Annotated in this window: 52 protein-coding genes and 2 pseudogenes (2 of these 54 running past the window's edge); 35 read left to right on the top strand and 19 right to left on the bottom strand. The window is 59.8% G+C overall.

The window, feature by feature from the left end; all coding sequences use genetic code 11:
- From rfbC to JFT87_RS06185, 4 genes are all read left to right on the top strand, one after another.
- Positions 1-124: the 3' portion of a dTDP-4-dehydrorhamnose 3,5-epimerase gene (gene rfbC / locus JFT87_RS06200; protein ID WP_201199748.1), read on the top strand. Its footprint begins 422 nt before the window's first position; only the last 124 of its 546 coding nucleotides appear in the window; its start codon lies off the left edge, out of view; its stop codon occupies positions 122-124.
- 105 nt (positions 125-229) lie between these two features.
- Positions 230-2,038 carry a sensor histidine kinase gene (locus JFT87_RS06195; RefSeq protein WP_201199746.1) on the top strand — a complete coding sequence of 603 codons (1,809 nt, stop codon included), beginning with the start codon at positions 230-232 and terminating at the stop codon, positions 2,036-2,038.
- Entirely contained in the window at positions 2,035-3,420 is a 1,386-nt protein-coding gene (locus tag JFT87_RS06190) for a sigma-54-dependent transcriptional regulator (protein WP_201199744.1), read from the top strand. Before JFT87_RS06195 ends, JFT87_RS06190 begins: the two co-directional genes overlap by 4 nt.
- Entirely contained in the window at positions 3,417-3,872 is a 456-nt protein-coding gene (locus JFT87_RS06185; protein ID WP_201199743.1) for a YiiD C-terminal domain-containing protein, read from the top strand. The genes JFT87_RS06190 and JFT87_RS06185 overlap by 4 nt, the downstream gene beginning before the upstream one ends.
- 176 nt (positions 3,873-4,048) lie before the next feature.
- Here JFT87_RS06185 and cysQ read toward each other — a convergent pair whose 3' ends face one another.
- Both cysQ and nudE read right to left on the bottom strand, forming a co-directional pair.
- A complete protein-coding gene (cysQ, locus tag JFT87_RS06180; protein ID WP_201199742.1) occupies positions 4,049-4,882 on the bottom strand; it encodes a 3'(2'),5'-bisphosphate nucleotidase CysQ in 834 nt (277 codons plus the stop codon).
- Positions 4,879-5,445 (bottom strand): ADP compounds hydrolase NudE, encoded by a 567-nt coding sequence (nudE, locus tag JFT87_RS06175; protein WP_054047735.1) that lies wholly within the window; start codon positions 5,443-5,445, stop codon positions 4,879-4,881. The genes cysQ and nudE overlap by 4 nt, the downstream gene beginning before the upstream one ends.
- A gap of 90 nt (positions 5,446-5,535) precedes the next feature.
- Here nudE and yrfG point away from each other — a divergent pair, with 90 nt between their 5' ends.
- Entirely contained in the window at positions 5,536-6,198 is a 663-nt protein-coding gene (yrfG, locus tag JFT87_RS06170; protein ID WP_201199741.1) for a GMP/IMP nucleotidase, read from the top strand.
- 131 nt (positions 6,199-6,329) lie between these two features.
- On the opposite strand, the gene lysM is transcribed toward yrfG, so the two are convergent.
- Positions 6,330-6,770, bottom strand: coding sequence for a peptidoglycan-binding protein LysM (gene lysM / locus JFT87_RS06165; RefSeq protein WP_201199740.1), 441 nt, complete (start codon positions 6,768-6,770; stop codon positions 6,330-6,332).
- Positions 6,771-6,907: 137 nt separating this feature from the next.
- Here lysM and JFT87_RS06160 point away from each other — a divergent pair, with 137 nt between their 5' ends.
- The 4 genes from JFT87_RS06160 (at position 6,908) to JFT87_RS06145 (ending at position 11,959) form a co-directional block, all read left to right on the top strand.
- Positions 6,908-7,795 (top strand): LysR family transcriptional regulator, encoded by an 888-nt coding sequence (locus JFT87_RS06160; protein ID WP_201199739.1) that lies wholly within the window; start codon positions 6,908-6,910, stop codon positions 7,793-7,795.
- 148 nt (positions 7,796-7,943) lie between these two features.
- Positions 7,944-8,783, top strand: coding sequence for a formate dehydrogenase accessory sulfurtransferase FdhD (gene fdhD, locus JFT87_RS06155; protein WP_201199737.1), 840 nt, complete (start codon positions 7,944-7,946; stop codon positions 8,781-8,783).
- Positions 8,780-11,128, top strand: coding sequence for an FdhF/YdeP family oxidoreductase (locus tag JFT87_RS06150; RefSeq protein WP_201199735.1), 2,349 nt, complete (start codon positions 8,780-8,782; stop codon positions 11,126-11,128). The genes fdhD and JFT87_RS06150 overlap by 4 nt, the downstream gene beginning before the upstream one ends.
- 345 nt (positions 11,129-11,473) lie before the next feature.
- Complete coding sequence (locus JFT87_RS06145; protein WP_201199733.1) at positions 11,474-11,959, top strand: glycine zipper domain-containing protein; 486 nt, start codon at positions 11,474-11,476, stop codon at positions 11,957-11,959.
- 90 nt (positions 11,960-12,049) lie between these two features.
- On the opposite strand, the gene JFT87_RS06140 is transcribed toward JFT87_RS06145, so the two are convergent.
- The 4 genes from JFT87_RS06140 to JFT87_RS06125 all read right to left on the bottom strand — a co-directional run bounded on the left by JFT87_RS06140 (position 12,050) and on the right by JFT87_RS06125 (position 16,705).
- Positions 12,050-12,484 (bottom strand): acyl-CoA thioesterase, encoded by a 435-nt coding sequence (locus JFT87_RS06140; RefSeq protein ID WP_201199731.1) that lies wholly within the window; start codon positions 12,482-12,484, stop codon positions 12,050-12,052.
- Between the two features lie 144 nt (positions 12,485-12,628).
- Complete coding sequence (locus tag JFT87_RS06135; protein ID WP_201199729.1) at positions 12,629-13,855, bottom strand: 3-hydroxyacyl-CoA dehydrogenase; 1,227 nt, start codon at positions 13,853-13,855, stop codon at positions 12,629-12,631.
- 236 nt (positions 13,856-14,091) lie between these two features.
- Positions 14,092-16,020 carry a RecQ family ATP-dependent DNA helicase gene (locus tag JFT87_RS06130; protein WP_201199727.1) on the bottom strand — a complete coding sequence of 643 codons (1,929 nt, stop codon included), beginning with the start codon at positions 16,018-16,020 and terminating at the stop codon, positions 14,092-14,094.
- Between the two features lie 181 nt (positions 16,021-16,201).
- Positions 16,202-16,705 carry a polysaccharide deacetylase gene (locus JFT87_RS06125; protein WP_201199724.1) on the bottom strand — a complete coding sequence of 168 codons (504 nt, stop codon included), beginning with the start codon at positions 16,703-16,705 and terminating at the stop codon, positions 16,202-16,204.
- Positions 16,706-17,007: 302 nt separating this feature from the next.
- On the opposite strand from JFT87_RS06125, the gene JFT87_RS06120 reads away from it, so the two are divergent.
- From JFT87_RS06120 to JFT87_RS06100, 5 genes and pseudogenes are all read left to right on the top strand, one after another.
- Complete coding sequence (locus JFT87_RS06120) at positions 17,008-17,268, top strand: hypothetical protein (RefSeq protein ID WP_201199722.1); 261 nt, start codon at positions 17,008-17,010, stop codon at positions 17,266-17,268.
- A gap of 106 nt (positions 17,269-17,374) precedes the next feature.
- Positions 17,375-18,516: pseudogene (locus tag JFT87_RS06115) on the top strand (hypothetical protein).
- 349 nt (positions 18,517-18,865) lie between these two features.
- Entirely contained in the window at positions 18,866-19,162 is a 297-nt protein-coding gene (locus JFT87_RS06110) for a hypothetical protein (RefSeq protein ID WP_201199720.1), read from the top strand.
- A gap of 122 nt (positions 19,163-19,284) precedes the next feature.
- Positions 19,285-19,728, top strand: a complete 444-nt coding sequence (locus tag JFT87_RS06105) for a hypothetical protein (protein WP_201199718.1) — start codon at positions 19,285-19,287, stop codon at positions 19,726-19,728.
- Positions 19,728-20,000, top strand: coding sequence for a type II toxin-antitoxin system RelE/ParE family toxin (locus JFT87_RS06100; RefSeq protein ID WP_201199716.1), 273 nt, complete (start codon positions 19,728-19,730; stop codon positions 19,998-20,000). Before JFT87_RS06105 ends, JFT87_RS06100 begins: the two co-directional genes overlap by 1 nt.
- A 164-nt stretch (positions 20,001-20,164) precedes the next feature.
- On the opposite strand, the gene JFT87_RS06095 is transcribed toward JFT87_RS06100, so the two are convergent.
- A complete protein-coding gene (locus JFT87_RS06095; RefSeq protein WP_201199713.1) occupies positions 20,165-21,706 on the bottom strand; it encodes a phosphoenolpyruvate carboxykinase in 1,542 nt (513 codons plus the stop codon).
- 182 nt (positions 21,707-21,888) lie between these two features.
- Positions 21,889-22,791: an Hsp33 family molecular chaperone HslO gene (gene hslO, locus JFT87_RS06090; protein ID WP_201199711.1), complete on the bottom strand. Its 903-nt coding sequence runs from the start codon at positions 22,789-22,791 to the stop codon at positions 21,889-21,891.
- A gap of 102 nt (positions 22,792-22,893) precedes the next feature.
- Between hslO and JFT87_RS28300 the strand changes: the two are divergent.
- Positions 22,894-23,280: pseudogene (locus tag JFT87_RS28300) on the top strand (hypothetical protein).
- 132 nt (positions 23,281-23,412) lie between these two features.
- Here the strand turns inward: JFT87_RS28300 and JFT87_RS06085 are convergent.
- Positions 23,413-23,820, bottom strand: coding sequence for an RNA-binding S4 domain-containing protein (locus tag JFT87_RS06085; RefSeq protein WP_201199709.1), 408 nt, complete (start codon positions 23,818-23,820; stop codon positions 23,413-23,415).
- A gap of 218 nt (positions 23,821-24,038) precedes the next feature.
- Here JFT87_RS06085 and rimB point away from each other — a divergent pair, with 218 nt between their 5' ends.
- Positions 24,039-24,518: a retropepsin-like aspartic endopeptidase RimB gene (gene rimB / locus JFT87_RS06080; RefSeq protein WP_446739715.1), complete on the top strand. Its 480-nt coding sequence runs from the start codon at positions 24,039-24,041 to the stop codon at positions 24,516-24,518.
- Entirely contained in the window at positions 24,515-25,420 is a 906-nt protein-coding gene (gene rimK, locus JFT87_RS06075) for a 30S ribosomal protein S6--L-glutamate ligase (RefSeq protein ID WP_054047778.1), read from the top strand. Before rimB ends, rimK begins: the two co-directional genes overlap by 4 nt.
- 128 nt (positions 25,421-25,548) lie before the next feature.
- Here rimK and JFT87_RS06070 read toward each other — a convergent pair whose 3' ends face one another.
- Both JFT87_RS06070 and ompR read right to left on the bottom strand, forming a co-directional pair.
- Entirely contained in the window at positions 25,549-26,862 is a 1,314-nt protein-coding gene (locus JFT87_RS06070) for an ATP-binding protein (RefSeq protein ID WP_201199707.1), read from the bottom strand.
- Between the two features lie 114 nt (positions 26,863-26,976).
- Positions 26,977-27,717: an osmolarity response regulator transcription factor OmpR gene (gene ompR / locus JFT87_RS06065; RefSeq protein ID WP_054047784.1), complete on the bottom strand. Its 741-nt coding sequence runs from the start codon at positions 27,715-27,717 to the stop codon at positions 26,977-26,979.
- Between the two features lie 361 nt (positions 27,718-28,078).
- On the opposite strand from ompR, the gene JFT87_RS06060 reads away from it, so the two are divergent.
- From JFT87_RS06060 to tauD, 7 genes are all read left to right on the top strand, one after another.
- On the top strand, positions 28,079-30,403 hold the full coding sequence (locus JFT87_RS06060; RefSeq protein ID WP_201199704.1) for a Tex family protein: 2,325 nt from the start codon (positions 28,079-28,081) through the stop codon (positions 30,401-30,403).
- Positions 30,403-30,786 (top strand): PaaI family thioesterase, encoded by a 384-nt coding sequence (locus tag JFT87_RS06055; RefSeq protein ID WP_007972875.1) that lies wholly within the window; start codon positions 30,403-30,405, stop codon positions 30,784-30,786. Before JFT87_RS06060 ends, JFT87_RS06055 begins: the two co-directional genes overlap by 1 nt.
- A 382-nt stretch (positions 30,787-31,168) precedes the next feature.
- Entirely contained in the window at positions 31,169-32,752 is a 1,584-nt protein-coding gene (gshA, locus tag JFT87_RS06050) for a glutamate--cysteine ligase (RefSeq protein ID WP_201199702.1), read from the top strand.
- 303 nt (positions 32,753-33,055) lie between these two features.
- Positions 33,056-34,033 (top strand): taurine ABC transporter substrate-binding protein, encoded by a 978-nt coding sequence (gene tauA / locus JFT87_RS06045; RefSeq protein WP_201199701.1) that lies wholly within the window; start codon positions 33,056-33,058, stop codon positions 34,031-34,033.
- A gap of 15 nt (positions 34,034-34,048) precedes the next feature.
- A complete protein-coding gene (gene tauB / locus JFT87_RS06040) occupies positions 34,049-34,843 on the top strand; it encodes a taurine ABC transporter ATP-binding subunit (RefSeq protein ID WP_201199700.1) in 795 nt (264 codons plus the stop codon).
- Entirely contained in the window at positions 34,840-35,673 is an 834-nt protein-coding gene (gene tauC, locus JFT87_RS06035; RefSeq protein ID WP_201199699.1) for a taurine ABC transporter permease TauC, read from the top strand. Before tauB ends, tauC begins: the two co-directional genes overlap by 4 nt.
- A 129-nt stretch (positions 35,674-35,802) precedes the next feature.
- Positions 35,803-36,645 carry a taurine dioxygenase gene (gene tauD, locus JFT87_RS06030; RefSeq protein WP_201199698.1) on the top strand — a complete coding sequence of 281 codons (843 nt, stop codon included), beginning with the start codon at positions 35,803-35,805 and terminating at the stop codon, positions 36,643-36,645.
- Between the two features lie 212 nt (positions 36,646-36,857).
- Here tauD and mgrA read toward each other — a convergent pair whose 3' ends face one another.
- From mgrA to JFT87_RS06015, 3 genes are all read right to left on the bottom strand, one after another.
- Positions 36,858-37,895, bottom strand: a complete 1,038-nt coding sequence (mgrA, locus tag JFT87_RS06025) for an L-glyceraldehyde 3-phosphate reductase (RefSeq protein WP_123402695.1) — start codon at positions 37,893-37,895, stop codon at positions 36,858-36,860.
- Positions 37,896-38,005: 110 nt separating this feature from the next.
- Positions 38,006-39,325 carry an LLM class flavin-dependent oxidoreductase gene (locus JFT87_RS06020; protein ID WP_201199697.1) on the bottom strand — a complete coding sequence of 440 codons (1,320 nt, stop codon included), beginning with the start codon at positions 39,323-39,325 and terminating at the stop codon, positions 38,006-38,008.
- A gap of 2 nt (positions 39,326-39,327) precedes the next feature.
- Positions 39,328-41,553 carry a TonB-dependent receptor gene (locus JFT87_RS06015; RefSeq protein WP_201199696.1) on the bottom strand — a complete coding sequence of 742 codons (2,226 nt, stop codon included), beginning with the start codon at positions 41,551-41,553 and terminating at the stop codon, positions 39,328-39,330.
- Between the two features lie 206 nt (positions 41,554-41,759).
- Here JFT87_RS06015 and JFT87_RS06010 point away from each other — a divergent pair, with 206 nt between their 5' ends.
- Positions 41,760-42,797 (top strand): LacI family DNA-binding transcriptional regulator, encoded by a 1,038-nt coding sequence (locus tag JFT87_RS06010; RefSeq protein ID WP_201199694.1) that lies wholly within the window; start codon positions 41,760-41,762, stop codon positions 42,795-42,797.
- Between the two features lie 5 nt (positions 42,798-42,802).
- Here the strand turns inward: JFT87_RS06010 and JFT87_RS06005 are convergent, their stop codons facing one another.
- Entirely contained in the window at positions 42,803-43,267 is a 465-nt protein-coding gene (locus JFT87_RS06005) for a type II toxin-antitoxin system HicB family antitoxin (protein ID WP_201199692.1), read from the bottom strand.
- Entirely contained in the window at positions 43,264-43,446 is a 183-nt protein-coding gene (locus JFT87_RS06000) for a type II toxin-antitoxin system HicA family toxin (protein WP_201199690.1), read from the bottom strand. The genes JFT87_RS06005 and JFT87_RS06000 overlap by 4 nt, the downstream gene beginning before the upstream one ends.
- Before the next feature lie 404 nt (positions 43,447-43,850).
- Between JFT87_RS06000 and JFT87_RS05995 the strand changes: the two genes are divergently transcribed.
- The gene (locus JFT87_RS05995) at positions 43,851-44,108 is read left to right on the top strand and encodes a hypothetical protein (protein ID WP_201199688.1); all 258 of its coding nucleotides are present in this window, start codon (positions 43,851-43,853) and stop codon (positions 44,106-44,108) included.
- Between the two features lie 17 nt (positions 44,109-44,125).
- On the opposite strand, the gene betT is transcribed toward JFT87_RS05995, so the two are convergent.
- Both betT and epsC read right to left on the bottom strand, forming a co-directional pair.
- Positions 44,126-46,081: a choline transporter BetT gene (gene betT / locus JFT87_RS05990; protein WP_201205085.1), complete on the bottom strand. Its 1,956-nt coding sequence runs from the start codon at positions 46,079-46,081 to the stop codon at positions 44,126-44,128.
- Between the two features lie 417 nt (positions 46,082-46,498).
- A complete protein-coding gene (gene epsC, locus JFT87_RS05985; protein ID WP_201199686.1) occupies positions 46,499-47,425 on the bottom strand; it encodes a serine O-acetyltransferase EpsC in 927 nt (308 codons plus the stop codon).
- A 190-nt stretch (positions 47,426-47,615) separates the two neighbouring features.
- On the opposite strand from epsC, the gene JFT87_RS05980 reads away from it, so the two are divergent.
- The 9 genes from JFT87_RS05980 to JFT87_RS05940 form a co-directional block, all read left to right on the top strand.
- Positions 47,616-48,608 (top strand): D-cysteine desulfhydrase, encoded by a 993-nt coding sequence (locus JFT87_RS05980; protein ID WP_201199684.1) that lies wholly within the window; start codon positions 47,616-47,618, stop codon positions 48,606-48,608.
- A 358-nt stretch (positions 48,609-48,966) separates the two neighbouring features.
- Positions 48,967-49,767: a cystine ABC transporter substrate-binding protein gene (gene tcyJ / locus JFT87_RS05975; protein WP_201199683.1), complete on the top strand. Its 801-nt coding sequence runs from the start codon at positions 48,967-48,969 to the stop codon at positions 49,765-49,767.
- Positions 49,767-50,432, top strand: coding sequence for a cystine ABC transporter permease (gene tcyL, locus JFT87_RS05970; RefSeq protein WP_201199682.1), 666 nt, complete (start codon positions 49,767-49,769; stop codon positions 50,430-50,432). Before tcyJ ends, tcyL begins: the two co-directional genes overlap by 1 nt.
- Positions 50,433-50,436: 4 nt before the next feature.
- Positions 50,437-51,186 (top strand): L-cystine ABC transporter ATP-binding protein TcyN, encoded by a 750-nt coding sequence (tcyN, locus tag JFT87_RS05965; RefSeq protein ID WP_201199681.1) that lies wholly within the window; start codon positions 50,437-50,439, stop codon positions 51,184-51,186.
- A gap of 471 nt (positions 51,187-51,657) precedes the next feature.
- A complete protein-coding gene (locus tag JFT87_RS05960; protein WP_201199680.1) occupies positions 51,658-52,422 on the top strand; it encodes a hypothetical protein in 765 nt (254 codons plus the stop codon).
- A gap of 466 nt (positions 52,423-52,888) precedes the next feature.
- A complete protein-coding gene (locus tag JFT87_RS05955; protein WP_201199679.1) occupies positions 52,889-54,130 on the top strand; it encodes an SfnB family sulfur acquisition oxidoreductase in 1,242 nt (413 codons plus the stop codon).
- Positions 54,131-54,150: 20 nt separating this feature from the next.
- A complete protein-coding gene (locus JFT87_RS05950) occupies positions 54,151-55,344 on the top strand; it encodes an SfnB family sulfur acquisition oxidoreductase (protein WP_201199678.1) in 1,194 nt (397 codons plus the stop codon).
- Positions 55,344-56,702, top strand: coding sequence for an LLM class flavin-dependent oxidoreductase (locus JFT87_RS05945; RefSeq protein ID WP_201199677.1), 1,359 nt, complete (start codon positions 55,344-55,346; stop codon positions 56,700-56,702). The genes JFT87_RS05950 and JFT87_RS05945 overlap by 1 nt, the downstream gene beginning before the upstream one ends.
- A gap of 192 nt (positions 56,703-56,894) precedes the next feature.
- Positions 56,895-57,487 carry the 5' portion of a MetQ/NlpA family ABC transporter substrate-binding protein gene (locus tag JFT87_RS05940; protein ID WP_201199675.1) on the top strand. It continues 217 nt past the right edge of the window, so 593 of the gene's 810 nt are visible here — the first part of the coding sequence; its start codon is at positions 56,895-56,897; its stop codon lies beyond the right edge, outside the window.

The following is a 57,487-nucleotide window of genomic DNA, read 5'->3' as shown; positions in this document are numbered from 1 at the left end:
CGAGCGCAGCATTCGTTGGGACGACCCGGACCTGGGCATCGACTGGCAACTGGACGAAGCGCCAAAACTGTCGGGCAAGGACGCGGCCGCCGCGTTCTTCAAGGACGCTGACGTCTTTTCCTGAAACGCTGTCTGAAACTTCATTTCAACAGCACGCCGGCCCCGGTTACGCAGACTGCGCCCGCAACCCTAGGCATAATGCGCCTGTCCCCCCAGGCGCTAGATGCTCATGACTCCAACCCTCCCCCGCAGACCCCGCTGGCGCAGCCTGGCCCTGCTCGCGCTGTGCCTGGCGCCGTTGCTGTGGCCGCTGCAGCATCTGGCCGAGCGTTACTACCGTAGCGAGCTGGCCGGGCAGAACCGTCAGACCCTCGACCTCTACGTCGCCAACCTGCTGGGCACCCTGCACCGCTATGAAGTACTGCCACAGATTCTCGGCGACCTGCCCGCCCTGCGCGCCGTACTGGGCGCGCCCGACGATGGCGTCACTCAGGGCAACGCCAACCGCTTGCTGAAAAACATCAGCGCCCAGACCGGCGCCGAAGTCATGTACCTGATGGACACCACCGGCAAGACACTGGCGGCCTCAAACTGGGACAAACACGACAGTTTCGTCGGGCGTAATTTTTCCTTCCGGCCGTACTTCAGCGAAGCCATGGCCGGGCGGCTCGGGCGCTTTTTCGGGCTGGGCACCACCTCGGCCAAACGTGGTTACTTCTTCGCTGCCGCCGTACGCGAGGGCGAGAAAGTCGTCGGCGTGCTGGTGGTCAAGGTCGATCTCGATCACACCGAAAGCCTCTGGGGCAAAACCCCCGAACAACTGCTGCTGACCGATCACAACGGCGTGGTCATTCTCACGTCGCGGCCCGAGTGGCGTTTTCGCTCCACCCGCGACTTGAGTGATGAAGAGAACAAAGCCATCACCGCGATCCAACCCTACCCGACCCGCGATTCCAGGCCGTTGAAGCTCAACACCAACGCTTGGTTAACCCAGACCCAGCGAATCGAGGAAACCGGCTGGAGCGTCAGCATCCTTGCGCCCCGCACCCTGATCGACCGCCCGGTGCGCACGGTCGTGGCCATCGGTGGCGCGACGCTGCTGGTATTGATGCTGTTGCTCGGTCTGATGATGCAGCGCCGCCGCCATTATCTGGAGCGGATCGCCTTCGAAGCCAAGGCCCGCCGCGAACTCGAAGACCGGGTGGCCGAGCGCACCAGCGACCTTGAAGGCCTCAACCGACGCCTGAAACAGGAAGTGCTGGAACGCGAACACGCCCAGCAAGAACTGGTGCGCGCCCAGGATGACTTGGTACAGGCCGGCAAGCTGTCGGCACTGGGGACGATGTCGGCGAGCATCAGCCACGAACTCAATCAACCGCTGGCGGCGATCCGCAGCTACGCAGAAAACGCCGAAGTGTTACTCGATCATCAGCGCACCGACGATGCCCGCGGCAACCTCAAGCTGATCAGTGAACTGACCGGGCGCATGGCCTCGATCATTGCGCACCTGCGCGCCTTCGCTCGCCGCGATCGCCACGCCCCGGAAAGCGTCGCCCTGCAACCAGCGCTGGATGACGCCCTGGCGTTACTGGCCAAGCGTCGACGGAGCATGGAAGTCGAGCTGATCCGTGACCTGCCAGCCGCCACGCTGTGGGTCGAGGCCGGGGAAACCCGATTGCGTCAGGTGCTCGGCAACCTATTGGCCAACGCCCTCGACGCCCTGACCGAAAAAGGTCCGCCGCGCAAACTCTGGCTGAGTGCCCAATCCACCGCCGACGGCGTCAACCTGTACATTCGCGACAACGGCCCCGGGTTTTGCCTGGAAGCGCTGGGTCGCGCCGGCGAGCCCTTCTACACCACAAAGACCCGCACTCAGGGTCTTGGGCTGGGGCTGGCGATCTGCGACACCCTGATGCGCGCCTTCGGTGGTGAACTGTCGTTCGCCAACCATAAGGAGGGCGGCGCCCTGATTACCTTGAAGCTACGCGCAGGCGCACCCGGCGTGAGCCTGCAACCGTCCGAGGACCGAAGTGCATGACCATCGATAACCGCATCCAGGTCGTGTTGATCGACGATGATCCGCACTTGCGCCAGGCCTTGAGCCAGACCCTGGACCTGGCCGGCCTGAAGATCCTGCCGCTGGCCGAAGCCAAGGGCCTGGCCGGGCAACTGGAGCGCGACTGGCCGGGCGTGGTGGTCAGTGACATCCGCATGCCCGGCATGGACGGCCTCGAGTTGCTGAGCGAACTCCACGCCCAAGACCCGGAGCTACCGGTGCTGCTGATCACCGGCCACGGCGATGTTCCGCTGGCCGTGCAAGCGATGCGCGCCGGGGCCTATGACTTTCTGGAAAAACCTTTCGCCAGCGACGCCCTGCTCGACAGCGTGCGCCGCGCCCTGGCCTTGCGCCGGCTGGTACTGGACAACCGCAGCCTGCGCCTGGCCCTGAGTGACCGCAATGAATTGAGCGCCCGACTGGTCGGGCAATCGGCGCCGATGCTGCGTTTGCGCGAGCAAATCGGTGCACTGGCGGCGACCAGGGCCGACGTGTTGATACTCGGTGAAACCGGTGCCGGTAAAGAAGTGGTGGCCCGGGCGCTGCACGACTTGTCGAGTCGTCGTAACGGCCCGTTCGTGGCGATCAACGCCGGGGCGCTGGCCGAATCGGTGGTGGAAAGCGAGCTGTTCGGTCACGAGCCCGGCGCGTTTACCGGCGCGCAAAAACGCCGCATCGGCAAGTTCGAATTCGCCAATGGCGGCACGTTGTTCCTCGATGAAATCGAAAGCATGACCCTGGATGTGCAAGTGAAGCTGCTGCGCATGTTGCAGGAGCGCGTGGTCGAACGTCTCGGCGGCAATCAACTGATCCCGTTGGACATCCGCGTCATCGCCGCCACCAAGGAAGACCTGCGCCAGGCCGCCGATCAAGGGCGCTTCCGGGCCGACTTGTATTACCGGCTGAACGTCGCACCGCTGCGCATTCCACCGCTGCGCGAACGTGGCGAAGATGCACTGGTGCTGTTCCAGCATTTCGCCGACGAAGCCAGCACCCGCCACGGTTTACCGCCCCACGAACTGCAGCCGGGGCAACGGGCGCTGTTGCTGCGTCACGCCTGGCCGGGCAACGTGCGCGAACTGCAAAACGCCGCCGAACGCTTTGCCCTGGGACTGGAACTGGAACTGGACAACAGCGCTGCCGAAGGTGGTAGCGGCGCGACAGTTGAGGTCATCGACGGTGGCCTGAGCGAGCAGGTGGAAAACTTCGAAAAAACCCTGATTGCCGCCGAACTGGCGCGCTCTCACAGCTCGGTGCGCAGCCTCGCCGAGGCCTTGGGCATTCCGCGCAAGACCCTGCACGACAAACTGCGCAAGCACGGTCTGAACTTCGGCGACAGCAGCCACGGGGATGAAAACGAATGAGCACAGACAGTCGTTATCTGGAATCAATCCTGCACCACGACATCCCGCTCACCCGGGACATGGGCCTCAAGGTGCTCGACTGGCACGACCAGCAACTGCGCCTGCACTTGCCGCTGGACGCCAACGTCAATCACAAGAGCACCATGTTCGGCGGCAGCCTGTATTGCGGCGCCGTGCTGGCCGGTTGGGGCTGGCTGCATTTGCGTCTGCGTGAAGAAGGCATTGAAGACGGGCACATCGTGATTCAGGAAGGGCACATCAGCTATCCGCTGCCAGTGACGACCGATGCCACGGCAATTTGCCAGGCGCCGAGTGCGGCGGTCTGGAAGAAGTTTTTGGCGATGTATGAGCGCTATGGGCGGGCGCGATTGGTGTTGCAGACGCGAATCGTCAATGTCGGGAGTGATATCGATGCGGTGACGTTTTGTGGCCAGTATGTTTTGCACCGCTGACAATCAAAAGCCCCTCACCCTAGCCTTCTCCCGGAGGGAGAGGGGACTGACCGGGTTGTTCTCTCGATTTGCATCGACCTGAGATATCGAGTCGAACTCAGGTTTTGAAGCGCATGAAGATCGGCTCCCTCTCCTGGAGGAGAGGGCTGGGGTGAGGGAAGTCTGGATCAGCTCACTTAACCCCGCGCCAACTCCAACAACTTCGCCCGCCACGCAGCCTTCGCCGGCAACGCCAAAAAGAACTCATTCAGCAGAGATTCCCGCGCCGGATAACTAAACGGCGCACCACTCAAATCCAGCACCTCACCGCCCGCCCCTTCCAGCACACCTTGCGCCGCCGCGGTGTCCCACTGAGACGTCGGCGCCAGGCGCGGATAACAATCCGCCGCCCCTTCCGCCAACATACAAAATTTCAGCGAACTGCCGAAGTTCGCCAATTGCAGCTCACCCAGGCTCTCACTCAACCCCGCCAGCAACCGCTCCTGTTCAGGGCTGGAATGTCGACGACTGGCGACCACGGTAAACGCCTCGCCCGCCGCCGGTACGTCGCGAACCTGAATCGGCAACGGTGTTTCGCCTGCATCACCCCGCCACGCCCCCAACCCGGTGCCACCGACATAGAAACGCCCGTTGGTCGGCATCGACACCACGCCAAACACCACGCGGCCCTGCTCGATCAGCGCGATGTTGACGGTAAATTCTTCACTGCCGGAGATGAACTCTTTGGTCCCGTCCAACGGGTCCACCAGCCACCAACGCTGCCACCCGGCGCGTACGCTTTGGGGGATGTTGGCGTCTTCTTCGGAGAGTATCGGAATGCTCGGATCCAGCGCGGTTAGCCCATCCACGATCACATGGTGAGCTGCCAAATCAGCCGCCGTCACCGGCGAGCTATCGGACTTTGCAGTAACAGCAACGTCGTTTCGCCAAAACGGCAGGATCGCGTCACCCGCCTTCAATGCCAGTTCAACCACTGGCGCCATCAACGGATGGGGAAAATTCAAATTCATGGCAAAAACACCCCACGTTGGGTCAATAAGTCTCGGGCCAGATACAGCGCCGCCAAGGCACGGCCCTCAGTGAATTGCGGGTTCTGGGCCAAGGCCGACAACTCACGCAGGTTGACCTTGTCCACCCGCATCGGCTCGGGCTCGTCACCCTCAAGGCTTTCTTCGTACAGATCGGTGGCCAAGACCACCTGGATCTTCTGGCTCATGTAACCGGGCGACAACGACAACTCGGTCAGATGCTCCAACTGCCGTGCGCCATACCCGGCCTCTTCCTTGAGCTCGCGTTCGGCGGCGGCCAGCACGTCTTCGCCGGGTTCGATCAAGCCTTTAGGCAAGGACAGTTCGTATTCATCGGTGCCGCCGCAATACTCTTCGACCAGCACCGCGTGATCGGCATCGAGCATCGCCACAATCATTACCGCGCCATACCCGGCACCCTTGCCGACCAGACGTTCGTAAGTGCGCTCCACGCCATTGGAAAAGCGCAGCTTGAGCTCTTCGACGCAGAATAAACGGCTGGTGGCGACGATCTCGCGGGCGAGTACGGTGGGTTTCTGGCGCATAGACGGCTCCTTGGCGTGAACGCGTTACTATACCCGGCCTATCCTGATTGTTTACCTCGGATATCTTTTTTACCGCTGGAGAAGTTCTTTATGTCCCTGCTGCCCTGGCGCGACATCGACACTGTTCTGCTGGATATGGACGGCACGCTGCTGGACCTGCACTACGACAACCATTTCTGGATGGAACACCTGCCGCAGCGATATGCCGAGTTGCACGGGGTGAGCCGGGCCATGGCGGAAATGGAGTTGCAGCCACTGTTCGAGCGTAACGCCGGCCAGTTGCAGTGGTACTGCCTGGATTTCTGGAGCGCCGAGCTGAAAATTCCGGTGCGCGAGCTGAAGCTGGAAACCGCTCATCTGATTGCCCTGCGCCCGGATGCGGATACGTTTCTGGCGGCGATCAAACAGGCTGGCAAGCGTGTGGTCATGATCACCAACGCGCATCGTGATTCGCTTTCGTTGAAGCTGGAGCGAATTGAACTGGCGCCGTATTTCGAGCGGTTGATCAGCTCGCATGATTACGGTTTCGCCAAGGAGAACCCGCAGTTCTGGGATGCCTTACAGGCAGATATCGGCTTTGACCCGGCGCGCAGCCTGTTTATCGACGATACGTTGCCGATCCTGCGCAGTGCGCGCAATTTTGGTGTGGCGCACTTGTTGGCCGTGCGTGAGCCCGATAGCCGTAAAGGGCCGAAGGACACGGCGGAGTTTGCGGCGGTCGAAGACTACCGCGACCTCATCTGCAACCTATGAACATCCATTGTGGCGAGGGGATTTATCCCCGTTGGGCCGCGTAGCGGCCCCCTGTTTTTTCACTTGAAGAAGCAAGGGGACTGCTACGCAGTCCAACGGGGATAAATCCCCTCACCACAGGATCTTGCAGATTATTCAGGAATCCGCAACGACTGCCCCGGATAGATCTTGTTCACATCCTTGAGCATTGGTTTGTTGGCGTCGAAGATTTTCTGATACTTATTGGCGTCGCCGTACACACGCAGGGAAATTTTACTGAGGCTGTCGCCCGCCACGACCGTGACAAACTTCGCGGCCACCACCACCGGCCCGGTCACGGTGATCTGATCGTCCACACTGCCGACGCCGGCGATATTGCCCACGGCCAACAGAATCTTTTCCTTCTCTTCCTGACTTGCGACTTCACCGGTGACAGTGACCTTGTCGCCATCCACCGTGGCCTGCACATTCGGGTTACCCAGGCCGACGTCTTTGATGTGCGCTTTCAACTGATCACTGGCATTAGCGTTGCCCGGTGTCAGCAAATCAAGAAGCTTTTCGCCTGCTTCTTTCACAAAGCTCAAAATGCTCATGGTGCACTCTCCTTGGGGTTTAGTTTCCAGACGCAAAAGCCTAGACCAAGGTTGCAAGACTCGGTTCCAACCCGACCAATGACGTCGATCCGCCGCAAGCGCTAAAATCCCCGCCCTAACCGCGCCCTGGAGCGAAGATGGACATCAAGCAGCTCAAATTCCTCATCGCCCTCGACGAAACCCGGCACTTCGGCCAGGCCGCCGCCCGCTGTCACATCACTCAGCCGACCCTGTCCATGCGCCTGCGCAGCCTCGAAGAAGAACTCGAGCTGCCGCTGGTCAATCGCGGCCAGCGCTTTGAAGGCTTCACCGCACCGGGCGAGCGGGTGCTGGCCTGGGCTCGTACAGTGCTGGCGGCTTATGACGGTTTGCAGGCCGAGGCGGCAGCCTGTCGCGGCAATCTGGTGGGTACGTTGCGGTTGGGCGTGGTGCCGCTGTCGAGTTTCGATCCGTTGCCTTTAATGCAGCGCCTGCACGCCGAACACCCGAACCTGCGCTTCGAACTCTCGGCGCTGAGTTCCGAACAGATCCTCGAACAACTGGCGAACAATCGGCTGGACCTCGGCGTGTCCTACCTGGAGCGTCTCGACGGTGAACGCTTTGACTCCCTGGCCTTCAGCCAAACCCGAATGGGGTTGCTCTACGACCAGCGCTTTTACACGTTCGGCGAGGCGCCGCTGAGTTGGGAGTCGCTGATTGAGTTGCCCCTGGGAATGCTTACCAGCGGCATGCACTTTCGCCAATCCATCGACCACAACTTCCACAGCCGCGGGCTGACGCCACAGCCGTTGTTGCAAACCGATGCGGTCCATCAATTGTTACAAGCCGTGCACGGAGGGTTCTGCTGCGCCGTGATGCCGTTGGACGGCGGCCTCGAAAACCTTACCGACCACCTGCGCCTACAACCTATCGAAAACGCTCAAACCCTCGGCCGGCTGGGGCTGATCATGCGCCGTAGCGCCCCGCGTTCAGCCTTGGCGGAAGCCTGTTTCGCGATTTATCAGAAATCGCTGATAGAGTCTTGATCGACGGCATCTATCGGCGGATCAGTATTAGCGATTAGACGCGACATGTTGACGCGCCTAGTCTTAGGGGGCGTTCTCAATGAGTTTCCACGCTGCGCAAACCAATTAAGAACGCCCCTAAAGCTGTCCAAACCGTCGGTGATGCCCCATGAACGCCAAGCGCCCAGTCTGCGCGGCGCCCGCCCTCGAAACGCCCGCGCCCGCCGCCAGCCAGACCTACAGCTACAGCACGCTCCAATACACGGAATCGGACAGCACCGCGCTGGCCGAGGAAGTCGCCTTGGCGATTGCCTTTAATGGCATCAGCCAGGCTGTGATGCTGGTCACCCCGACCGATCTTGAAGACTTTATCGTCGGCTTCAGCCTCGGCAGCGGCATCATCGAAGACGCAACCGACATTTATGACCTGCAACTCAGCGGCTCAGGCTCGGCGCAGTACGCGCAAGTGACCATCGCCAACCGCGCTTTCTGGAACCTCAAGCAGCAACGTCGGCAACTGGCCGGCACCAGCGGCTGCGGGCTCTGTGGCGTGGAAGCGGTCGAGCAAGCACTGCCCAACCTCAAAGTATTGCCCGGCGCACCGTTGCCACCCGCCGAATGGCTCGATGGCCTGCGCCAGCGTATCGGCGCGTTCCAGCCGCTGGGCCAGCATTGCGGCGCGGTGCATGCGGCGGTGTTCATGAATGGCCAGGGCGAGTTGCTGCTGGGCCGTGAAGACATCGGCCGGCACAACGCCCTCGACAAGCTGATCGGCGGGTTGATCCGCCAGAACATCCCGACGGCTGGCGGCCTGGCGATTGTCACCAGCCGTTGCAGCCTCGAACTGATCCAGAAAGTGCTGCGCGCAGGGATTCAAACCCTCGTCAGCCTGTCGTCGCCCACGGGCCTTGCCGTGCAATGGGCCCGTCGCCACAACCTCAATCTCATCCACCTGCCGCAGAAAAGTGCACCGCGGGTCTACAGCCCAGCGATGGAGAATCAAGCGTGAGCCAACATCAACAAGCCGACCAGAAACCCGTCCCCCGTTACAAGCCCTATAAAGGCGCGGCCGGTGGCTGGGGCGCGCTGGCCAGTGTTGCCCGGGCCTGGTTGACCAGCGACAACGCGCTGAAAAACCTGCGCATGATGCTCAAAACCAACAAGAACGGCGGGTTCGACTGCCCCGGTTGCGCCTGGGGCGATTCCAAGGAAGCCGGCATGGTGGCGTTCTGCGAGAACGGCGCCAAAGCAGTGAACTGGGAAGCGACCAAACGCCGTGTAGACGCGGCGTTCTTCGCCAAGCACAGCGTCAGTTCGCTGCTGGATCAGAGCGACTACTGGCTTGAGTATCAGGGCCGCTTGACCGAGCCGATGAGCTACGACGCCGAAACCGATCGCTACAAACCAATCAGCTGGGAAGACGCCTTCGCCCTGATCGGTAAACACCTGCAAGGGCTGTCGAGCCCGGATCAGGCCGAGTTCTACACCTCGGGCCGCGCCAGCAACGAAGCGGCGTACCTCTATCAGTTGTTCGTGCGTTCTTTCGGCACCAACAACTTCCCCGACTGCTCGAACATGTGCCACGAAGCCAGCGGTGTGGCGTTGGCGCAAAGTGTCGGCGTCGGCAAAGGCACCGTGACCTTCGACGATTTCGAACATGCGGATGCGATTTTTGTCTGGGGCCAGAACCCCGGCACCAACCACCCACGGATGCTCGAACCCCTGCGTGAAGCGGTGAAACGCGGCGCCCAAGTGGTGTGCGTCAACCCGCTCAAAGAGCGTGGCCTGGAACGCTTCCAGCATCCGCAGCATCCGATTGAAATGCTCACCAACAGTGACAAACCGACCAACACTGCGTACTTCCGACCTGCGTTGGGCGGCGACATGGCGCTAATGCGCGGCATGGCGAAATTCCTGCTGCACTGGGAGCGCGAAGCGCAGCAGACCGGCCAGCCTTCGGTGTTCGATCACGACTTCCTCAATGAACACAGCGCCAACGTGCTGGAATACCTGGGCGCCATCGACGACACGCCGTGGGCGCAGATCGTCGAGCAGTCCGGCCTGACCCTGGTGGAAGTCGAGCAAGCGGCGCGCATGTACGCCAAGGGCAAGAACGTCATCATGTGCTGGGCGATGGGCATCACCCAACACCGCCACTCGGTAGCGACCATCCAGGAAATCGCCAACCTGATGCTGCTGCGCGGCAACATCGGCCGGCCGGGCGCAGGCCTTTGCCCGGTGCGTGGCCACAGCAATGTGCAGGGCGACCGGACCATGGGCATCAACGAGCGTCCGCCGGTGGCGTTCCTCGATTCCCTGGAGCGACGCTTCCAGTTCAAGGTGCCGCGTGAAAACGGCCACAACGTGGTCGAAGCGATTCACGCCATGGCCGATGGCCGCGCGAAAGTATTCATCGGTCTGGGCGGCAACTTCGCCCAAGCCACCCCGGACAGCCCACGCACGTTCCAGGCCTTGAGCAATTGCGACCTGACCGTGCAGATCAGCACCAAGCTCAACCGCAGCCACCTGGCTCACGGTAAAGACGCGCTGATCCTGCCGTGCCTGGGCCGAACCGACATCGACATCCAGACCGAAGGCCCGCAAGCGGTGACCGTGGAAGACTCGTTCAGCATGGTTCACGCCTCCAACGGTCAGTTGCAGGCGCTGTCGAACCAGATGCGCTCGGAGCCGGCGATCATTGCCGGCATCGCTGCCGCGGCCCTGGGCAGCAAACCGGTGGACTGGAACTGGCTGGTGGCCGATTACGCACGCATCCGCGACCTGATCGCCGACACCATTCCGGGCTTTCGCGACTTCAACGAGAGGGTGAAGAATCCGGGTGGTTTCTACCTCGGCAACAGTGCCGGTGCCCGCAAGTGGAACACCCCGTCGGGGCGGGCCAATTTCCGCCCGAACATCCTGCCCAAGGATCTGGTTCATGAGCGCACGCGCGCCACGGGTATTTTGCCGGATCTGATCATGCAGTCGATGCGTTCCCACGATCAGTACAACACCACGATTTATGGTCTTGATGACCGTTATCGCGGGGTGAAGGGTCAGCGGGACGTGTTGTTTGTGAACGAAGCCGACATCATTCGCCTGGGGTTCAAACCGGGGCAAAAGGCTGACATCGTTTCGATCTGGGACGATGGCCGTGAGCGTCGGGTGAAGGGCTTCACGCTGCTGGCGTTTGATATTCCTGCCGGGCAGGCCGCCGCGTATTACCCGGAAGTGAATCCGCTGGTGCCACTGGAAAGTACCGGGGATGGCAGCCATACACCGACGTCGAAGTTTGTGGCGATTCGGTTGGAAATGGCGAGCGAGACTGGGCTGATTATGGCCAAATCTGCTTAACCGGGCGCTTCCACTGGCCCTTTCGCGAGCAGGCTCGCTCCCACATTGGATCGCGGTTCATTGGTATGAACGCGGTCAACTGTGGGAGCGAGCCTGCTCGCGAAAGCGGTAGGACATTCAATACATCTCTGCGCACTTGTACTTTCCAATCGCCCACAAAAAAGGCCGTTTCTGCATTGAAACGGCCTATCCGAAGTAACTAAAGACTGGCGAAAAATACTTAAGTTCCGCCCTAAAAACAGTAACTTATAGAATTGTGTACAAGTCGTGTTACTCGTCGGATTTCGATTGTCACAACTATGACACAGCCTCAGGATCGCGCCGTCATCCCCTTGAGGTTCCTCTATGAAGTTCTCCTCGATTCTCTTGTTGTCCCTTAGCCTGGCCAGTGGTTTCGCTTCTGCTGGAGGCACTGCTGAAGCAGGTGTGGGCGGCGCATTGGGCGGGGTTTTGGGCTCGGTCGTCGGTCAGTCACTAGGCGGCAATACAGGTTCCACCATTGGCGCGGCCTTGGGCGGTGCCGGTGGTAGTGCCGTTGGCGCCGACAGACACAGCCGTGGCCAAGCCGCCATCGGCGGTGCGTTGGGCGCAGCCGGCGGTAACGTGGTCGGCCGCAGCATGGGCGGCACCACCGGCAGCCTGATCGGCTCCGCAGCCGGCGGCGGTGCGGGTGGCGCGCTGGGTAACTACATGGGCAACTCGAGCCGCGAAGATGATCGTCGTTCGTATCGTGGCCATGATGATCGTCGCTACTACCGTGATGACGACCGTCGTCACCGTGGTCATGCCTATGGGCATCGCAAGCATCACAACTACTATCGCCACCGCTGATAGCTGATTGGCGACAGGTAGATCGAAAGATCGCAGCCTGTGGCAGCACCTACACCTGTAGGAGTTGCCGTAGGCTGCGATTTTTTTGCTTTATTCCACCACCAAACGCTCCAGCGCCTGACGCAACTGTGCAGGAATCGGCACCGGCTGATTGCTCGCCCGATCCACGAACACATGCACGAAACGCCCGGCCGCACAGGCTTCATCTTCACCTTGCTTAAACACCGCCAGTTCGTACTGAACCGAACTGGTGCCCAGCTTACCGACCCGCAGACCGATCTCGATGCGATCCGGGAAGGCGATGGACGCGAAATAATCGCAGGCCGAACTCACCACAAAACCCACGACTTCACCGTCATGAATATCCAGGCCACCGACTTCGATCAGGTAAGTGTTCACTGCCGTGTCGAAGAAGCTGTAGTAGGTGACGTTATTGACGTGACCGTAGGCGTCGTTGTCGTGCCAGCGGGTGGTAATGGGCTGGAAGTGCGGGTAGTCGGTGCGTTGGGGCATCGGGCTGGACATCGATCTGCGATTCCTCAAGAAAGTTTGGCGAGTCTAATTTAAAACCGTGGCGTGACCTCCGCGAGCAGGCTCGCTCCGACATTTGAAAATGCGCTCTCCTGTGGAGCGAGCCTGCTCGCGAAGGTGTCAGCAGCGCCGCCAGACTTAACGATCAGCAAACCCCTTACCCACCGCCGCCAACTCCCCAATCAACCGCGCCGGTTTCCACTGATCACCCTGCCGGGTCTCTAACGCCAGCAACCGCTGGTGAATATCCGCCAACCCTTGCTGATCCGCCCAGGCCATCGGCCCGCCCTTGTCCGCCGGGAAGCCATAGCCATTGAGGTAAACCAGATCAATGTCATGGGCCGATCCGGCAATGCCTTCCTCAAGGATCTTCGCCCCTTCGTTGACCAGTGCCAGCAAGCTGCGCTCCAGGATCTCCTGAGGGCTTATCTCGCGGCGTTGGAAGCCCAACCCCTCGCTGACTTCCAGCACCAGCGCATCGACCGCCACATCGTGCTCAGCCTGCCGACTGCCCGGCTCATAGTGGTAGTAACCGTCGCCGCTCTTCTGGCCAAACCGTCCCAGCTCGCACAGCCGGTTTTCTATCTGAACTTGCGGCGCATCCTGCCCTTTGCCGGCCAGTTGCCGGGCACGCCATCCCAGATCGATGCCGACCACGTCGTACATGCGGAACGGCCCCATGGCGAACCCGAAACCTTGCAGCGCAGCATCCACTTGATAAGGAAACGCCCCCTCAAGCAGCATTTTGCGCGCCTCAAGCACGTAAGTATTGAGCATGCGATTGCCGATGAAACCATGGCAGTTACCGGATACCACGCTGACCTTACCCATGCGTTTGCCCAGCGCCAGCGCGGCGTCGAGCACCGCCGGAGCGGTTTGCGCGCCGCGGACGATCTCAAGCAGTTTCATGATGTGCGCCGGGCTGAAGAAGTGCAGGCCCAAGACGTGTTGCGGGCGGCGAGTGGCAGCGGCAATCGCGTCGATGTCCAGCGCCGAGGTGTTGCTGGCCAGGATCGCCTGGGGTTTGAGCAGGCCATCCAGCTCACGGAAGATTTTTTGCTTCAGCTCGAGGTTTTCGTACACCGCTTCGATCACCAGATCGACATCACAGATCGCCGCGTAATCGGCCGCGCTGGTCACTCGTGCAATGCGGGCGTCTGCTTCGGCCTGATCGATCCGGCCCTGACGCACGTTGTGGGCGTAGGTGTCGGCGACAGCAGCCAGCGCCTGTTCAAGCATCTGCGGATTGTTATCGACCCATTGCACCGGCAACCCGGCGTTGGCCAGGCACATGACAATCCCCCGGCCCATGGTGCCCGCGCCGATCACGGCGGCGCGCTGAATATTGAACGGCGTCTGGCTCATTGTTGTTCTCTTGTTGGCGATCCAAAGACAGCCTTCACCATAGTCAGCTGCCGCGCTTTTTTGAAATTTATTCCTGTGATGAGCAACATTCAGCAGATGGATGCGGTGCCGCAAACACCGCAGATCCCTGTGGGAGCGGGCTTGCTCGCGAAGACGGATTGCCAGTCGACATCATTGCGGACTGTCATACCGCTTTCGCGAGCAAGCCCGCTCCCACATTGGCCATGTTTCAACCGTCAGAGATGCGCTTGCGCCCACTCCCGCACTTCGGCATATGGGTAATCCTCAAGCGCACCAGACCCCGGAATCGTCCGCGCCTTGAGTTTGGTGAACAGCGGCACGCTGATCCCGCACAAAAACCGCGTCACCCGCTCCGCCGACGGGAAATGCCCGGTGTGCTGTTCGTGCCTGTGGATAAAGTCGCCGCATAACGCTTCAAAGTTTTTATCCACAAGCGCCGGCAACTCTGGCGGCGCCGGCAGTCGCGCCACATCCCCGTGACACACCGAACAATGCCCGCACTGCCGCGGCGCATTTTCGTCGCCGAAGTACTCAGCCAGGCGATAACCCAGGCAATGGTCGGTGGCGAACAGATCAAGCATCGCGTGAATCCGGGCGATCTCGGTTTGTTCGTGACGGGTGAAGTAGGCATGCAGCTCTTCGCTCAAGGCCTGGGCATCAAAACCGGTTTGCAGCAGGCTGTAGACCTCGGTCATCTGCTTGCTTTCAAGCTCTACCCAGCCCTTTTCCTGGAAGTAATCCAGTGCCTTGACCACCCGATTGCGCTCGGCCGAATGCTGTTCATACAGCGCATCGAAATTCACCGTGGCCCAGGTTCGTGCGCGGCTGGAGGTCTGGATGATCGCCGCGACGAAGTCCTTGCGCTCGCCCTCGAAACGCGCAAGCAAGGCCTCCGGTTCCTGCAAATACTTGAAACGGTATTCAGCGTAATAGGCATATCGCGGGGCGATGATTGCGCGCAGTTCCAACTGCACCAGCAACGTCTTGAGCGGCAACTGGCGAATGTTGCTTTGATCCGCCAACGGCCCCAGCAAAAACTCCCACTGCCCCTCGGGCGTAGAGGCTTGCAACTCGTCGAGTACGCAGCGGATGCCGTCCAGTTCCGGGGTGTCGCCGTAGACGAAATTTTCCAGCACGTTGATGCTGTCGCGGTTGGCCAATACCAGGCAATCGGACGGCTGCCCATCACGCCCGGCGCGGCCGATTTCCTGGCTGTAGTTTTCGATGGATTTGGGCAGGTCGAAATGCACAACGTTGCGGATGTCGCTCTTGTCGATGCCCATGCCGAAGGCGATGGTCGCGACGATGCAATTGGACTGCCCGCCCATGAAGCGCTTTTGAATGCCTTCACGTTGCTCGTGGGGCAAACCGGCGTGATAGGCCTCGGCCTGGATGCCGTTGCGGCCCAGATGTTCGGCGATGTGTTCGGCGGTTTTCTGCAAGGTGACGTAGACAATGCTCGGCTGGCCGGGGCGTTGACTCATCCACTCGACCAGACGTCGGCGCTTGTCCTGACCACGTACCGGCTCCACCAGCAGATTAAGGTTCGGCCGGTAGAAACCGGTGGTCACCACATCTTCAGGCGCGATGGCGAATTTCGCCTCCATGTCCGCGATCACTTTGGGGGTCGCGGTGGCGGTCAGCAGCAGCGCTTGGGGGATGTTGAACTGACGCTGGTAGTCCGGAAGTTTGAGGTAGTCAGGGCGGAAGTTGTGGCCCCACTCAGAGATGCAGTGTGCCTCGTCCACCACCAGCAGCGAGATCGGCACTTGCTGCAAGAAATTGCGGAAGCGCTCGTTCTTCAGGCGCTCCACGGAAATCATCAAAATCTTCAACTCGCCGGACTTGGCCCGGGCCATCACATCACTGGCGTCGTCGCGGCTCTGGGCCGAATCGATACTGCCGGCCGAGATGCCGTGGCGCTGTAGAAACGCCAGTTGATCCTGCATTAGCGCCAACAGCGGCGAGACCACCAGTGTCAGGTGCGGCAGCAACAACGCCGGCAATTGATAACAAAGAGACTTGCCCGAGCCGGTCGGGAAAATCGCCGCCGCCGAGCGCCCGGCCAACACCGCGCTGACCGCCGCCTCCTGGCCGGGTCGAAACTGTGGATAACCGAAAACCTGTTCCAGGGTGTTGTGCATAAGCTGTCACTCCGTTGACCGCTGCGATGCCAAAAGCCTAGTCGGCGATTGCAGCGAGTCGAGAAAAGGTCGGGGACCAAAACGATACGGGATGATACAGCGATTACTTGAACGCCACGGCCCCCTGTGGGAGCGAGCCTGCTCGCGAAGAGGCCGGTCAGAACAACACAAAACCTGAGGTTCAGGGCCGCAACACCGCCACGCGCAGTTGCTGGTCTAACACTTGCTCGTGCACGTCCTGGCTCTTGCTCACCCACAACGCATGCGCTGGGCTGATGTCGCCAGTAAATGCCGCCGCCAACTGCCGCAAGTCAGCCACGCTGCGCACTCGCGGGCAGAAGGGTTGTTCATCACAATCCTGACTGGCGTTGCGATAGGTGCTCAGCAAACGATCCCACAATCCATCGCGTACTTGCCTGATCGATTTGAGCTGCACGTGCGGCACGCCGAGTCGTTGCTCAAGCCCCTTCTCGTCCAGCGCTTCGCTGGCCAAAAGGGCTTTGGCGAACATCAGCACCTCACCCCGCGAGGCAGTGTCCATGTCCGTCTGGCTGGACAGCGCGTCCGGCCAACCTGTGCGTTGCAGATTGTTGAACATCAATGCGTTGCCTGCGTCAGACGCCATCGTCAGACGGCAACCGCTGGCCCACAGCAATAAAATCGAGGCCATTCGTAGCCATTGCATACCCAATTCCCTTTAAGCGCGTGTCAGACGTTTGGAAACGTCCTACAGATTCTGGCGCGCACGATACAGCGGTTTACCGCGAATCGCCTGACAAACCCGTGGGAAATTTTTCGTCTAAGGGTTTTGCCTTTAAAAACTCTATAAATGGCGTAGGGCATCTCCTCAAACCCCGGAAAAACCCCTACAAACACTGTCCATTGCGGCCGTCTTGTTCCGCTGCCCAGCGGCCTCCTATAGTGGCCGGCGCGGCTTTGAATATTCAGTCTGCCGCCCGAGCGCCCTCGAACAGGACAAGCCTCACCATGATCAATCGTTATCACCCACTGAAGACCTGCTACAGCGAAAATCCCGTCATGGTGATCGACACCAACGCCAGCCACAGCGATCTGCTTGATGCTGCCGATCAACGCCTGCGCGCCGCCAGCGATCTGCTGGAAACACTTTACTGTTTGTGTTTCAAACAAGCCGACGTAAAAGACATTCCCAACATCGTCAATGCGCTTTATCTATTGGTACAGGACGGCTGCGACTTGCTGCAAGTTGCAAAACTTCAAGTTAAATAACACCCGACAAATACAACACTCACAAACCTGGATACAACCCCACGCTTTATTAATTATCAAACCGCGCACTAACGTGTCTGCTCTTATATCCAACAAGGGCAACGTCATGACAGTCGTCACCATATTTTTTGCGGCACCGGCTCTAACAAGTTCGACATCAACCATGAAAACTTCTGGGATGGCGAACTGGTATCGACGCTGGCCTCTCACCATGCCGGACGCGAATTCGCCGAATGGATTGTGGTCGACGGACCAGGCAGCGGCAACCTGCAGGCCGATGATCTCTTCACCCAGACCAAGGATTACGGCCTCAGCGGCACGCTGTTTGGCAAGGGCTGGGAAGAAAACGTGCAACACGCCATGAACATCCTCAAAGGTCGATGTGACTGGCAGCGCCAACAACTGACCGAGGCCGAATACAACCGACTAAAAGCCGCCGGTATTCCTATCGAAGATGTAAAGGCAGAGGGTTCCTGGTTTTGGCGCAAATACAACTACGGCGACCGAAGCGTCACTCAACAGAAGTTGCAGGAACAGATTATCAAGACGTTCCGCAAAGACGGAGTCATCCCCACTCAAGTTAACCTGGTCGGCTGGAGCCGCGGCGGTATTAGTTGCCATATGCTGGCCAATGCGATGTTCAAGGACAACGCACTGAAGAATATCCCGGTTAATATTTTCGCTCTGGACCCAGTTCCCGGCATTGGCAACTTTCAGGACGAACGCGTCAAACTCGCTGCCAACGTCAAAGAGTATGTCGGTTTCTATGCTCGCGACGAGCGCTCCAAAGGCTTCAGCTGTGTCATTCCACAGACCGCCACGGGCACCAAAACCTACATCTACCCAATGGCCGGCCGCCACGCCACCATGGTCGGCAACGCCACCGCCAGCGGCGGCGTTCCGACCAGCGCCAACGACCGCAAAGCACTGATCGAACCCGGCCGCATCGTCCGCCACCTCGCCGAGGTCTGCCTCAAGCGCTGGGGCGTGCCACTGAACAAAACCCTGAACCTGACCCAGGCCGACCTGCAAAACGTCAGCAATGCAATCGCCCGCGACGAGGCGAAATACCAGCTGATGCGCAACCTTTCCTACACCTACTTCACCGAGCGGGACAAAGGCGAACGCTATGTTTCGCTGGGCAGCAAAGGTGTAGCGTTCTCGACAGTAAAAGGCCCGATCTACAAACCGGCGACGGGGTTGGCGACGAGTTTGCTGGATATTTCGGCGTATGCGCATTTGCGTTGAAAAGTGTTGATCAAACGGTCGTAACGTCCGGCAAATTATTCGTCCGGTTCCTACAAGAGCAGACTCTTTGTCGACTATCGAGGCTTGAGGGGGTGGAACTATAGTCGTGACTGTCGCTGCCAAATCAGCGACTCGGGCTTGGTCACCTGAAAAATGAGAGAGAACTTACGCATGCCCTTGTATGCTTGCCGACATCTTTTGTGCGGCACGTTTTATGGCGGCTGTGTTTGGGACGCCTCGGCGTGCCGGGGTTTTCCTCTCCCTTGGTTGACCAACCCGAACACAGTTCGCCACCCATCGCTTGGTCACGATGGTTGCGATCCTTCGGATATACAAAAGAGAGAAACCAATGAAGACATCGAATCCGCTCACTGATCGCTACCGCCCGCTGCAATCCAATCTCACCGATTCCCCGCCCCTGATCATCGACACAGCGGCCAACCCCCAAGACATCCTCGAAGGCGCCCTCCAACGCATCCGAGCCTCCAGCGACCTCCTCAAAACCCTGCACTGCATCTGCTTCAAAAACGGCGACGTCGAAGACATCCCTCACATCACCCACGCGCTCTTCCTGCTAACCCAGGACGGCTGCGACCTGCTGCAAGTCGCACAGCAGCAAATGCTCAACTGGAAAGCTCCGGCGTAAAAATCTGCCACACCAAAAGAGCATGAATGCTCGACGCAAATGTCCAAAGCAGGAGTTGAAATTTGCAAACTACTATTGATTGCGTACGATGTGAGCCACTGTTCAATCAAGGGCTCACCTTCATGACCACTGAAACTATTGATCACAGCACCCTTGCTCGATTGATTGAAAACGGATCCGTCAGCAGCACGAATATCGTCGCCCAACCGGGCGGCTGGTCGATTCAAATTTCGCAGGGAAGAAAAGAATGCTCGCTGGCAGCGCAGCGTAGTGGTCAGGTACGTCTGTTCAAGCGGCTTGAAACGCTGGTGACCTATTTGCAAGGATTGGGTATCAGCCACTTCAATGTAGACGCCTCCAGTTACGACCCCCAGCAATTGAAAACCTACGCTCGGCCTGATCGTGCCGAAGCAATGAAACACGCCCACGAGACGGCCGCTTATGAGGAATGGTTCAAGCGACAGGTGCAACTCAGCATTGATGACCCAAGGCCGAGCATCAGCGATGAAGACAGCCGCCGAATATTTGCTGCCAAACGCGATGCTCTCCGTAAACGAGCGCGCTGATGAGGTTGGTCTGGCGCCCTGAGGCGCATGACGACCGAGACCGAATAATGGATCGAATTAGTCAGGACAACCCTGTTGCAGCTGCCGATCTCGACGAGATATTCGAATCAAAAGGGGAAGTCGTCCGACAGCGCCCGACCTTGTACAGAAAAGGCAAAGTTGAGGGCACACGAGAAATCGTCGCAGCCTCCAATTACATCATCGTCTACATGATTAAAGATGATTGCGTGCAAGTTCTGCGAATAATGCATGCCCGGCAGCAATGGCCGTGATAACCGAGAACCGGGATTTCGCGATTCCTTAAGTGACATTATTTTCGCTAATTAGCCGCAATACTGTTGGAATAATGGCAGTTTAGCTGTACCACCCACTAAATCTTCGCCCACAAAAAAGCCGCCCTAAAAGGGCGGCTTTTTCATTTCGCTAAATCCAAGCCTTACAGCTTAGGACCAGCAGCCTTAATCGCATCACTCACTTCAAACTTCTTGAAGTTCTCAACAAACAACCCAGCCAACGCTTTAGCAGCTTCGTCGTAGGCAGCCTTGTCAGCCCAGGTATTACGCGGGTTCAACAAACCAGTCTCAACACCAGGAACAGCCAACGGCACGTCCAGATTGATGGTGTCCAGGTGCTCAGTCTCAGCACCGATCAACGCGCCGCTCTGGATCGCTGCAATCACGCCACGAGTGGTCGGGATGTTGAAGCGCTTGCCGACGCCGTAGCCGCCGCCAGTCCAACCGGTGTTAACCAGGTAGACCTTGGAGCCGAAGCCGCGGATGCGTTTGATCAGCAGTTCTGCGTATTCGCCAGCCGGACGCGGGAAGAACGGTGCGCCGAAGCAGGTGGAGAAGGTCGATTTGATGCCGCTGCCGGAACCCATTTCGGTCGAGCCCACCAGTGCGGTGTAGCCGGACAGGAAGTGGTAGGCCGCTTGTTCTTCGCTGAGGATGGACACTGGCGGCAGGACGCCGGTCAGGTCGCAGGTCAGGAAGATCACAGCGTTTGGCTCGCCACCGAGGTTTTTCTCGGAACGCTTGGCAACGTGCTCCAGCGGGTAGGCGGCGCGGCTGTTCTGGGTCAGGCTGACATCGGCGTAGTCGGCGTGCTTGGCGTCGTCGATGACGACGTTTTCCAGCACAGCGCCATGCTTGATGGCTTTCCAGATGACCGGCTCGTTTTTCTCGGACAGGTCGATGCACTTGGCGTAGCAGCCGCCTTCGATGTTGAAGACAACGCCTTCGCCCCAGCCGTGTTCGTCGTCACCGATCAGGTAACGGCTTTCGTCGGCGGACAGGGTGGTTTTACCGGTGCCCGACAGACCGAAGAACAGGGTCACGTCGCCTGCTTCGCCGATGTTGGCAGCGCAGTGCATCGGCAGCACGTCAGCGGCCGGCAGCAGGAAGTTCTGCACGGAGAACATGGCTTTCTTCATTTCACCGGCGTAACGCATGCCGGCGATCAGCACTTTTTTCTGTGCGAAGTTGAGGATCACGCAACCGTCGGAGTTGGTGCCGTCACGCTCAGGCACGCACTCGAAGTTGGCCACGTTGAGCACTTGCCACTCGTCACGACCGGCCGGGTTGTACTGCGCCGGGTTGATGAACAGGCAACGACCGAACAGATTCTGCCAGGCAGTCTGGGTGGTCATCTTCACGGCCAGGTAGTGGTCTTCGGACGCACCTACATGCACGTGGGAAACGAAATGCTCTTGCGCGTTGTTGAACGCCTCGACGCGAGCCCACAGCGCATCGAACTTGTCGGCCGGGAACTTGCGGTTGATCGGGCCCCAGGCAATGGCTGCCTGAGTGGAAGGCTCTTCTACGATGAACCGATCGACTGGCGAACGGCCGGTGCGGTGACCGGTGCGAACAACCAGCGCGCCGGTATCGGCAAGCTCGCCTTCACCGCGATTCAAGGCTTCTTTTACCAGATCATCAACACTCAGATCGGTGTACACGGCGTTATTGGCTTGCGTCATGAGATTCCCCGTCGGCCAGTGGCCGAGTGTGCTCCAAACGTTTTGTAGTAGAAAGTCGTGCACTACTACCGCGACAAAAAGTGGGCCGGATTATGCCAGAAACGCCCAAAAATAGTAGGGCCCTCCCGTCGTAACGGCGTTAATCCGGCGCTAAGCAGTGAATTTACCTGCGCTGAACCGTTTTAGTGCCGGGTATCTGACGGCGTATCCACGCCCGCACCAGCGAACAATTGGGTGATATCCGCGGCATCAAACAGGTAGCGCTGGTTGCAAAACTGGCAATCGATCTCGATATTCCCGCCATGTTCGATGACCAGCGACTGGGCGTCTTCCAGGCCCAGGCTGACCAACGCATTGGCCGAACGTTCGCGCGAGCAACTGCAACGGAAGCGCAGTTTCTGCACATCGAACAGGCGCACTTGCTCTTCGTGGTAGAGGCGATGGAGCACGGTTTCGTTGTCCAGGCTCAGCAATTCATCGGCGGTCAGGGTGCTACCCAACGCGGTGATGTGCTGCCAACTGGCGGCGCGTTCTTCTTCGTCTTTCAGGCGGTCGGCGGGCAATTGCTGCAGCAGCAGGCCACGGGCGCGACGGCCATCGGCGTAAAGCCAGAAGCGGGTGCCAACCTGCTGCGACATGACGAAATAGTTGGTGAAGCACTCGGACAGGGTTTCGCCGTCGAGGTCGACGATGCCCTGGTAACGCTGGCCCTGGGTCGGGTCGACGGTCAGCGCCAGCACGCCGTTGGGCATGAGGTCGGCGAGGGTCGCGTCAGGGGCGATCTGGTCGGCTTCGTAACGGGCCAGGCCACGGATTTCGCGCTCGCTGGAGCACTCGATCATCAGCAGCGGAATCGGGCCATCGGAACGGGCCTGCAGGATCAGCAAGCCATCGAACTTCAAGGTGCCGACCAGCAACGACGCAGCCGCCATCAGTTCGCCCAGCAGTTGCGCGACCGGCTCCGGATAGGGGTGTTTGGCGAGCACTTCAGCGTAGCTACGTTCCAACGCAACCAGCTCGCCACGGGTGTCGCTGTCATCAAAGATGAAGCGTTGGGTGAAGTCGGTATCCGATAGATCGGTCATAGGTCTGGGTATCTGAATTGATGACAAGAAGGTTACAGAACGTAGAGTTGCGCCTTTGCGGCACCATTTTGGTGCGCGACGTTCAGCCATTGGAGGCATTTTATGAACAATCCGGGTTTGTTCCAAGCAAGGTGGAACCTGCCCCGGCTGGTTTTGTGCAATTTTGTGCCTTTGGCGCTGTTGGCATTCTGGTTATGGCCTACGGGTCAGATGCTGTGTGTGCTTTTCGACGAGTGGCTATTTCGCCGACTCAATGCCCCGTTGGCCAGTCACCCGATATGGCTCCATGTGTAGGCAATTACAAGTCTGCGTCCATTTGAAGCGGTGGTCGGGGGGATTTTGCTGGCGGTGTGGGCGCTGGGCTGGGGTTACTACTCGCCATTTGCGTATCACGCTTCAGAGTTTTTCCTGACAGTGATGGCGCCACTGTTTGGACGGCAGGGGAAACTGCCGGGGGTTTCGCGGATGAGTGTGGTGCGCAGCGCCTGATATCCGGGGACGGCCGGCGAGTGCTGCGCACTCGTTCGCGGGCAAGCGACGCTCCCACAGGTGATCTCGGTCTAATGTGGGAGCGGGCTTGCTCGCGAAAGCGGCTTCACGGCCAATGCAGGAACATCAGGCTCACTCGTCGTTACTGCTTCCACGAAACTTGAACAAATCCCGACGCTGCTTTTTGCTCGGTTTGCCATCGGTGCTCACGCCCAGCGAGCCGGCCTTGCGCATCGCAGCCGCCGCTTCACGCTTGGCGACGCTCGCCTCGGTCTCCGCATACAACGCCTGAGCCTCCGGCGCGCCACGGCGCACGATCGACAGCGCCTGGACCACTATCGTCTTTTCCTCAAACCCTATGCGGATCTGAAACTCGTCACCGACTCGCGGTTCCTTGCCCGGTTTACAGCGCTCACCCCGACAATGCACCTTGCCGCTCTCGATGGCCGACTTGGCCAAGGCACGTGTTTTGTAAAAACGCGCGGCCCACAACCATTTATCGAGACGGACCTTGTCGTCCTCTTCCTGTTTTTGTGCCATATGAATTCCTCTTTCAGCCAATAGTCGGAACTGTACTACCGTTTCTGTCATGTCATGAATGACCCCGTCCCGGATTACAATGCGCGCGTTCCGACGCCTGCTTGCGAGGCCGGAAATCCGGGCTGTAGAAATCTGTCGCCTTTTAACCCTTATTCTGCGTGAATACCGCGAATCCGGCCCCGTGCGGACTGAAGCGGTTGTCACGGTTGAGCATTTTTTTGAAGACATTTGACCATTTGACCGTTGTCGGTCTGCGCGAGTGGGTGGCGCTCCCGGATTTGGGAGTCGCGGGCCTTCGGGCAAAAATCGACACCGGCGCCAGCACCTCCAGCCTGCACGCCACCGACATCGAACCCTTCGAGCGGGACGGGCAAGAGTGGGTGCGCTTCACCGCGCACCTGGGCACGGTGGTGCAATTGCGCCACCGACGCTGCGAGGCGCCGCTGGTGACGATGAAAACCATTAAAAGCTCCAACGGCCATGCGCAGATGCGTTACGTGGTCAGCACCACCCTGGCCCTCGGTGATCGGGTGTGGCGGGTCGAGTTCACCCTCGCCTGCCGCAAGTCCATGCGTTATCGGCTGCTACTCGGTTCCAAAGCCCTGATCGACGGCCAGTTGGTGGTCAATCCGGGGATTAAATACGTTCAAGACAAGCCGGTGTTCCCGGTATCTACCTCCTCCACAGGTGTTGCATGAAGATCGCTGTGCTGTCGCGGAATCCGCGTCTGTATTCCACCCGTCGTCTGGTCGAAGCCGGTATCGAGCGTGGCCATGAAATGGTGGTGATCGACACTTTGCGCGCCTACATGAACATTGCCAGCCACAAGCCGCAGATCCACTACCGCGGCAAGCCGCTGGAAGGTTTCGATGCGGTGATCCCGCGGATCGGTGCGTCGGTGACGTTTTATGGCTGCGCGGTGTTGCGCCAGTTTGAAATGATGGGGGTGTTCCCGCTCAACGAGTCGGTGGCCATCGCCCGTTCGCGAGACAAACTGCGTTCGCTGCAACTGCTGTCACGCCGGGGCATCGGTTTGCCGGTCACCGGGTTTGCACACTCGCCGGACGACATTCCCGATTTGATCGACATGGTCAACGGCGCACCGCTGGTGATCAAAGTGCTGGAAGGCACCCAGGGCATTGGCGTGGTGCTGTGTGAAACGGCGACGGCGGCGGAGTCGGTGATCGAAGCGTTCATGGGCCTGAAGCAGAACATCATGGTTCAGGAATACATCAAGGAAGCCGGCGGTGCGGACATTCGCTGCTTCGTGGTCGGCGACAAAGTGATCGCGGCGATGAAGCGTCAGGCCAAGCCTGGGGAATTTCGCTCCAACCTGCATCGCGGTGGCAGCGCGAGCCTGATCAAAATCACCCCGGAAGAACGCATGACCGCATTGCGTGCAGCCAAGGTGATGGGGCTGGCCGTGGCGGGGGTGGATATCCTGCGTTCCAATCACGGGCCGCTGGTGATGGAAGTGAATTCGTCGCCGGGTCTGGAAGGGATTGAGACCACCACCGGCAAGAACGTGGCAGGGATCATCATTGAGCACCTTGAGAAGAATGGTGGGCCGAATATGACGCGCACCAAAGGCAAAGGCTAATCCGTTAGAGATCTGGCGACTGATTGGCCGCCTTCGCGAGCAAGCCCGCTCCCACAGGGAAACGCATTCCAATGTGGGAGCGGGCTTGCTCGCGAAGAGGCCATCAGCCGCGCTGCAAAAACCGATCTCTAAACGGCATCCCGTGGCAACATCAGCCCAAGCGGCAACCGAACCCGCGCTTCAAGCCCGCCACCCGAACGGTTACGCAGCTCAACATTGCCGCCATGCATCGAAGCAATCCGCTTCACGATCGCCAAGCCCAACCCTGTGCCCTTCCCGCCCCGAGCCCGATCGCCACGGGTAAACGGGTTGAAGATCGCCTCCAGCTCCGACGGATCAATCCCCGCCCCACGGTCCATCACACTCAGCACCACATAGGGCGCGCTGGTGTCCCCGGACACATAAGCCGCGACCTCAACACCGTTGCCGGCATGGTGCAAGGCGTTGCCAATCAGGTTGTTCAACAAGCGTTTCATCGACACCCGACGTAGCGGGAACGGCTGGATCGGTTCCAGGCGCAAGCGCACTTTCTCTTCGTTCTGGTTGTACGGTGCGGCGACTTCGCGCACCAGGTCGCTCAGGTCCACCTCTTCCACCGACTCGTCACGACCGTCGCGAATGAACGCCAGGAACTGGTCGAGAATCGCGTCCATATCCTCGATGTCGCGCACCATGTCGTCGCTCAGGTCGCTGTGGTCGCCCATCAGCTCCAGGGACAAGCGCAAACGGGTCAACGGTGTTCGCAGATCATGGGACACCCCGGCCAGCATCAACTCTCGCTCGCGACCAGCCTGTTCGACGTCTTCGGCCATCTGGTTGAAGGCGCGGTAAACCTCGGCCATCTCGCTCGGCGTGTCGCTGATCGGCAGGCGCACGCTGCGGCCCTGGCCGAGTTGCCTTGCGGCATAGACCAGGCGCTTCAAAGGTTGATTGAGCTGGCTGACGAAGATCCACGCCGAGGCGGTGGAGAGCAAGCCGATGGCGAGAAACCAGCCAAGCACGTTCCAGATTTTCTGGCCGCGCAGCGGATGCGGGTACAGCGGCACTTTCAACCAGCCATCGCCCAGGCTTGGCGCCCGGACCCACAGCGCCGGCGGGGAATGCATGCGTAATCGAACTTCAGTGTCAGCCCCCAGCTCTGCCTGCATCTGCCGCTGATAGATTTCGCTGTATGGCCAGTGTTGTTCGCCTTCCGGCACGCCTGCGCCCACCACCCGGATCAGGGTCGCGGCATCGGCAATCTTCGCGCGGTTTTCTTCATCGGCGGCCCAATAGGCGCGCAGCGTCAGGGCGACGCCGTGGCTGTATTGGCGGTCCACCAGCACGTCTTCGTTCATCAACAGATAAACCAGGGTCAGCGCTTTGGAGAACAGGACGACAATCAGCACCAGCCACAGGGTGCGGGAGAAGAAACTCTGGGGGAACCAAACGGGGGTTTTCATGAATAACCGCTACACACTTGCAGGAGCGAGCGATGCTCGCACATTGCGGATCGCGAGTCTGCGGGCAAGGTCGATTGACCTCTTGCCCGCACACCCGCTCCTACAAATCGCCGATCACTTGGTGGCGGCGCCGTCCGGAACGAACACGTAGCCCACGCCCCAGACAGTCTGGATGTAGCGTGGCTTGGATGGATCGGGTTCGATCATCCGGCGCAGACGGGAGATCTGCACGTCGATGGAACGCTCCAGGGCATCCCATTCCCGGCCACGGGCCAGGTTCATCAACTTGTCGCGGGTCAGTGGCTGACGGGCGTTCATGACCAAAGCCTTGAGTACCGCAAACTCACCGGTGGTGAGCATGTGCACTTCATCGCCGCGCTTGAGTTCGCGGGTGGCCAGGGACAACTCGTAGTCACCGAAGGTCACGCTTTCGTCTTCGCTGCCCGGTGCGCCAGGTACAGGCGCAGCCTGACGACGCAGGACCGCTTTGACCCGGGCCATCAGCTCGTCCGGGTTGAACGGCTTGGCCAGGTAATCGTCGGCGCCCAGTTCCAGGCCCTTGATGCGGCTCAGCTCATCGCCCTTGGCGGTCAGCATGATGATCGGGATCTGATTGTTCGCGCCGCGCAGACGGCGGCAGGCGGTCAGACCGTCTTCGCCGGGCAGCATCAGGTCGAGTACGACCAGATTGAACACTTCACGGGCCAGCAAGCGGTCCATCTGTTCGGTGTTCGGTACGGCACGGGCACGGTAGCCCTTGCTGACGAAAAAGCGTTCCAGCAGGCTGCTCAGCCCAGGATCGTCGTCAACAATAAGAATTTTTTCGCCTTCAGCATTGTTTGCAGTGCTGCTCATTAGATGCTCCTTTTAGCTCGGCGCGCATTATGGCGTAGCTGCCGTTATACGCACCGTGTGCATTGTTAGCAGATTTTTCCTTCACTGCCAGAACTCAGACCTTTATGCCTGCCGGGTGCAATGCCCCCGAATGGCTGAACGCTGGTTATAATGCGCGGCGTTTTGTGTCAGGCAACGTCTGATCGTTACTGTAGTAGGCCGCTTTTTATTTTTAAGGCGTGCGCAGTAATTGTTCGATTTCACGGGTCAACGGGATGCCTGTTGACCCAGGTAGCGGCGCAGGCCAGGCCGCTCAACCAGTCTCGCCGAGCCTTTAACCCTGCGCCTGCGAGCCTGCTTTCACAATTTGTCAGGTGGTTTTATGGACAGCATCAACAGCCGCATCGCCGAGGAACTCGGTGTACGCCCACAACAGGTCGAAGCGGCCGTCGCGCTACTCGATGAAGGCTCTACCGTTCCCTTCATCGCCCGCTACCGGAAAGAAGTGACCGGCAGCCTCGATGACATCCAGTTGCGGCACCTGGAAGAGCGTCTGCGCTACCTGCGAGAACTCGACGAACGGCGCATCAGCATCCTCGCCAGCATTCAAGAGCAAGGCAAGCTGACCCCGCAACTCGAACGCGACATCAAACTCGCCGACACCAAGACCCGTCTCGAAGACTTGTACCTGCCGTACAAGCAGAAGCGCCGCACCAAGGGCCAGATTGCCCTGGAAGCCGGCCTCGGCGACCTGGCCGACGGCCTGTTCAACGACCCGTCCCTGACGCCAGACACCGAAGCCGCACGCTTCATCGACGCCGGAAAAGGCGTGGCCGATGTGAAAGCCGCCCTCGAAGGCGCCAAATACATCCTGATGGAACGCTTCGCCGAAGACGCCGGCCTGCTGGACAAACTGCGCAGCTACCTCAAGCAGGAAGCCACCCTCAGTGCCCGCGTGATCGCCGGCAAGGAAGAGGAAGGCGCCAAGTTCCGCGACTATTTCGAACACGATGAGCCACTGAAAAGCATGCCGTCGCACCGTGCGTTGGCGATTTTCCGTGGCCGCAACGAAGGCATTCTCAGCTCCGCGCTGAAAGTCGGCGACGAGCTGCCGGGCGCCATGCACCCGTGCGAAGGCATGATCGGTCAGCAATTCGGCATCCAGAACCAGAACCGCGCCGCCGACAAATGGCTGGGCGAAGTGGTGCGCTGGACCTGGAAGGTCAAGCTTTACACCCACCTCGAAACCGACCTGCTGGGCGAGCTGCGCGATGGCGCAGAAACCGAAGCGATCAATGTGTTCGCGCACAACCTGCACGACTTGCTGCTGTCGGCCCCGGCCGGCCCGCGTGCCACTCTGGGCCTCGACCCGGGCCTGCGCACCGGTTGCAAGGTCGCCGTGGTCGATTCCACCGGCAAGCTGCTGGATCACGCTACGGTTTACCCGCACGTGCCGCACAACAAGTGGGACCAGACCCTCGCGGTCCTCGCCGCCCTGTGCGCCAAGCACGCCGTGGACCTGATCGCCATCGGCAACGGCACCGCCAGCCGCGAGACCGACAAACTGGCCGCTGAGCTGATCAAAAAATACCCAGCCATGAAGATGACCAAAGTCATGGTCTCCGAGGCCGGTGCATCGGTTTACTCGGCGTCGGAACTGGCTTCCAAGGAATTCCCGGACCTCGACGTGTCGATCCGTGGCGCGGTGTCCATCGCTCGTCGCCTGCAAGACCCGCTGGCCGAGCTGGTGAAGATCGATCCGAAATCCATCGGCGTCGGCCAGTACCAGCACGACGTGTCGCAGCTGAAACTGGCGCGCGGCCTGGACGCTGTGGTCGAGGACTGCGTAAACGCCGTGGGCGTGGACGTGAACACCGCTTCCGTGGCGTTGCTGGCCCGCATCTCTGGCCTCAACGCGACCCTGGCGCAGAACATCGTCAGCCACCGCGACGAGCACGGCGCGTTCAAAACCCGCGCCGCGTTGAAGAAAGTCGCGCGTCTGGGTGAAAAAACTTTCGAACAGGCTGCCGGTTTCCTACGCGTGATGAACGGCGACAACCCGCTGGATTCGTCCGCCGTTCACCCGGAAGCCTATCCGCTGGTGCAGCGCATTGCCGCTGAAACCGACCGCGACATCCGCTCACTGATCGGTGATGCAAGTTTCCTCAAGCGTCTGGATCCGAAGAAGTTCACCGACGAGACCTTCGGTCTGCCGACTGTCACCGACATTCTGCAAGAGCTGGAAAAACCCGGTCGCGACCCGCGTCCCGAGTTCAAGACCGCCGAGTTCCAGGAAGGCGTCGAAGACCTCAAGGACCTGCAACTGGGGATGATCCTCGAAGGCGTGGTGACCAACGTGACCAACTTCGGCGCGTTCGTCGACATCGGCGTGCATCAGGACGGTTTGGTGCACATCTCTGCGCTTTCAGAGAAGTTCATCAAGGATCCGCGCGAAGCGGTGAAGGCCGGTGACGTGGTGAAAGTGAAGGTCATGGAAATCGACATCCCGCGCAAACGCGTTGGCCTGTCGATGCGCATGAGCGACACCCCGGGCGAGAAAATCGACGGTGCCCGTGGCGCACGTCCAGGTTCGGCGCCGCGCCAATCCCAGAACACTGCACCGCGCAAGGAAACCACAGCGGCAGCCCCGGCCAACAACGCCATGGCTTCGCTGTTCGCCAACGCCAAGCAGTTGAAGAAACGCTGATGGACATCCCTGCCGGGCTGACCGAAAGCGCTTTTTTCAAGCTGCTGGGGTGTCGCTTGCACAGCCTGGAAACCGGGGTGGCGCAAGTCGCCCTGGCGCTTGAGCCAGAGCTGCGCAATCGCGGCGGCAAGCTGCACGGCGGGGCGTTGTTCAGTCTGGTGGACATTGCCATGGGGCTGGCCTGTTCCAGCACCCACGGCTTTGACCAGCAGAGCGCGACCATCGAATGCAAAATTAACTACATTCGCGCCGTTTCTGACGGTGAAGTGATGTGCACGGCGCGGGTAATTCACCCGGGCCGGCGCACGCTGGTGGTTGAAGCTGACGTGATGCAAGGCGACAAACTGGTCGCAAAAGCACAAGGCACGTTCGCTGTCCTGTAGATGAATGCCATCAATTTGAGTTAATTTCGGCGCTACGACTGCGGCGTCGAACTTTTCTGTGTCCGCAATAGCCAGATTCAGGGAGTGAAGTTGGCAATTAACTGTGAGTCTGTGCGGCTGATGCCCGCCAGTTAAGACGCACAACCTGTGGGAGCGGGCTTGCTCGCGAAAGCGGTGTGTCAGGCGACGTTAATGTTGACTGACACACCCTCTTCGCGAGCAAGCCCGCTCCCACAGGGGGTTGCGGTGATCAATCCTTAACTGGCAGGCATCAACTCTGTATGGCTCAAGAACCAGGCGAAAACGCCAGTTTTAACTTCACCCTTGTAGACCGTCTTGCCCACCCCCATATTGGGGCGACTGACGCGTGAAGGAATCCAACTTGAGCGAACTTCTCAACCGCCGCCTGGCTCTGCTCGGCGAGCGCGCTAACCTCTCTCTGCTCGAACAGTGCCTTCACGGCATCGAACGTGAATGCCTGCGCGTGACCGATGAAGGTCGCCTGGCGCAAACGCCGCACCCGGAAGAATTGGGTTCCGCGCTGACCAACGAACAAATCACCACCGATTATTCCGAATCGCTGCTGGAGTTCATCACGCCCGCCCTGCCGGATCCGGCAGACACCCTGGCGAGCCTGGACAGCATTCACCGTTTTGCCTACAGCAAACTCGGCAACGAGTACCTGTGGAGTCCATCGATGCCGTGCCCGTTGCCGGCCGAGGAAGACATCCCGATTGCCTATTACGGCACGTCCAACATCGGTCAGCTCAAGTACGTCTACCGCAAGGGCCTGGCCCTGCGCTACGGCAAGACCATGCAGTGCATCGCCGGGATTCACTACAACTTTTCCCTACCGGAAAAGCTCTGGCCGCTGCTCAAAGAGGCTGAAGGCTTTGTCGGCACCGACCGTGACTATCAGTCGTCGGCCTACATCGCGCTGATCCGTAACTTCCGCCGCTACAGCTGGCTGCTGATGTACCTGTTCGGTGCCTCCCCAGCGCTGGACGCCGGCTTCCTGCGCGGTCGCTCGCACCAATTGGAGCAACTGGACCCGGACACGTTGTACCTGCCGTACGCCACCAGCCTGCGCATGAGCGACCTCGGTTACCAGAGCAACGCCCAGGCCGGCCTGACGCCGTGCTACAACGATTTGGCCAGCTACACCGACAGCCTGCGCAAAGCGGTGGCCACGCCGTATGCACCGTACGTTGAAGTCGGCACGCACAAGGACGGTGAGTGGGTTCAGCTCAACACCAACATCCTGCAGATCGAAAACGAGTACTACTCCAACATCCGCCCGAAACGCGTGACCTACACCGGCGAACGGCCGATTCAGGCATTGGTGGCCCGTGGTATTCAGTACGTCGAAGTGCGTTGCCTGGACATCAACCCGTTCCTGCCGATGGGCATCGACTTGCAAGAGTCGCGGTTCCTCGATGCGTTCCTGCTGTATTGCGCGCTGAACGACAGCCCGCTGCTGGCCAACACCACTTGCAGCAACGCGACCTCGAACTTCCTCAGCGTGGTCAAGGAAGGTCGTCGCCCAGGCCTGCAATTGCAGCGCGACGGTCAACCGGTGGACATGAAGGAATGGGCCACCGAGTTGCTGGAGAAGATTGCCCCACTCGCAGCGCTGCTCGATCAGAGCCATGGCGGCGATGCTCATGCCAAGGCGTTGACTGTGCAACTGGAGAAGGTCAAGGATTCGTCCCGCACACCTTCGGCCCAAGTACTGGCGGCGATGGCTGAGCATAAGGAAAGCTTTGCTCAGTTCTCCCTGCGTCAGAGCCGTGTGCATGCGGAGTATTTCCGTAGCGAGCCGTTGAGCGTCGAAGATCAGGCGAAGTTTGAAACCCGGGCGCGCTCGTCGCTGGCGGAACAGGCGGAGCTGGAGCAGAACGAGGTTGGCGATTTCGATGTGTTTGTCGGGTCGTATCAGGCGAGTATTCTGGCCATCAGCAACTAACCTCTGAACGCTTCCGCAGCAACCGCAAATCATTGTGGCGAGGGAGCTTGCTCCCGCTCGGCTGCGCAGTAGCCGCAAAACCAGACAACCGTGTTTTGGCATTCAAGAATGTGATTGTCTGGATTGGGAGTCCTTCGGCCTCCAGCGGGAGCGAGCTCCCTCGCCACAAAAGCGATTCACAACTACGCTTTCTTAGAATTTTCCGCTCATAAGCTAATTCGAAAAAGTTATTTATTTTCTGATTCTTATATCATTTAGTCTCCTTTCTCGCCGACTCTCGGTCGCCTGACAAGGAGCTTCTCAATGAAACTGAATTTCCCTCTTCGCCTCCTGGCGGCCGCGTCCCTGGCTGCGGCGAGTTTCTTTGCCCAAGCGGCTGACGTGACCGTCGCCTACCAGACCACCGTGGACCCGGCCAAAGTCGCCCAGGCTGACGGCGCTTACGAAAAAGCCACCAACGCCAAGATCGACTGGCGCAAATTCGACAACGGTGCCGACATCATTGCCGCCATCGCGTCCGGCGACGTGCAGATCGGCTACCTCGGTTCCAGCCCTCTGACCGCCGCAATCACCCGCAAAGTCCCGGTCGAAACCTTCCTGATCGCCACCCAGATCGGCGCCGCTGAAGCGCTGGTCGCTCGCGACGGCTCCGGGATCAAGACCCCGCAAGACCTGATCGGCAAGAAAATCGCCGTGCCATTCGTTTCCACCGGGCACTACAGCCTGCTCGCCGCGCTGAAGCACTGGAACATCGACCCGTCGAAAGTCACCATCCTCAACCTTGCGCCACCGGCCATCGTCGCCGCGTGGAAACGTGGTGACATCGACGCCACTTACGTCTGGGACCCAGCTCTCGGCGTAGCCAAGGAAAACGGCAAAGTGCTGATCACCTCCGGCGAACTGGCCAAGTTCGGCGCGCCGACCTTCGATGCCTGGATCGTGCGTAAAGACTTCGCCGAGAAGCACCCGGAAATCGTCACCGCGTTCGCCAAAGTGACCCTCGACGCCTACGCCGACTACCGCAAAGACCCGAAAGCCTGGCTCGCCAACCAATCCAACGTCGACAAACTGGTGAAGCTCTCCGGCGCCAAGGCCACTGACATCCCATTGCTGCTGCAAGGCAACGTCTACCCGCTGGCGGCTGATCAAGTGATCACCCTCGGCGCGCCGACCACCAAGGCCATCACCGACACCGCCGCGTTCCTGAAAGAACAAGGCAAGGTCGAAGCCGTACTGCCGGACTACGCCCCGTACGTCAGCGCCAAATACATCACCAACTGATCGGAGTTAACCGCGATGGCTTTGCTACAGCTGGAGCGCATCAGCGCACAGTACCCCGGCAGTCCGGAACCGGTACTGACGGATATTTCCTTGAGCCTTGGGCCCCAGCAATTGCTGGTGGCCCTCGGCCCGTCCGGCAGTGGCAAGACTTCGCTGTTGAACCTGATTGCCGGTTTCGTCGAGCCTAGCGCCGGGCGCATCACCCTGGACGGCGTGCCGGTCAAAGGACCGAGCGCCGAACGTGGCGTGGTGTTCCAGGACGACGCCCTGCTGCCCTGGCAGGACGTGTTGGCCAACGTCGGTTTCGGTCTCGAACTGGCCGGCGTCTCACGAGACAAACGGGAAATCCGCGCTCGGGAAATGCTCGCGCTGGTGGACCTTTCCGGCTTCGAAAACCGTCGGATCTGGCAGCTCTCGGGCGGCCAGAAGCAACGCGTCGGCCTCGCCCGCGCCCTCGCTGCCGACCCACGCGTTTTGCTGATGGACGAACCCTTCGGCGCCCTCGATGCCTTCACTCGCGAACAGATGCAGGAGCTGCTGCTGCAAGTCTGGCAGCGCACCGCCAAACCGGTGTTCCTGATTACCCACGACATCGAAGAAGCGGTATTCCTCGCCACTGACCTGATTCTGTTGGCGCCCAACCCTGGGCAAATCGTCGAGCGCCTGAGCCTGGACTTTGGCCAGCGTTATGCCGCTGGCGAGTCGGCACGGACGATCAAGTCCGACCCGCGCTTCATCGAAACCCGCGAGCACGTACTCGCCAAGGTGTTCTCCCAACGTAGCGCCGCCCAGCGGCAGGAGCGCGCATGAGCAGCTATGAAATTCCGGCCGTGACGGTTAAGCCGGGGTCAAAGGTGATTCCGCTGCGGCGCAGCCTTAGTACTCGCTGGATCAGCGTGTTGACGCTGGTCGCTCTCGTATTCATTTGGTGGGCGGTTACGGCCACAGGAATGATCGAACCGCTGTTCCTGCCGCCACCGTCCGCCGTGCTGCAAAAAGGCTGGCTGCTGGCGACCACGGGCTATATGGATTCAACGTTGTGGCAGCACTTGGGCGCGAGCCTGAGCCGTATCGGTCTGGGCCTCGGCTTCGCAGTGCTGACTGCCGTGCCGGTCGGCATCGCTATCGGCCACAACCGCATCGCTCGCGGGATTCTCGATCCACTGATCGAGTTCTACCGCCCTATTCCGCCGCTGGCTTACCTACCGCTGATCGTCATCTGGTGCGGCATCGGTGAGCTGTCGAAAGTCTTGCTGATTTACCTGGCGATCTTCGCCCCGATTGCCATCGCGACAGCGACTGGCGTGCGCACGGTTGATCCAGCCAAATTGCGCGCTGCGCAGTCCTTGGGCGCGACTCGGGCGCAGTTGATTCGGCATGTGATTCTGCCAAGTGCGTTGCCGGATATTTTGACCGGTGTGCGCATTGGTCTGGGCGTGGGTTGGTCGACACTGGTCGCCGCTGAGTTGATCGCCGCCACCAGCGGCTTGGGCTTTATGGTGCAGTCGGCCGCGCAGTTCCTGGTCACCGATGTGGTGGTGCTGGGGATTCTGGTGATCGCACTGATCGCCTTCGCCATGGAAATGGGCCTGCGCGCACTGCAACGCAAACTGGTGCCATGGCACGGCCAGGCACACTGATTACTCATGTGGGAGCGGGCTTGCTCGCGAAAGCGGTGTATCAGTCGCAGCAATGTTGCCTGACATACTGCATTCGCGAGCAAGCCCGCTCCCACCAGAAGCTCAGCACCCGGATTGAAGAGAACCACCATGAGCACCCTCAACATCGTCCCTTTAAGCTCGGCCCTCGGCGCGCAGATCAGCGGCATCGACATCAGCCAGCCGCTGAACCTGGAACAGCGCGACGCCATCGAGCAGGCGCTGCTCAAGCACCAGGTCCTGTTCTTCCGCGACCAGCCGATCACGCCGCAGCAGCAAGCGCGATTCGCCGCCCATTTCGGCGATCTGCACATTCACCCGATCTACCCGAACGTACCGGAACAGCCAGAAGTGCTGATCCTCGACACCGCCGTCACCGACGTGCGCGACAACGCGATCTGGCACACCGACGTGACCTTCCTGCCGACCCCGGCCATGGGAGCGGTACTCAGCGCCAAGTTGCTGCCGGAGTTCGGTGGCGACACGTTGTGGGCCAGCGGCATTGCGGCCTATGAAGCGTTGTCGGCGCCGATGAAAACCTTGCTTGAAGGGCTGACCGCTACTCACGATTTCACTCGCTCATTCCCGCTGGAGCGCTACGGCAACACGCCAGAAGCGCTGACTCAGTGGGAAGAAGCACGGCGCAAGAATCCGCCACTGTCGCACCCGGTGATTCGCACGCATCCGATGAGCGGGCGTCGGGCGTTGTTCGTCAATGAAGGGTTTACGTCGAAGATTAATGAGCTGTCGGAAACAGAGAGCGAAGTGATTCTGAAGTTTCTCTTCGCCCATGCCACACGGCCGGAATTTACCATTCGCTGGCGCTGGCAGAAGGATGACGTGGCGTTCTGGGATAACCGCGTGACACAGCATTACGCCGTGGATGATTACCGGCCGGCGCGGCGGGTGATGCAGCGGGCTACGGTGTTGGGGGATGTGCCGTTTTTTCGATGAGCCGTTTTTACAGCCAAAAGCCCCTCACCCTAACCCTCTCCCGGAGGAAGAGGGGACTGACCGAGGTGTTTGTACAAGCTACATCGACCTGAAATATCGGGTGGAACTCAAGCTTTGAAAGGCATGAAGATCGGCTCCCTTTCCCCTCGCCCCCCTTGGGGGAGAGGGCTGGGGTGAGGGGGTTGGATCTTGTTGACCCAACCCGATCGTCATCACTCAGCCGTCGAAGGCTTCTCCCAAAGATTGATCCCGCCCTCCTGGGCAAACCGATCAATCTCCGCCAACTCTTCCGCGCTAAAGCTCAAATTCTTCAACGCACCGACGTTCTCGATAATCTGCTCCGGCCGGCTCGCGCCGATCAGTGCCGAGGTCACGCGCGGGTCGCGCAGCGTCCAGGCCAACGCCAGTTGCGCCAGACTCTGGCCGCGACGTTTGGCGATCTCATTGAGCCCGCGCACGTGGGCGATGTTGGCTTCGGACAAGTGCGATTCCTGCAACGAACCACCGCCCGGACGGTTGACCCGCGCATCCTTCGGAATGCCGTTGAGGTATTTGTCGGTCAACAGACCTTGGGCCAATGGCGTGAAGGCAATCACCCCAGCGCCGAGTTCGTCGGTAACGTCCAGCAGGTCTTTTTCCACCCAACGATTGAGCAGGTTGTAGGCCGGTTGGTGAATCAACAACGGCACTTTCCACTCTTGCAACAGCGCGGCCATTTCGCGGGTTTTCACCCCGGAGTAAGACGAGATGCCGATGTACAACGCCTTGCCCTGCTGCACGGCAGTGGCCAGGGCGCTGGCGGTTTCTTCCAGCGGGGTGTCCGGGTCGAAGCGGTGGGAATAGAAGATGTCCACGTAATCGAGGCCCAGGCGTTGCAGACTCTGGTCGAGGCTGGCCAACACGTATTTGCGCGAACCGCCGCCCTGGCCGTAAGGGCCTGGCCACATGTCCCAACCGGCCTTGCTAGAGATGATCAGCTCGTCGCGGTATTGCTTGAAGTCTTCGCGCAGCAGGCGACCGAAGTTGATTTCGGCGCTGCCGTACGGTGGGCCGTAGTTGTTGGCCAGGTCGAAGTGGTTGATGCCCAGGTCGAACGCGGTGCGCAGCAGCGAACGCTGGGTGTCGATCGGCGTGCTGTCGCCGAAGTTGTGCCACAGCCCCAGGGAGAGGGCCGGCAAAACCAGCCCGCTGCGGCCTACGCGGCGGTATGGGATGGAGTCATAGCGGTTTTCGGCAGCGGTGTAAGTCATCGAATCCTCTCTTGTCTGTCTTGAAATGGGTGTCGACTGCTTCGCGAGCAGGCTCGCTCCCACCTTTGGAATGCATTTCCCTGTGGGAGCGAGCCTGCTCGCGAAGGGTGCTATACAAATCTGTTGCCGGGTCGGGCGAGGCCAAGGTTCTGGCGCAACGTCCGGCCCTCATACTCGGTTCTGAACAACCCGCGCCGCTGCAGTTCCGGGACTACGCCATTGGCGAAATCCTCGAGCCCGCCCGGCAGGTGCGGCACCAGCACATTGAAACCATCTGCTGCGCCCTGTTCGAACCATTCCTGCAAGCGATCAGCGATCTGCTCGGGCGTACCGACCAGGCTGTAATGCCCTCGCCCGCCGGCAATCCTGCGGCCCAGTTCGGCCAGCGTCAGGTTCTCGCGGCCAGCCAGTTCGGTGAGCAATTTCTGCCGACTCTGCTGGCCGCTTTCGGTCAGCGGCAACTCCGGCAACGGCCCGTCCAACGGGTACTTCGACAAGTCGAAGTTGCCCAGCATACGCCCAAGCAAGGCGACGCCAACCTCCGGTTCGACCAATTGCTGAAACGTTTCACATTTTTCCTGCGCTTCGGCTTCCGTCTGCCCGACCACGACAAATACCCCGGGCATGATTTTCAGCGACTCGGCGCTGCGGCCGTACTTGGGCAGGCGTCCTTTGAGGTCGGCGTAGAACGCCTGAGCGTTGGCCAATGAGGTCTGCGCGGTGAACACCACTTCAGCCGTCTGCGCTGCCAGCTCACGCCCGGTCTCGGAAGAGCCGGCCTGGACGATCACCGGTTGCCCTTGCGGTGAGCGCGCAACGTTCAGCGGGCCTTTGACCCGAAAGTGCTCGCCGACGTGATCCAGCACATGCAGTTTCGAAGGGTCGTAATACGCGCCACTGGCCTTGTCGCGAACAAACGCATCGTCCTCCCAACTGTCCCAAAGCCCGGTCACCACCTGATGAAACTCGCGGGCGCGGCTGTAGCGCTCAGCGTGGCCGATATGTTCATCACGACCGAAATTCAGCGCCTCGGCAGCGTTGTCCGAGGTCACCAGATTCCATCCCGCACGCCCACCCGACAGGTGATCGAGCGAAGCGAATTTACGCGCTACGTGGTACGGCTCGTTGTAACTGGTGGTCGCCGTGGCAATCAGGCCGATGTGTTCGGTCACGGCACTGAGCGCCGAAAGCAACGTCAGCGGTTCGAAGTGATCGGAGCGCGCCATGCGGCTGGCGATGTCCTGGGTCGGCGCGGCGACGCTGTCAGCGACGAACAACGTATCGAATTTCGCCGCCTCGGCAATCTGCGCCAGCCGCTTGTAATGGGCGAAATCCAGACCGGCATTGGCAGGCACGTCAGGATGACGCCACGCCGCCACATGGTGCCCGGTGGCCATAAGAAACGCGCCGAGTTTCAACTGTCTGCTCATCTTCAGAAATCCTTGCGCAGTTGCACGCCGAAGTAGCGCTCGTCATCCCGTGGCACTGCGCGATAGATGTAATTGCCACCGCTGGCGAGTACCGGTGAGTAAGACTTGTCGGTGAGGTTCTTGGCGAGCAGCGCCACGCGCCAACCGTTGCTGTAATCGGCCAAAGCCACGCTGGCATTCCAGATGCCGTAGGCGCCTTGCTTGGTGTCGACGTTCTGACTGATGTCGTACTGCACTTCGCTCTGCCAGCTGTAGTCGGTGCCAAGTTCGATATCCAGACCGTTGTCCAACGGGATGGTGTAGTCGGCACGCACGTAGCTTTTCCAGTCCGGGCTGAAGGGCAGTGGCTTGCCGTTGACGTTGCACGACGCCGCCGCCCCCGCCGGGCAGGCGAATTCGTCGATGCGGGCGCGGGTGTAGGCCAGTGCGCCGGAGAACTTCAGTTGCTGGGTGGCCTGCAAGGCGTAATCGAGCTCGACGCCTTCGGTGCTGACGCTGCCGGCGTTGATCAGACGCGTCACCACCTGGCCGGCGACGGTGTCGAAGAAATTAGCCTGATAGTTGTCGTAGTCGCTGTGGAAAACCGCGAGGTTGGTGGTCAGGCGACTGTTCCAGGTCGTCGCTTTGATGCCTGCCTCCCAAGTGTTCGAGGTTTCTGGTTTCAGCGCTTCGGTATCGCGCGGCTGCATGTTGAAGAACACGTTGTAGGCGGGGCCTTTGTAGCCGCGCGAATAGGTCAGGTAGGTGGTGACCGCGTCACTCAGGTCGTACTGCAACCCGAGACGGCCGGACCAGCCGTCTTCGTCCACCGAACCGGAACTGCTGGTCGCTGGCTGAATGCCGCTGACCGTGGTCGCTGAAGTGGAGACTCGGCGGTGATCGTATTCCAGATCGTCATGGGTGTAGCGCAACCCGGCGATGCCGCGAAAGTCCGAAGTGAAGTTCAGCGTGCTCTCACCGAACACCGCATAACTGTCGCTGGTGGTGCTGTAGTCGGCAACGCCGCGGTCGGTGCGCGTGGTGGTGGTCAGTGTGCGCTGATAGGTCTCTTCGTCCTTGCCGTGCATATAGAAGAGGCCACCGACGTATTCGAGGAACTCGCCTTTCGGCGAGGCCAGGCGCAACTCTTGCGAATACTGATCGAACGCCAGATCGCCCTTGTCCGCCGTGCCGGGGAACGCCGCCGTCACCGTGCCGAGACGGTCGCCGTCCTGATATTGGGTGTTGTCCCAGCCACGCCACGCGGTGATCGACGTCAGCGTGTAATCGCCCAATTGCCAGTCGAGCTGGCCGGACAAACCTTTGTTGATGTCCTCGACGTGAGAGCGGGTGTCGGTGTTGATGTCGCGGTTGTGGCTGGTCGCGCCTACCGGGCTCAGCGCGTTGGCAAACGCTGGCGTCAGTGACTTGCTGACAACGCCGTTGGGGCCGTCATCGTGGGACTGCATGTAGTCAGCGATCAGGGTGAACGTCACGTCGTCGTTCGGGGTGAATTCGAGCTTGCCGCGCACACCGCGATGGTTGTAACCGTTGACCTCCTGACCGTTGTGTTTGTTGTCGACATTACCGTCGTAGGTGCCGAACAGGGTGCTGATCGAGCCCTTCAGCGTGTCCGGAATCAGGCTGCCGCCAATGCCGAAACGGGTACGGCTTTCGTTGCCGCTGTAGTACGACTGATCGATGTAGCCGTGGGTCTCGGCGGTCGGTGCCTTGCTGGTGATATTGAGCACACCGGCCGATGCGTTCTTGCCGAACAGCGTACCCTGCGGGCCACGCAGAACTTCGACGCGTTCCAGATCCAGCAGGTCCAGCGTGGCCTGACCGGGACGGGCGTAAACCACACCGTCGATCACTGTGGCCACCGTCGGCTCGACGCCGGGCGAGGTCGAAATGGTGCCGACGCCACGCACGAACAACGAAGTGTCCTTGTTCGATGCACCTGTGCGGAAATTCAACGATGGCACCTGCTGGACGATGCTCGCCACGCCATTGCGGTTATCGCGCTCAAGCTGCTCGCCGTCGATCACCGAGACCGCCACCGGCACTTTTTGCAGCGACTCTTCGCGGCGAGTAGCGGTGACCGTCACGGACTTGAGTGTCGGCTCCTGATCAGCGCTATCAGCGGCAGAAACGTCGGCCAGCGGCAGCGCCGCCAATCCGGTGAATAGCCAGCCCGCAGCGCGAATCGATTGCGCCAGTTTGTGTGTCGCCCCAGGAATATTGTGCATGTGATGCCTGCTCGAATTTGGCCCTGAACCGCTGCCGTTCTACGACGACAGCGCCTGAATCGGTGTCTTGGGCATTCGCTCGAGCGAGTAGCAGACAACGCGCTTTGTTAGCGCTAACATCGCCAGTATCGGCAAGCCGCACATAGACCGTCCAATACTGAAAAATTACTTTTATATACGATTTGGTTTTTAAAAAGGATCAAGCCTTGAGCGAAGAAAAACCCCGCAAACGCCGTGGTGCCGGACGCGTGACCCTGAATGCCGTCGCGCGCCAGGCCGGGGTTTCGGCGATTACCGTGTCGCGCTATTTCAATCAGCCCGAGCAGGTTTCGCCTGAGCGTCGCGAGCGGATTGCCGCGGTGGTCGCCGAGTTGGGTTACGTGCCGAATCTGGTGGCTGGCGGTTTGGCTTCGGCACGGGGAAAAATCGTCGGCATGGTCATCCCGAACATCTCCGGGCCAATCTTCGCCAACACGATTCAAGGCTTCAGCGACACCCTCAGCCGCCATGGCTATCAGCTATTGCTGGCGTCGAGTTACTTCAGCACCGAACAGGAAGAAAACGCAGTGCGCGCGTTTCTCGGTTGGTCTCCGGCCGCGCTGGTATTGACCAGCCACTTTCACAGTGCAGGCACGGAAAAGATGATCGCCGAGGCGGACGTTCCGGTCATTGAAACCTGGGATTACCAGCCGGATCGCGAGCCGATGCAGATTGGTTTTTCGCATTTTGAAGTGGGTGTCAGCGCCGCTCGATATCTGCACGACAAGGGCTATCGGCGTATCGCTTTCGTGCAGAACAGCGCACCCGGAGATTTCAGTGCACTGGAGCGTCGCGACGGTTATGCCGCGACTGTCCGAGCATTTGGAATGCAATCCTGGGTGTTCGCCCCGGATGCTGACCGCGCCCCTTTCGAAGCAGGTAAACAAGCCATGGAGGCGTTGATGAACGCCTCACCACGCCCAGACGCAATCATCTTCGCCAACGACAACCTCGCCGCCGGCGGCCTGCTCGCTGGACAACGCGCAGGCATCAAAATCCCCGAAGACTGCGCCGTCCTCGGCTTCGGCGATTACCCGTTCGCCGAGATGCTGTTGCCGAGCCTGAGCACGATCAAGCCACCGGCACTGGAGATCGGCGTGCTGGCCGCGACACGGGTGCTGGAAAGCCTTGGCGTGCTGCCGACCGAGGAGGTGCAACGACTTAATCAGCTGCAGTGCCAAGTCATCGAGCGCGAGAGCACCTGACGTCGCTATACCGACAATTCGCGCAAGGCGGCCGCCGCGAGAAAACCGGAGCGGGATCGATAGCGCTGATCCCGCCTGACGGTCTGATCAATTCGCTCAAGTAACTGCTCAGGCAGCGTGGCATTAAAGCGCACCGACTTGCCAAAGTACGGTGTGATATCAAATTCGACCACACCCCATACACCACCCGCGTAATCGGGATTATCAAGGTGAGCATCAATCTCGCGGACCTGCGGCAAAGGCTCGCCATCAGCCACCAATCCTTCGTAGTGCAAGGACAAAGCTTCCTTCACGTTTTCGAATGCCTGCGCCACAGTGCCGCCCGCAGAGAAGCACCCCGGCACGTCCGGGATGATCACTCCGTATTCTGAGTCGGCATCCTTATGCAGAACGACCGGGAATTTCATTTGGATGAATCCTTCCTGTGATAGGTCCCCATCGGGACTCTCGAATCCGATGACGGGTCTCATTTCAAGCCCGCCTGTTTCAATATGCTGTTGATCGTCCCCTTGGGTAGATCCGAGTCAGGGTGCTTGATCGTCACCCTCCCTGGCTTGCTCGAATGTTTGTATTGGTGGTGACTGCCTTTCACCGCCACCAGATACCAACCATCCTCCTCAATCATCCTGATCATTTCCCGACTTCGCATTTCCTTCGCCTTTTTCGACCGCTAGAGCCATTTACTCTAGAAGTCGCAAGCGCCTTTGATACACACAATACACACTAAGATAAATACTAGCTCACTGAACCAGCACTCGGTTATGGGTTAGATCAACGGCAGGCGGGGGCCAGCAAGCGAAACATCCTGCCAGCCACACTCTCTTTGAGAGTGGCAAAATGTGTCCAATCGAGAAACATGACGTGCAGTGGCGGGGGCGGGGGCGGGATTGGCTATGCTCTAAATGACACCGAGTTGGCCCTATCGCGAGCAGGCTCGCTCCCACAGGGATTTCCTGTGTACATAAAATTTATGTCCAGCCGAGATCCACTGTAGGAGCGAGCCTGCTCGCGAAAGCGATCCTTCAGGCAATCCTTCACCAGGCAGAACACACCATGCACACCACCATCATCATTTTCTTCGGCCTGGTCCTGCTGGCACTGATGCTCTACATCGGCGAGCGAGTCGGTTTCAACCGTCAGACGCTGACCTACAGTTTCGTCGTCCTGTGGCTGGCATTGACGATAATCAACGGCGCGGTGGGCGTGGTCACTGCCAGCCAACCCGTCAGTTCAGAACTGGTGGTCGGCAGCGTGGTGTTTGGCGTGCCGGTGGCGGCGTTGGTTCTGTTCATGGTGTTGAACAAAGCCTAGGCGCCACCGACGCCTGATCAACGAACCAGGTGCAGGAACTGCATGTGCCGTTCGTACTGATCGAGGATGTCGTTGATGATCTGATCCTTGGTGTAACCCACCAGATCGTAGTCCTGACTGCCTTCGGCCAGATGCACTTCGGCCCGGTAGTAGCGACGGTTGTTGAGTTGCTTGGACCCCATCCCGCCACGGGCAAAGGACGGCGTGAAGTAACCGCGCATCTGCACCTGGTAGATGAATGGGTGCTGCTCGCCATGACCGATTTCCAGGCTGACACTGTCATTCGCCGGATCCGGCTGAGTGACCACGTTCAAACCCTTCTCGACAAACACCGCCGTCACTTCTTCAATCGCCGGGCGCACCGTCGTTTCGAGGAAGCGGTAAACCTCATCCCGCGACGGGAAATGCACCGCCTGACTCAAGCGCTGACGCCAACCGCCACGCTTTGAACCGGAGACCGGCGCCAGGGAATGCATCTGCGCGATCTGCTTCTGGGACTCCAGATAAAACGCTTTGTGCAGCCCCCACATCATCAGCAGCAGGATCATCGAGAACGGCAACGAAGTCAGCACCACCGCTGATTTCAGCGCATCGATGCTGCCGGAAAACAGCAGCGCACTGGTCACCAGCGCGGTCATCGCACCCCAGAACACCCGCAGCCATTTCGGCCCGTCTTCATCCGGGTTGCCGCCCTTGGCGGACAGCGTCGACAGCACCACGGTGCCCGAGTCGGCGGACGTCACGAAGAACACGAAGCTGATAAACACCGTCACCGCAATGACGGTTTTGCTCCACGGGTAGGTTTCCAGCAGCAGGTACAGGGTCATCGACGGGTTATCGATGGCCGACATACCGAGTGCGCTCATGCCATGGTTGAGGACTTGGTCGATGGCGCTGTTGCCGAAGATCGACATCCACGCCAGGGTGAAACCGAGCGGAATCAGCAGCACGCCGAAGACGAATTCGCGGATGGTCCGGCCACGGGAAATCCGCGCGATGAACAGGCCCACGAACGGCGACCATGCAATCCACCAGGCCCAGTAGAACACCGTCCAGCCGCCCAGCCAGTCGCTAGGCTTGTCGTAGGCATAGAGGTCGAAACTCTTCATCGGCAACGCGCCGAGGTAATCGCCGATGTTCTGGATCAAGGTGTTGAGCAGGTGCTGAGTCGGGCCGGCAAACAACACGAACAGCAGCAGCGCACAGGCCAGCAGCATGTTGATGTCGGACATGACCCGCACGCCTTTATCGACGCCGGACACCGCAACGGTGATCGCCGCGCCCATCATCAGCGTGATCAGGCCGACCTGAATCCAATGCGTATGGGCGATGCCGAACAGGTAGTCGAGCCCGGAGTTGAGGTGCAACACCCCAAAGCCCATATCGGCACCGAGGCCGAACACCGTGGCGATGATGCCGAAGCCGTCCACCGCGTAGCCGATAGGGCCGTTGATACGCTTGCCGATCAGCGGATACAGCGCCGAGCGCAGGGCCAGCGGCAGGTTATGTCGATACGCGAAATACGCCAGCGCCATGCCGACGAAGGCGAACACGCCCCAGCCATGCAGGCCCCAGTGCAGAAACAGAATCTGCATCGCCTGCCGCGCCGCTTCCGGCGTACCGGCAGTGCCTTGGGGCGGTTGTGACAAGTGCGTCAGCGGTTCGGATACGCAGAAGAAAAACAGCGTGATGCTGATCCCGGCGGCGAACAGCATGCCGGCCCAGGACAGGTAACTGAATTCGGGTTCGTCGTGGTCGGCACCGAGCTTGATCTTGCCATAGCCAGATAACGCGGTGACCACCACGAAGACCAGATACAGGGTCATTGCGAGCATGTAGTACCAGCCGACCGTATTGGCCGCCCAGTTTTGCGCTTCCAGTAACCAGGCACCGGCCTGTTTGGGCATGGCGATGACGACAATGCCGAACAACAGAATGAAACCGGCCGAGAAATAAAACACCGGCGGATTCATGCGGACCTGGCCGCTGGGAGGGGTGGACGGTGCACTCATGAAAGGTGCACCTCAAGGGGATGAAACAGGGCAATCAGTAACGGACTCGGCAAGGGCAAGCCTCCTGTTGTGAGCGGGCAGCAAACCGGCGGTTTAACTTGAATGAGCGTTCAAGTTAAACATGAATAGCGTGCTAAGGACTAATCGCAGGGCTCGGCGGTCGCTTTCCTACGCTAGCTCAAGGAAGGGTATGACGCGGGGTTTGGAGGATTCGTTCAGTGGGAAATGAGCTAAATGCCATTATCGCGTTCGACGTGAATCCATTCGCGGGCAAGCCTCGCTCCTACAGGTCATGCGCCATTTTCAAAATGGCGCATGACCTGTAGGAGCGAGGCTTGCCCGCGAAGAGGCCAGATCTGTCAGCGGAGATTTCGAGGCTTACTTCTGCGTCCCATCATCATGCTGCAAATTCGCCTGCGTCAGGTTGCACCCCGCCGGCACACTCCGGGTCAGCCACACATTGCCACCAATGGTCGAACCCTTGCCGATGGTGATCCGCCCCAGAATCGTCGCCCCGGCATAGATCACCACATCATCCTCAACAATCGGATGCCGCGGATGGCCCTTCTGCAACTGGCCGTCTTCGTCCGCCGGGAACCGCTTGGCACCCAACGTTACCGCCTGATAAATCCGCACCCGCTCACCGATGATCGCGGTCTCGCCGATCACTACACCTGTCCCGTGATCGATAAAGAAGCTGCGGCCGATCTGCGCGCCCGGATGAATATCGATGCCGGTCGCCGAGTGAGCGATTTCCGCGCTGATCCGCGCCAGCAACGGCAACCCGGCGCGGTACAAGTGATGGGCGAGGCGATGGTGAATCACCGCCAGAATCCCCGGATAGCAGAGCAACACTTCATCGACGCTGCGGGCGGCCGGGTCACCGTGATAGGCCGCCAGCACGTCGGTGTCCAACAGGCTGCGCAGCCCCGGCAAGGCGAGGGCAAACTCCTGGATGATCTGGATAGTCTTGTCCTCGACCTCAGTGTCGGCCTGGGCGCTGTGGCGCGCGGCGTAACGCAGTTCAAGCCGCGCCTGGGCCAGCAACGCGTTCAGCGCCACGTCGAGGGTGTGGCCGACGTAGAAGTCTTCACTCTCTTCGCGCAAATCCACCGGCCCCAACCGCATCGGGAACAACGCACCGCACAAGGCTTCGAGAATGTCCGCCATGGCCGCCCGGGAGGGTAACTCGCGACCGCCCTGCTCGCCGCTGGCGCGGCCGTTTTGTGCACGCCATTGATCACGCGCCGTGCGCAGCTGGCTGACGATGGTCTGCAATTGCCAATGGCTGGAACGCTCACTCACGGTAAAAACTCCTCACGGGCGGCCGGACTGTCTGGCCGCGTTGACGGCGATTACTCTACGGCATGGTCTCGACGCCGAATTAAGAACCAATAGTGCTGTGATCTGAACATTCGGATATAAGCGATTGACGGTTGCCGCTGCAAAAAGCCGTGCTTATAGTCCTGACATCCTCCCCCGCCAGTACGGACCCATGATCAAACAACAGCTTGCCCGCTTTAATCGCCTCGACCTGCTCGGTCACCCTACCGCTCTGGAAAAACTCGAACGCCTGTCGACCTGGCTCGGCCGCGATGTCTACGTCAAACGCGATGACCTGACGCCACTGGCTATGGGCGGCAACAAGCTGCGCAAACTCGAATACCTGGCCGCCGATGCGCTGGCTCAGGGCGCCGACACGTTGATCACTGCTGGCGCGCTGCAATCCAACCATGTGCGCCAGACTGCCGCCATCGCCGCCAAATTAGGCCTGGGCTGCGTTGCGCTGCTGGAAAACCCGCTGGGCACCGACGACGCTAACTATGTCGGCAACGGCAATCGGTTGTTGCTCGACCTGTTCGACGCCAAAGTCGAGTTGGTGGAGAACCTCGATAACGCCGACGACCAACTGCAAGCCCTGGCCGATCGTCTGCGCAACAACGGCAAGAAGCCGTATCTGGTGCCGATTGGCGGCTCTAACGCCTTGGGCGCCTTGGGTTACGTGCGCGCCGGGCTGGAACTGGCTGAACAGATTAAGGACACCGGCCTGCAATTCGCAGCCGTGGTTCTGGCGTCGGGCAGTGCCGGGACCCACAGCGGTCTGGCGCTGGCCTTGAGCGAAGTACTGCCGGATCTGCCAGTGATTGGCGTGACCGTTTCCCGTAGCGAGGAAGATCAGCGGCCGAAGGTTCAGGGTCTGGCCGAGCGCACCGCCGAGCTGCTGGGTGTGGGCCTGCCGGCGAGTTTCAAGGTTGAACTGTGGGATGAATACTTTGGCCCGCGTTACGGCGAGCCGAATGCCGGGACGCTGTCGGCGGTGAAACTGCTGGCGAGCCAGGAAGGGTTGCTGCTGGATCCGGTGTACACCGGCAAGGCCATGGCCGGGTTGCTGGACGGCATTGGGCGCGGGCGGTTTGATGAAGGTCCGATCATCTTCCTGCACACCGGTGGGGCGCCGGCGTTGTTTGCCTATAAAGACTTCCTTTAACGGAATAACGCATTCCTGTGGCGAGGGAGCTTGCTCCCGCTGGGGTGCGAAGCGCCCCCCAAAACCTGCGCTGCGATGTTTCAGTTAAAACGCAGTGAACGGGTTTACGACTGCTGCGCAGCCGAGCGGGAGCAAGCTCCCTCGCCACGGGGATCGCATCGGCCACATATTCCCTAAATGAATAACAAACTCAATATTTAGTATTTTCCTATCTAACGGCATCATCATATAGTCGCGCCGCAGGCGAATTTGGCGCGAGACGCATAAGCTGCTTTAGGGCAGGATATCGCAGTCGTCCAAATCCCGATTTTGCCAACATTCCTAAAAGCGTCTTCATAAGAAAACACAGGGGCTTGTCATGAATTTTTCCGCACTACGTCGCAACCTGCTGGTCGGTTCGCTGGGCCTGGCACTGAGCGCTGGCCTGTTGGGGCAAGCGGTTGCCGGTGAGCAATTGCAAAAAATCAAGGACGCAGGCGTGATCAACGTCGGCCTGGAAGGCACTTACCCACCGTTCAGTTTCGTCGACGCCGACGGCAAACTGGCCGGCTTCGAAGTCGAGCTCTCCGAAGCCCTGGCCAAAAAGTTGGGCGTTAAAGCCAAGATTCAGCCAACCAAGTGGGACGGCATCCTCGCCGCTCTGGAATCCAAGCGCCTGGACGTAGTGGTCAACCAGGTGACCATCTCCGACGAGCGCAAGAAGAAGTATGACTTCTCCGAGCCGTACACCATCTCCGGGATTCAGGCACTGGTGCTGAAGAGCAAGGAAGCCGCGCTGAACATCAAGACCGCCGCTGACCTGTCCGGCAAGAAAGTCGGTGTAGGCCTTGGCACCAACTACGAACAGTGGGTCCGGGCCAATGTGCCGGGTGCTGACGTGCGCACCTACGACGATGATCCGACCAAGTTCGCAGATCTGAACAATGGCCGTACCGACGCCATCCTGATCGACCGCCTGGCCGCGCTTGAATACGCCAAGAAAGCACCGAAAACCGTTGCTGCCGGCCAAGCATTCTCCCGCCAGGAGTCCGGCATTGCCCTGCGTAAAGGTGAGCCAGAACTGCTGGCTGCAGTGAACAAGGCCCTCGACGAGTTGCGTGCCGACGGCACACTGGCCAAGATCTCGGAAAAATACTTCCAAGCTGACGTCACCAAATAATGGAAGAAGCTTTCCAACTCGCACTGGACTCCGCGCCCTTCCTGCTGAAGGGCGCGTACTACACGGTCATCTTGAGCCTGGGCGGGATGTTCTTCGGCCTGGTGATGGGCTTCGGTCTGGCGTTGATGCGCCTGTCGCGTTTCAAATCGGTAAGCTGGCTGGCACGCATCTACGTGTCGTTCTTTCGCGGCACGCCGTTGCTGGTGCAGCTGTTCGTGATCTATTACGGCTTGCCGCAATTGGGCATCGAACTTGATCCGCTGCCGGCCGCCCTGATCGGCTTCTCGCTGAACATGGCCGCCTACGCCTGCGAAATCCTCCGTGCCGCGATCAGCTCCATCGAACGTGGCCAGTGGGAAGCTGCCGCCAGCATCGGCATGACCCGCGCGCAGACCCTGCGCCGGGCCATCATTCCGCAAGCGATGCGCACGGCCCTGCCGCCGCTGGGCAACAGCTTCATTTCGCTGGTCAAGGACACCGCGCTGGCCGCCACCATCCAGGTGCCGGAACTGTTCCGCCAGGCGCAATTGATCACCGCCCGGACTTTCGAAGTCTTCACCATGTATCTCGCCGCCGCGCTGATCTACTGGATTCTGGCCACGGTGCTGTCGCACCTGCAGAACAAGTTGGAAGAGCGGGTCAATCGGCACGACCAGGAGTCCTGACCCAATGATTGTCGTGGAAAAACTGACAAAGCAGTTCAAGGGTCAAGTGGTGCTCAACGGCATCGATCTGGAAGTGAAGGAAGGCGAGGTCGTGGCAATCATCGGGCCCAGCGGCTCGGGTAAAACCACGTTCCTGCGCTGCCTGAACTTCCTCGAAGAACCCACCAGCGGCCGGATCAAGGTCGGCGACATCGAGATCGATGGCAGCCGCCCGCTGAACCAGCAGCAAGGTCTGGTGCGACGTCTGCGCCAGCACGTCGGTTTCGTGTTCCAGAACTTCAACCTGTTCCCTCACCGCACGGCCCTTGAGAACGTCATCGAAGGCCCGATCGTGGTGAAGAAAATCCCTCACGCCGAAGCCGTTGCCCTGGGCAAAAAGCTTTTGGCCAGGGTCGGTCTGGCAGGCAAGGAAGACGCTTACCCGCGACGCCTGTCCGGTGGTCAGCAACAGCGTGTGGCGATTGCCCGTGCGCTGGCGATGGAGCCGGAAGTGATTCTGTTCGATGAACCCACCTCAGCGCTCGACCCAGAGTTGGTCGGCGAAGTGCTGGCGACCATCCGCAGCCTCGCCGAGGAGAATCGCACCATGGTCATCGTCACCCACGAAATGGGCTTTGCACGGGACGTGGCGAACCGCGTGGTGTTTTTCGACAAGGGTGTGATCGTCGAGCAAGGCGAAGCCAAGGCGCTGTTTGCCAACCCGAAAGAAGAGCGGACGAAGCAGTTTCTCAGCAAGTTTCTGAATCACGCCTGAGAACTTTCAAATATACCGCCTGCCAACTTCCACGGATGGAAGTTGCGCTCCATCCGCATTAACTCCCTATCCACAAACACAACTCAAGCCTGTAAAGTGCGGTACATATATATGTTCTGCAACAGATTCAACTTGTCTGGATTTAGCCCCACATTAGCAGTCAAGGTGCAAACGACTGAGCAGTGAACGCAACAAAACACCCCGCAAACTGTAGCCCGATTCGCCAGCACATCTAGGCAGATTGCCTCGTCAACGTAGGAAACTTCTGATTAAACCGTAATTCACGGATTAACTAAGCCCTTCTATTGACTCCTCTGCGCGCTTCTTCTTATCTAGTCGCCAAGCGGCGCCACTTCATTAACTCAACAACACTTTGATAACCCCAAAGCGCCTTGTTGTATTGCCTGTTAATTCACGCCATTTGTTTTTTCAGAAACGGACTTCGTTGCAACGCTTCAAGGAGAGAAACCGATGACTCGCACTTCGCATACCCTCGAACTCGCAGCGCCGACTTTGGCGCCAGCGCAAAAAACCGGCATCAACCTGGCAGCGGCAGCGCATCTGCTGGTCGACGTGCAGCCCTATTTCGGCATGGACTCGGGGGATCTGATCGAGTTGTTCTGGAACAACTGCTACGTCGCCTCCCATGTCCTGACGGCCGAAGATGTGGACAACGCGGTCAGCCTGCGGGTGCCGGAAAGCTTCGTCATCAGCGGTTCGGCACGTATTCACTACCGTGTCATGCAAGTTGGGCAAGACCCGGCGCTATCGCTGGCGACACGAGTGCAGATCAAGCTCGACTGCCCGGGCGGCCTGTCGCCTGCCGCGTCCGGCGATGAAAACCAGGGCCTGGCGCCAGTGAACATTCCCGAAACCATTCGCCGCCAGGGGGTCAACCCGAACCAGATCAAACGCGGCGTGCCGCTGACTATCGAGCCCTACCTGAACATGGCCATCGACGACGAAATCACCCTGCGCTGGGGCGACGTGCGCATGGACCTGCCCAAGCTCAAGGCTGGCGACATCGGCGAGCCGATCCAGGTCTGGGTGCCGCCGGCGATCATCCTCGAAGCGGGCGAAGATCTTCGCCTGGAAGTGACCTACTGCATCCTCGACCGCGTGGGCAATAACTCCCGCTGGGCGCCACCGCGGATGTTGAAGATCGGCTGTGCCAATCCTTATCTGAAAGTGCCACTGAGGCCCGAACTCAAAGCCGCCGAACCCCGCAAGCCTTAACACCGATCTTTAATGGTGAGGAGATTCTGTGGCGAGGGGATTTATCCCCGTTGGGGCGCAAAGCGCGCCTTCCTGATTAAAAGCGGGGCCTGCTGCGCAGTCCAGCGGGGATAAATCCCCTCGCCACAAAAATCACCTCACCACAAAAATCATCTCACCCACAAAACTCACCTCACCACAAAATCATCTCACCCACAAAAATCACCTTGCCACTGGGGTCGCGTCGGCGCAGGTAAAAATTGTTAACCAACCCGACCATCACCCCTTCTATGCATATTCCTAAAAGTTAGTTTATTAATTATTTATACACGCTTAGGGTATATGCACCGGACCACCGGACATTCTTGTTATTCGTTCGCCGCATTGATTGCGGCGTTTCCATGAGATGTGAGGTAGGTATGGTCCGGAACACAATCACCCCAGTGCAGAACGCCAGGGCATTGCGTGCAGCCAAGGAGTGGCGCTGATGTCCAATCTGGCAGATGCAATCGTCCAGAGTGATCTGGATATCGCCCCCCTATTGTTGCCCGCGCAGGTTTTGCGCAACGACGCACAAGCCATCAAGGCTGCCCACGAACTGGCGCAAGTCGCCCTTTTGCAAGCCGCCAAACGTGACCAGCAGCGCAAGCTGCCGTGGTCGGAAATCGAACAATTCACCCGCAGCGGTCTGGGCAGCATTGCCATCCCGCGCGAATACGGTGGCCCGCAGGTTTCGTTCGTCACTATTGCCGAGGTGTTCGCGATCATTTCTGCGGCCGACCCGGCACTCGGGCAGATCCCGCAGAACCAGTTCGGCATCCTGAACCTGGTACTCGGCAGCGCCACGGAATCGCAGAAAAAACAGCTGTTCAAAAGCGTGCTCGAAGGCTGGCGCATCGGCAATGCCGGGCCAGAACGCGGGACCAAAAACACCCTCGAACTCAAGGCACGGATCACTGCTGACGGCGACGGTTTTGTCGTCAGCGGCCAGAAGTTCTATTCCACCGGTGCGCTGTTCGCTCACTGGGTAGCGGTCAAGGCGTTGAACGATGACGGCAAGCAAGTGCTGGCCTTCGTCCGCCGTGGCACACCGGGTTTGCGCATCGTCGATGACTGGTCGGGCTTCGGTCAGCGCACCACCGCCAGCGGCACCATTTTGCTCAACAACGTGCGGGTCGACGCCGAGCTGGTGGTGGATAACTGGAAGATCAACGACAGCCCGAACATCCAGGGCGCCGTATCGCAACTGATTCAAGCGGCCATCGACGCCGGCATCGCTCGCGGCGCCATCGACGACGCCATTGAATTCGTGAAAACCCGCGCTCGGCCATGGATCGACGCCAAGGTCGAACGGGCCAGCGACGACCTGTACGTGATCGCCGACATCGGCAAACTGAAAATCGAATTGCACGCCGCTGAAGCGCTGCTGCGCAAGGCCGGGCAGGTGCTCGATCAGGTCAACGCCGCGCCGCTCACCGCCGAGTCCGCTGCCCGTGCGTCGATTGCCGTGGCCGAAGCCAAAGTGCTGACCACCGAGATCTCGCTGCTGGCCAGCGAAAAGCTTTTCGAACTGGCCGGCAGCCGCGCCACCCTTGCCGAATTCAACCTCGACCGTCACTGGCGCAACGCCCGCGTGCACACGCTGCACGACCCCGTTCGCTGGAAGTATTACGCCGTTGGCACCTACCACCTCAACGGCACGCTACCCGCTCGCCACTCCTGGATTTGACCAGACCTCTGGAGAAACACATGACTCTTTCTCACCACGTCGCGGTCATAACCAGCGATGAGCAAGCCCTGATCGTCGCCAGTGACCTGGCCGAAGATTTCAAACGCGACAGCGCCCTGCGCGACCGCGAACGTCGTTTACCGCACCCGGAACTGGAAGTGTTTTCCCGTTCGGGCCTTTGGGGCATCAGCGTGCCCAAGGAGTACGGCGGCGCCGAGGTTTCCAACGTCACCCTGGCCAAAGTGATCGCCTTGATTGCCCAGGCCGACGGCTCCCTTGGCCAGATCCCGCAGAACCATTTCTACGCCCTCGAAGTGCTTCGCGTGAACGGCAGCGAGGCGCAGAAAAAACGCCTGTACGCCGAAGTATTGGCCGGCCAGCGCTTCGGCAATGCCCTCGCCGAACTCGGCACCAAAACCGCCCACGACCGCGTCACCAGCCTGAAGCGCGACGGTGACGGCTATCGCATCAACGGCCGCAAGTTCTACGCCACTGGCGCGATTTACGCCCAGCGCATCCCGACCTCGGTGGTGGATGAAAACGGCGTGCAGCAACTGGCGTTCGTGCCGCACAACAGCAAAGGCCTGACCGTCATCGATGACTGGAGCGGTTTCGGCCAGCGCACCACTGGCAGCGGTTCGGTGGTGTTCGAAGACGTCTACGTCGCCGCCGAAGACGTGATGCCGTTTCAAAGTGCCTTCGAACGCCCGACCACCGTTGGCCCGTTGGCGCAGATTCTTCACGCCGCCATCGACACCGGCATCGCCCGCGCCGCTTACGAAGATGCCTTGCACTTCGTGCGCACCAAAACCCGGCCGTGGATTGACGCCACCCATGAAAAAGCCATCGATGACCCGTTGACCATCAAGAGCTTCGGCCACTTGGCGATTCGTCTGCACGCCACCGAAGCGCTGCTGGAACGCTCCGGCGAATTCCTCGACAAGGCCCAGGCAGAGATGAACGCCGAGACGGTCGCAGCGGCATCGATTGCTGTCGCTGAAGCCCGGGCCATCAGCACCGAAATTTCCCTCGCCGCCGGCAGCACGCTGTTCGAACTGGCCGGCAGCCAGGCGACCCTGATCGAACACGGTCTGGATCGCCACTGGCGCAACGCTCGGGTGCACACCCTGCACGACCCGGTGCGCTGGAAGTATCACGCCGTCGGCAATTACTACCTCAACGATGAAAACCCGCCGCTGCGGGGGACGATCTGATGGCCGACGCCAAGAAAAAGATCCTGCTCAACGCGTTCAACATGAACTGCATCGGGCACATCAACCATGGCTTGTGGACGCATCCACGGGACAACTCCACCGAATACAAAACCATCGAATACTGGACCGAACTGGCTCAGCTGCTGGAACGTGGTCTGTTCGACGGTTTGTTCATCGCCGACATCGTCGGCGTGTACGACGTCTACCAGAACTCGGTGGACGTGCCGCTCAAAGAGTCGATCCAGTTGCCGGTCAACGATCCTTTGCTGCTGGTCTCGGCTATGGCCGCCGTCACCAAAAACCTCGGCTTCGGCCTCACCGCCAACCTGACTTACGAGCCGCCGTATCTATTCGCCCGACGCATGTCGACCCTCGACCATTTGAGTCGTGGTCGCGTGGGCTGGAACATCGTCACCGGCTACCTCGACAGCGCCGCCAAGGCCATGGGTCTGAGCGAACAAGTCGAACATGACCGCCGCTACGACCAGGCCGACGAGTACCTGCAAGTGCTCTACAAGCTCTGGGAAGGCAGTTGGGAAAACGGCGCGGTGCTCAACGATCCCAAGCAGCGGATCTACGCCCAACCGGAAAAAGTGCACAAGGTCGAACACAAGGGTGAGTTCTATCAAGTCGAGGGTTATCACCTCTGCGAACCGTCGCCGCAGCGCACACCGGTGCTGTTCCAGGCTGGCAGCTCGGATCGCGGTTTGCTGTTCGCCGGGCGCCACGCCGAGTGCGTGTTTATCAGCGGCCAGAACAAACCGTCGACCAAGGTGCAAGTGGACAAGGTCCGCGCCAGCGCCGTCGAGGCCGGGCGCAACCCTGAGGACATCAAGGTATTCATGGGCTTGAACGTCATCGTCGGCGCCACCGAGGAACTGGCCTGGACCAAGCACGCCGAGTACCTCAGCTACGCCAGTGCCGAGGCCGGTGTGGCGCATTTCTCGGCGTCTACTGCGATCGATTTTTCCCAGTACGAGATCGACGAACCGATCCAGTACGTGAAGAGCAACGCGATCCAGTCAGCCACCAAAAACCTGCAAAACAACGACTGGACCCGACGCAAATTGCTTGAGCAGCACGCCCTCGGTGGCCGCTACATCACCGTGGTCGGCTCGCCTCAGCAAGTGGCCGATGAGCTGGAATCGTGGATCGCCGAAACCGGGCTGGATGGTTTCAACCTGACGCGGATTGTCACGCCGGAAAGCTATGTGGATTTCATCGATTTGGTGATTCCGGAGTTGCAGCGGCGAGGGTCGTACAAGACGGCTTACGACAGCGGCAGCCTGCGCGAGAAGCTGTTTCACGGTGAGGCGCATTTGCCGGAGCAACACACAGGCGCAGCGTTCCGCCGCTGATCTCTGTGGCGAGGGGGCTTGTCGGATCGCCGCACCGTCCCGTTCGGCTGCGAAGCAGTCGCAAAACCTGCGCACCGGTTTTACCTGACACACCATTATTGAATGGTTTGGGGGCTGCTTCGCAGCCCAGCGGGAGCAAGCTCCCTCGCCACAAATGCGTGCACACATTAAATAATTGACTGGAAAGCCATGATGACCAAGAAACTCCTGACCCACCCAGTCAAAGCACTGGCCCTGGCCCTCGGCCTCTTCAGCTCCGTCACCTTCGCCGCCGAAGCGCCGCTGAAAGTCGGCACCACCGCCGCCTTCGCCATCCCGCTGGAAGCCGCCGTCGAAGAAGCCTCCAAACAAGGCCTGAAAGTCGAGCTCGTAGAGTTCAGCGACTGGATCGCGCCGAACGTCAGCCTCGCCGCCGGCGACATCGACGTGAACTACTTCCAGCACATTCCGTTCCTGGAAAACGCCAAGGCTGCCGCCGGTTTTGACCTGGTGCCGTTTGCGCCGGGGATCATCAATAACGTCGGCCTCTACTCGAAGAAATACAGAAGCTTCGACGAACTCCCGCAAGGCGCCACCGTCGCCATCGCCAACGACCCGATCAACAGCGGTCGCGGGCTGCAACTGCTGGCCAAAGCCGGGCTGATCACCCTCAAACCGGGTGTCGGGTACAAGGCCACCGAAGAAGACATCATCGCCAACCCGAAGAAAATCAAAATCCTCCAGGTCGAAGCCGTGCAACTGGTCCGCGCCTACGACGACGCCGACCTGGTCCAGGGCTACCCGGC

The sequence above is a fragment of the Pseudomonas sp. TH15 genome (assembly GCF_016651105.1).
Lineage (GTDB): Bacteria > Pseudomonadota > Gammaproteobacteria > Pseudomonadales > Pseudomonadaceae > Aquipseudomonas.
The sequence above is the reverse complement of the archived record's forward strand: the minus strand, read 5'-3'. Positions and strand labels throughout refer to the sequence as shown.

Bases quoted from the DNA above. Each gene is read 5' to 3' on its own strand.
- JFT87_RS06195 (WP_201199746.1), top strand. From the start codon at position 230: ATGACTCCAACCCTCCCCCGCAGACCCCGCTGGCGCAGCCTGGCCCTG.
- JFT87_RS06190 (WP_201199744.1), top strand. From the start codon at position 2,035: ATGACCATCGATAACCGCATCCAGGTCGTGTTGATCGACGATGATCCG.
- JFT87_RS06185 (WP_201199743.1), top strand. From the start codon at position 3,417: ATGAGCACAGACAGTCGTTATCTGGAATCAATCCTGCACCACGACATC.
- cysQ (WP_201199742.1), bottom strand. From the start codon at position 4,882: ATGAATTTGAATTTTCCCCATCCGTTGATGGCGCCAGTGGTTGAACTG.
- nudE (WP_054047735.1), bottom strand. From the start codon at position 5,445: ATGCGCCAGAAACCCACCGTACTCGCCCGCGAGATCGTCGCCACCAGC.
- yrfG (WP_201199741.1), top strand. From the start codon at position 5,536: ATGTCCCTGCTGCCCTGGCGCGACATCGACACTGTTCTGCTGGATATG.
- lysM (WP_201199740.1), bottom strand. From the start codon at position 6,770: ATGAGCATTTTGAGCTTTGTGAAAGAAGCAGGCGAAAAGCTTCTTGAT.
- JFT87_RS06160 (WP_201199739.1), top strand. From the start codon at position 6,908: ATGGACATCAAGCAGCTCAAATTCCTCATCGCCCTCGACGAAACCCGG.
- fdhD (WP_201199737.1), top strand. From the start codon at position 7,944: ATGAACGCCAAGCGCCCAGTCTGCGCGGCGCCCGCCCTCGAAACGCCC.
- JFT87_RS06145 (WP_201199733.1), top strand. From the start codon at position 11,474: ATGAAGTTCTCCTCGATTCTCTTGTTGTCCCTTAGCCTGGCCAGTGGT.
- JFT87_RS06140 (WP_201199731.1), bottom strand. From the start codon at position 12,484: ATGTCCAGCCCGATGCCCCAACGCACCGACTACCCGCACTTCCAGCCC.
- JFT87_RS06135 (WP_201199729.1), bottom strand. From the start codon at position 13,855: ATGAGCCAGACGCCGTTCAATATTCAGCGCGCCGCCGTGATCGGCGCG.
- JFT87_RS06130 (WP_201199727.1), bottom strand. From the start codon at position 16,020: ATGCACAACACCCTGGAACAGGTTTTCGGTTATCCACAGTTTCGACCC.
- JFT87_RS06125 (WP_201199724.1), bottom strand. From the start codon at position 16,705: ATGCAATGGCTACGAATGGCCTCGATTTTATTGCTGTGGGCCAGCGGT.
- JFT87_RS06120 (WP_201199722.1), top strand. From the start codon at position 17,008: ATGATCAATCGTTATCACCCACTGAAGACCTGCTACAGCGAAAATCCC.
- JFT87_RS06110 (WP_201199720.1), top strand. From the start codon at position 18,866: ATGAAGACATCGAATCCGCTCACTGATCGCTACCGCCCGCTGCAATCC.
- JFT87_RS06105 (WP_201199718.1), top strand. From the start codon at position 19,285: ATGACCACTGAAACTATTGATCACAGCACCCTTGCTCGATTGATTGAA.
- JFT87_RS06100 (WP_201199716.1), top strand. From the start codon at position 19,728: ATGAGGTTGGTCTGGCGCCCTGAGGCGCATGACGACCGAGACCGAATA.
- JFT87_RS06095 (WP_201199713.1), bottom strand. From the start codon at position 21,706: ATGACGCAAGCCAATAACGCCGTGTACACCGATCTGAGTGTTGATGAT.
- hslO (WP_201199711.1), bottom strand. From the start codon at position 22,791: ATGACCGATCTATCGGATACCGACTTCACCCAACGCTTCATCTTTGAT.
- JFT87_RS06085 (WP_201199709.1), bottom strand. From the start codon at position 23,820: ATGGCACAAAAACAGGAAGAGGACGACAAGGTCCGTCTCGATAAATGG.
- rimK (WP_054047778.1), top strand. From the start codon at position 24,515: ATGAAGATCGCTGTGCTGTCGCGGAATCCGCGTCTGTATTCCACCCGT.
- JFT87_RS06070 (WP_201199707.1), bottom strand. From the start codon at position 26,862: ATGAAAACCCCCGTTTGGTTCCCCCAGAGTTTCTTCTCCCGCACCCTG.
- ompR (WP_054047784.1), bottom strand. From the start codon at position 27,717: ATGAGCAGCACTGCAAACAATGCTGAAGGCGAAAAAATTCTTATTGTT.
- JFT87_RS06060 (WP_201199704.1), top strand. From the start codon at position 28,079: ATGGACAGCATCAACAGCCGCATCGCCGAGGAACTCGGTGTACGCCCA.
- JFT87_RS06055 (WP_007972875.1), top strand. From the start codon at position 30,403: ATGGACATCCCTGCCGGGCTGACCGAAAGCGCTTTTTTCAAGCTGCTG.
- tauA (WP_201199701.1), top strand. From the start codon at position 33,056: ATGAAACTGAATTTCCCTCTTCGCCTCCTGGCGGCCGCGTCCCTGGCT.
- tauB (WP_201199700.1), top strand. From the start codon at position 34,049: ATGGCTTTGCTACAGCTGGAGCGCATCAGCGCACAGTACCCCGGCAGT.
- tauC (WP_201199699.1), top strand. From the start codon at position 34,840: ATGAGCAGCTATGAAATTCCGGCCGTGACGGTTAAGCCGGGGTCAAAG.
- tauD (WP_201199698.1), top strand. From the start codon at position 35,803: ATGAGCACCCTCAACATCGTCCCTTTAAGCTCGGCCCTCGGCGCGCAG.
- mgrA (WP_123402695.1), bottom strand. From the start codon at position 37,895: ATGACTTACACCGCTGCCGAAAACCGCTATGACTCCATCCCATACCGC.
- JFT87_RS06020 (WP_201199697.1), bottom strand. From the start codon at position 39,325: ATGAGCAGACAGTTGAAACTCGGCGCGTTTCTTATGGCCACCGGGCAC.
- JFT87_RS06015 (WP_201199696.1), bottom strand. From the start codon at position 41,553: ATGCACAATATTCCTGGGGCGACACACAAACTGGCGCAATCGATTCGC.
- JFT87_RS06005 (WP_201199692.1), bottom strand. From the start codon at position 43,267: ATGAGACCCGTCATCGGATTCGAGAGTCCCGATGGGGACCTATCACAG.
- JFT87_RS06000 (WP_201199690.1), bottom strand. From the start codon at position 43,446: ATGCGAAGTCGGGAAATGATCAGGATGATTGAGGAGGATGGTTGGTAT.
- JFT87_RS05995 (WP_201199688.1), top strand. From the start codon at position 43,851: ATGCACACCACCATCATCATTTTCTTCGGCCTGGTCCTGCTGGCACTG.
- betT (WP_201205085.1), bottom strand. From the start codon at position 46,081: ATGAATCCGCCGGTGTTTTATTTCTCGGCCGGTTTCATTCTGTTGTTC.
- JFT87_RS05980 (WP_201199684.1), top strand. From the start codon at position 47,616: ATGATCAAACAACAGCTTGCCCGCTTTAATCGCCTCGACCTGCTCGGT.
- tcyJ (WP_201199683.1), top strand. From the start codon at position 48,967: ATGAATTTTTCCGCACTACGTCGCAACCTGCTGGTCGGTTCGCTGGGC.
- tcyL (WP_201199682.1), top strand. From the start codon at position 49,767: ATGGAAGAAGCTTTCCAACTCGCACTGGACTCCGCGCCCTTCCTGCTG.
- tcyN (WP_201199681.1), top strand. From the start codon at position 50,437: ATGATTGTCGTGGAAAAACTGACAAAGCAGTTCAAGGGTCAAGTGGTG.
- JFT87_RS05960 (WP_201199680.1), top strand. From the start codon at position 51,658: ATGACTCGCACTTCGCATACCCTCGAACTCGCAGCGCCGACTTTGGCG.
- JFT87_RS05955 (WP_201199679.1), top strand. From the start codon at position 52,889: ATGTCCAATCTGGCAGATGCAATCGTCCAGAGTGATCTGGATATCGCC.
- JFT87_RS05950 (WP_201199678.1), top strand. From the start codon at position 54,151: ATGACTCTTTCTCACCACGTCGCGGTCATAACCAGCGATGAGCAAGCC.
- JFT87_RS05945 (WP_201199677.1), top strand. From the start codon at position 55,344: ATGGCCGACGCCAAGAAAAAGATCCTGCTCAACGCGTTCAACATGAAC.